This is a genomic window from Enterovibrio gelatinilyticus (genome assembly GCF_028683095.1).
GTDB lineage: Bacteria > Pseudomonadota > Gammaproteobacteria > Enterobacterales > Vibrionaceae > Enterovibrio > Enterovibrio gelatinilyticus.
In genome coordinates, this window is the sequence record NZ_JAJUBC010000004.1 from 1 (window position 1) to 57,671 (window position 57,671).

Genomic DNA, 57,671 nt, shown 5'->3' on the forward strand with positions numbered 1-57,671 from the left:
GGTGCGCGAAAACCTGCCGCTAGTAGCCAAGGTATTCTGCCAATGTGGTCGATATGGGTGTGGGTGACAAGTAACGCATCGATATCTTTAACAGGAAAATCGACGTTGAGCGGTTTGGTTTCATCGCCCTGAAATAAACCGCAATCAATGAGCAGTTTACCGTTATGGGTGTCGAGTTGGTGGCATGAGCCAGTGACGCCAGTTTTTGCGCCATGGTGGGTGATGTGGAAGGTGTTTGGGTTCGTGTTTCGGTCGGTAGTTCGCATGATAGGCTCCTTAAAGCGCGTCTCTATCATGCCAACTTTTTACAAAAAAAATCCCCTTACTGGTATGATTTCAGAAAGGGGATGCATTTTTCTTGAGCTAAGCAGCTCGCTTTCTATGTTTAAGCGAGAGGCTTCACAGTTGAGCCTAATTTTTTATTTCCGACAGTCTATCCGAACTATCCGAACTATCCGAACTATCCGAACTATCCGAACTATCCATGCAGGAAGAAGGTAGCCGCATTATCAGTAACACACCAGACAATAATGTGAAAAGATACACAACATGCGTGTGGTGAAATGGCACATCCGTCAGGCTTGCTAAAGCTATCATCAATACAATACTGCTAATTAATGGATCTAGCCTCATCCCCACTCTACTTTTTGATTTTATAACTAATAAAGGCGAAATCAACCAGATGAGCAAAATAGCCAAACCAAAGACACCATAGCGCGAAAGTGTATCAATATACTGGTTATGCAAGTGCGGCTGAACCGCAGCTCCGGGGTTTTCCATTTTTCTAATACTAGAACGAAGTTCACTGTCACCGACACCAAAGAACAGATGGCGTTTAGTTATCGACAATCCTTCCTGCCACAAGTTGAGCCTGATACCTGTAGATGTGCCGTAGTGGCCGCTTGCTACATCCTGAATCTCTATCGCGGTTTGCTGTATTCGAAGGTCAATCTTGTTTTGAAAAACCAAGTAAGCACTCGTGACCGAAACAAGAATCACAAGTGCAGAAAAGAGACAGTGACGAGATGATATCGCCAAAACACGTAACGTTAGATATAGAGCGACCAGTGGAAAGAAGAGTAAAACACCACGAACATCGGTTAGAATTAGAGCAGCCAATGTTGTAGCTAAGCCCAACGCAGCTAGACATCTTATGACCCATTGTCTCTCAGAAAGAATGAAGTTGAGACAGACTAGCGCTAACATCGCACAATAGAGCGCATAAGGGATTGGATTCGTCGCAATACCGACCCTTGGCACTCCCATCATGTAATACTCATACCCAGCATTCAGACCACAAACGATTGCGGCGATAAGTAGAAGCCATTTCATAATACTTGGTGACATACGAGACCAAGGAACCAGCGACAAATAGGCTAAACACGCCAATAGTGTCCGAGAATACCCAAATTGGTCGCCCCGCAGGATATGTGCCAACGTAAAATACACAAACGCCAACATACTGGTAACTAGCAGCGGTATAATTGGAGACTTTTGCCAATTCGTTTTAATATCATTACGATAAAAAACGAGGCAATAGACACATACCAAAGGAATGAGTCGCGAAAGTAGCCATTTGGTATCGACAAAATTAAATATCGAAACCAACATGACAGCAAGAGGAGTTATAAGAAACAGGGTTTCTAAAAGTCTTTTGACCTGAGCAAGAGACGGTTTACTTGAATTGGGGATCATCATTCTAAACTACGAATATCAATAAATGCCAGAAGGCTCGGAGTAAAACTATCGCTCGTCCAATGAGGTTTTATACTAGTCACTACTTGCTCATATCCTGGAGCTTTTTTCTGTACATGACTGAAAGCATAATTTTCTTATAAGCTGTATACAATTCTCTCGAAAGCTTTCTGTATATAGGCGTTTTGAAACTATCCTTATGCTGTATAGTTGACTCATTACCTACATGTTGTGCCATAAAATTCGGGGTTAGCTGATAGGAATATTGACCGTGAATAAAGTTCGCGCCGACAAAACAGTCCACAGGTAAACACCAACGATGCTTAACCAACTTCGCCGCCGCAGAGGGAGAGATCGCATAAGCGCACAACCCTCCGTAGTTATCCTTCATCAAGTTAATCTGGAAGTCCGCCACCTCAGAAATCTTTGTGAAATCACCGCCTTCATTGATGCTTTGAAGGCGAATAAACCCCAACTCTTGCACCTTGTTGAGCGCAAAATTGGCAATTTCCAGCGCGTTTTCATGAAGTTCAATATCGTCTTCACAGACTATAATTGGTCGATTTAACTCAATACACTTTAGCCACATCAGATAGTGGCTGGCGTAACAACCAAGTTCACCTCTAGACGGCATTTTGCCGCTGGTTAACCACAACCTCTTGGGATAGTCATAATCTTCAGCCAACACTGGTGTGGCGGCATGACCATCAATTCCGTCAAAAAAGGCGAACTCAATACTTTTCTCTGCCATTTCCTTTGCCACTTTTTCGCGGCGGTCAGTACATCTTGGTAGACTAATCACATAGACACTGGGCACTTTTATCACTTTCTAATGGCATTTACGTTTACATTGATTTCTTGATACTACATCAAATCAATAAGGGGTTCGAGTGAGTTTTACTAGATTTGGTCGACGATACGAATGCGCTAAGAAAGGAGTAGATGAAGAAAATATCGTGGTGAAAGTTTGCAAGGGTAACGAGTTGTAACTCTGGCGTTAACAGCATGACTGCGTTTTGTCAATCTAGGCCTCAGTACGCGACAGCAAACTGAAGTCAAGTAACGCATTGATAATACCTGTGTGTCACACTTCAATTAAACATCAATGTATACTTTAGTCACCTCAACTTGTTTGTTCATCGAGAGTTTAGTTTGTTGGATGACGATGATTAAGAGTTGTCTTATTAATACGGAATTGAACACATTGACATGGAATCAACGAACAAGACATCAATTCTCTGTTTAAAGTTAACCTCAATAATAGCTATGCGTTGCTGCTAACGAAAACGCGATCTAAAAGCAAGATTTGAAAGTGCATCAGTACCTGTTTCTTCAGAAATGAGTTCGTTAATTTGCACCAAACCTTTGCCACATACCACAACAGGCCTACATCCTCGCTTAAAAATGACTTTGCCAGGAACTCGATTTTCCACGACTACGTCATCAACCAATTCTGCATCTAAAATCCGATAAAGCTGACCATTTAGAATCGTTGAAGCACCACTATATGGGTAGCTGACAGCATCAATAAATCGGCAAATATAATCTGAGTCTTGGTCCCAGTTAACGGCATAGTCATCTTCATCTCGCCAGAGGCTATATGTCGCTAAACTTTCGTCTTGTTTAATGGATGGAATGTCACGATCGTTGATAATCTTTTCAACCAACGTTAAAGCGAGCGATGCATACAAGTCTGAGAGCGCCGTGATCACAGCTTGGATTTTTATCGGATAAGAAATACACAAAGAGTCTTGTCCAATTATATCGCCTCTATCATATTCTTCGGAAGCGTGAAGGGCAGTTACCCCAATGCTACTGTCACCGTTAAGCAATGCTGAAACGACGGGTGCGAAACCACGGTATTTAGGAAGAAGCGAATCATGAAAAACCACAAGGCTCGAATTTTCATTGTTAATCAGCCAGCGCCAGCCAATTGCAAAGCTGTATTTACTAGTGACTTTAACGTTTTCAGACTTGTCGACAAAATTTATTCCAAAGTCGGAACAAAGCTCTTGTATTTCAACATAAAAATCATTTTTAACATTTAAATCTCGACTGCCGATTACTTGATCAATACAACCCGCATGTGTTGCTGCAAGGTGACGCAGCACAGCGAAACCTTTTTCGGTCATACAAAATAATGTAATACTTGATTTGTTTTCTATCATTTTCTAGTTTTTCTTTTTTGCAACCAGCAAACAACTAGCCCCAAACATCATTTTTATACCATTCTTGATGTTACTCACTTCAGGCGAAAGTACGCTATTAATGATTTGACTAGACAAGCCTTCTTTCACCTCATGATCTGCTTTAGGATTTGGTTTCGAGAGTGAGGATTTCATACCTACTTTATATGGCAGTGAACGGAAAGCAAAAATAGGTAATGGCAAAGGACGAAAGAAATATGTTGAATACTCAATGTAAAAACCCGCTTCAGTTACTTTCTTCTCAATCTGTCGCAACGAATAACGTCTATAATGTCCAGCTATAACGTCCTCATGAGACCATAATAAATCCCACGCAGGTACTGTGATATAAAGGCTTCCTTCTGTTTGTAGAAGTAAATTGATAGATGTGAGAAAACCATGATCATCTTCAACATGTTCAATAACATCGAATAACCCTATAGCAGGCAGACTATTAGGTAAAATCTTTGCTGAATCAGTAGTAGCACAAATAACTGTGTCTATACCTCTTCGTTTAGCGACGACAGCACCCTCTATACCTGGTTCGATAAGAGCAACGTCAAAGCCAGAATTTTTGAGCGCCAAAGACACAAAACCGTTTCCGCCACCCACATCGAAAATGGTACCTTGGTGATTCGGCGGATACTTTTGAATTGCTGAAACGATGCATTCATTCCTATGTTTAAACCAAAATGAAGTTTCTTCTATCTTGGCATAGCTATGATGCCCATCATCTGGAAATGATACTTTTTCCGTCTCTTGGCTGAAGTAAATACCTTCAGCGCCCAATTCAATATCACGACTAATTTCATTAATATCAATCACTTTTATTCTCCTCGATTCAATCGATAACTATCACAACGGTAAGGTAATACCTCGAGTGGTGAGTAGCTCTCTACGGTAATAATCAAGTTTATATCGTTTGAATCGCAGGCCTCTACTATGGAGAAATCCGACTTCGATTTTCGCTTCGCTTCAGTATCATATTGAAAAATCCCATACCCTCTTACTGGCTCGTCTTTAATAGCATTTAACATAGGGACACCAGTCAGTGAATACAGGAACATGCCCGCAGCCCATTTGTCGCCATAATCATGTGGCAGTTGACTGTAAACTTCCTTTGATAAGAAAAGACGGCTTTCAGCTTTCACTGCACCCTGCTCTTCCAGTGCTTCATTGATGCGCTCTCTAAATTGGCTCAAACCACCAGAAGACGATATAAACCAACCTCGATTATCAACGTTCATCAGTGCCGAAGTTAATGATTGGTTGATTTGAAGCAGTGAATTGTTCATGACTCGAAAAGGTTCAGCATTTCTACTCAGCATTCGGTCAAACAATGTGTCTTTATTCATAGATAAGTAAAAAATGGTTACGCATATAAAAAAGACCGGAAGTAAATTAATACCACCTAATTTCACAACGCTTTTAGTAGTGTGTAATGCGGCTTTATAACTAATAAGAACAAACCCAAACGACAACAAAATTGTATACATTGCTAATTGAAAGTATACCTTATCTGCTGGCCCCAAAGACGTAGCGATGCTAATTACCAGGGTGATAACAGATATAATCGCACCCGAAAAAAGGTAATACTTGGACTCTCGTGGTAGTTTTCGGAAGCAAAACAGAGCTGGCAGAATTAAAAATATCACGCCATAAGCGGCCCAATGGCTGTTTGTGAAGTAGTTGATAACAGCAGATAAGGTGAGGTTATCAATGCTTAGGCCATGGTCCATCGAGCTTTGTATTGGCATGTTCACCGAGTAAACAAGAAAAAACACGATCCAAGCAATACCAAGCACATAAACTAACCAGCATTTTGGTTGTTTAACTAACAGCACAAAACCTATAAATGCCGCATACAAAAAGCCGAAAGATACTTTACCAAATGAGATCAGTAAGGCGACAAAAAACAATCCAATGAAATCTAATAGTGAGTTTTCACTTTTATCAAAAGTCACCCCAAAAACATATGGAAGTGTGATTATAAATATCACTGTTGGCAACCATAAACCATGGGAAATAACCGGTAGCCACATATCTATACTAAGAGGAATGAATAAAACAATACCGAATAGATATGCGGGTGACTTCCTGATCGAAATTTTTGCAACCAAAAACGAAAGCGCAGACAAAAGAAGAAATCGTTTAAGCACTGCAAAAAAACCATACGAATCAAAAGGCTCAAATGCAGTGATTTTCAATATCAATGCATCGAAGTAATGACTAATGACATGGTAGACCATCAACGGCATGCCATGCTGCCCTATACTTGGATACCCACTATTTAATATACTTTGAATAATGGCAGTATGAAAAACGGTATCGTCATACCACCCCCGAAGCACAGTACCTACGCCTTGCTCCGCTTCAACAAGTGGAAAAGTTCGAAAGTAGTCAGCATGATGAATCCCTAATGGAATTGTCATCAAAATGACCAAGATAAATACAGTAATTAAAGCACAAACAACATCAACACCCGTCAATCCTGAAAGCTTAACCTTCAAACCTAAGCCTTTGAAACAGATAAAAGCAAAGGAACAGTAAAGTGACACTGTTGCTAGTATTTCAATGAAGCTAAACTGTTGAAAAACCAGATAACTATATAACAGTGTAAAGCCAGAAAACATTATAAATGAGAGCGTTATAATCCTCTCTACATTCATTTGATTTACAAACGCTGCTGGCATAGCATTCTTTGCTCTCAATCGTTCAAAACTAGCTAAGTTCATTCAGTATTGCCTTCTCTAGAGCATCTACGATGAATTTTTGCTGAATGTCTGTCATTCCTATCCACAATGGTAATCTAACAAGACGCTCAGATAACATATCAGTATTACAGAGCTCTCCATTACTTCGGCCATATTTTATGCCAGCTGGTGAAGAGTGAAGAGGAATATAATGGAAGACCACCCCAATGCCTTGGTCTTTCAAACTACTGAGTACATTCTGCCTGCAAACGTTTTGTGGCAACAAGATATAATACATATGCGCATTGTGTTCACAATTCTTTGGTACATGCGGTCTGGAGAGTAAACGCTGCTTCTCCATCGGCTCAATCAAGGCGTGATACCTATCCCATATGTCCATACGTTGACGGGTTATCTCGTATGCATCTTCCAACTGAGCCATAAGGAAGGCGGCGATAATCTCTCCTGGTAGAAATGAAGACCCTTTGTCCTGCCAAGTATATTTATCAACCTCGTTACGGAAAAAACTACTCCTGTCGGTACCCTTTTCACGGATAATTTCTGCCCTAAGCACTAAATCCGGCTTATTAACTATCAAAGCCCCGCCTTCGCCAGAAATGATGTTCTTCGTTTCATGAAAACTAAAAGCTGCGAGATCACCAAAGCTGCCCAAAGGCTTACCCTCATATTTCGAAAGCACTCCCTGCGCTGCATCTTCTACAACGTTTAGATCATGTTTTTTTGCTATATCCATGATTATGTTCATTTCACAGCCTACACCTGCGTAATGGACCACTACAATAGCCTTCGTTTTGGAAGTAATGGCGTTTTCTATAAGTTTTTCATCAATGTTGAGTGTATCTGGTCGAATATCAACAAATACGGGTACCGCTCCACGTAGTACAAACGCATTAGCTGTAGAAACAAATGTGTAAGAGGGCATGATGACTTCATCACCAGCCTCTAGGTTCAGAAGAATGGCAGACATTTCTAGCGCGGCGGTGCAGGAATGTGTAAGGAGGGCTTTTGTACATTGGCTATAAGATTCCAACCAAGAATGACACTTTTTTGTGAAAGTTCCATCCCCTGCTAATTGTCCCAACTCTTTTGATTCGACAATATAATCTAGCTCACGCCCTGTCATAAAAGGGATATTAAATGGAATCTTTTTAATAGAGGATGTCATTTTTCATAATTCCGTTTATTGCTTTCCTAACCACATCAAACTCGCTTGGATGTGAAAACAAAGTATTTATTTAATAGAAACAATATCAATGCAACTAAAACTATTGATACTGCTTGTATATAACGATGATCATAATGTAGTAGATCCACAAATATCGATAGGAGCATGAAGTTAACACCATACCCAATCATATGGGAGACTATATATCTCGGCAATGCACTCTTTTTATTATTTTCATACTCAAAGGTCCATGCTGCATTTGCAAGAAAACTGAACACCACTGATAAAACATAAAGTATGGTCATGGTAATCTTTGGCGTCCCACCAAAATGCACTATGGAAACATACAAAACAAAAATCAATGCATTGCTAGAAATACCAACAACAGCGAATTTTAAAAACTGACGACTTGGCAAACATGAACTTAAGATTGAACTAGCTTTCATTTTTATTTTTATCGCGTCATTTTTCTAATTATATATAGAGGCCTTTTCTTGTTTTCATCAAATGACTTGCCTACATACACGCCTAGTATCCCCAAATTAAATATGACAATACCACCAATGAAATACAATGAAACGATAAGGCTTGTCCAACCTTCAACGGTCACACCATTCACCCACGAGTACAAGAGAATGTAGGAACCATAGAGCAGGGAAAGAAATGACATCAAAAAGCCAAACTTGATCGATAACCTTAGTGGTTTGTCTGAATATGCAATAATTGTTTCAGTTGCCAATTTAAACAAAGCTCGATATGTATAACTTGAATCACCATCATATCTTGTTGAATGCTCAGCTTGGATCGAGGTTGTTTTAAATCCCATCCAGGAAATAAGTGCGCCAAAGAATCGAAGTTTTTCTCTCATCTGCAGAAAACTAACAACTACTTGACGCGACATTATACGAAAGTTACCGCTGTCACCATCAAATTTCATATCAGCCAGATAACTAAACAGCTTGTAAAATAACTTAGAAGTAATACGCTTTAACGGTGGATCTTGACGACGCCCTCTCAATGCAAGCACAATATCGAAACCTTCTTGTGCTTTGCTATAAAGTCTAGGTATCTCTTCTGGTCTGTCTTGTAGGTCACAATCCATAACCACCACCCAGTCACCTTTAGCATGATCCAATCCAGCAGTAATTCCATAATGTTGCCCGAAGTTTCTACTAAATTGCATTCCAAGCACCCTTGGATCTCTACTTGAAAGTGTTTCTATTTTTTCCCAAGACCCATCATTACCACAGTCTTCGACAAGTATGATTTCGAAATTTTTTGTTATAATCTCTAGTGATGACACCAGTCTATTGTAAAGCTCATCTATGCAGTTTTTCGCTTTGTACACTGGTACTACAACGGAAATATGTGGTTCCATGATTTTCACACCTACAATTTAAGTGAATCATCCGTTAAAGTTCGAACTTTAAAAAGTCAAATCTATGAACTTATAGTTTTCTAAGCTCGTACTAACTTATCTGCTTCTTTTTTTGCTTTGTTCCAAACGAGATCTTCAATTCCATTCGTTGGATTGAAATCTATCGGTGCTTCTATAAGAAGTCGTCGGATTTCTTCATGGTTAAATTTGTGGCATGCATCATCAAGTCGAGACAATATATCAGCGTATTCTCCGAGGGTTAAAAACCTTTCATTCGCTGTCATTATGCGCTCATGCTCTGTTCTAGAAACGTCATCTCCAATGAGCAGTTCTTCATACAATTTCTCTCCAGGTCGGAGACCAGAAAAACTAATCTCTATATCTCCATTTGGGTTGCTTTCATTCTTAACTTCCAAACCTGACAAGTTCACTAGGTTTGCTGCAAGATCAACAATCTTCACAGGCTCGCCCATATCCAGTACGAAAACATCACCTCCATTACCCATTGCACCGGCTTGTACAACAAGTTGCGCGGCTTCGGGTATCGTCATGAAATAACGTATGATATCTGGATGAGTTACGGTTATTGGTCCACCCTGGTTGATCTGCTTCTTGAATAGAGGAATCACGGAGCCCGATGAGCCAAGTACATTTCCAAAACGAACCATACAAAAACGCGTTCCGGTGTCTTTTTCTTTTTCAATTTCCGCTAACGCTTGCAAACCAAGTTCTGCCATGCGTTTTGTTGCACCCATAACATTAGTTGGCCTTACAGCTTTGTCTGTCGAAATTAGAACAAATGACTCTACGCCAGCATCTATTGCTGCTTTCGCTGTAACGTAAGTTCCAAATACATTGTTCCTTACACCTTCAACGACATTGAACTCAACCAATGGGACGTGCTTATACGCAGCAGCATGATAAACAGTCTGCACCGAGAACGATTTCATAATATTGAAAAGGCGATTTTGCCTCTGAACCGACCCCAACAAAGGAATAAGAGTTGTTTTACTATCTGATTCAGTAATAAGTTGATTTAGTTCTTTCTCCAAGCTATATAAAGCAAATTCTGACAGCTCAAATAGTACTAGTGACGCTGGCTTGGCTTTTAATATTTGACGACAAAGTTCTGCCCCGATGGAACCACCCGCACCTGTTACCATCACTACTTTGTTCTTGATATTTGCTTCCATCAGGCAATTTTTTGGCGGAACGGGGTCTCGCCCCAAGAGGTCTTCGATTTCGACATCTTTCACTTCATCGATCTGAGCTTTACCCGTCATGATGTCTTCAATTGAAGGTATCGTTAACACTTCTACAGGTAGATCTACCAATGAATCGATAATTTCCTTTCGACGTGACCGGGTTTCGCTAGGGAGTGCTAGCATTACCTGAGAGATACGATACCTTTCTATTAACTTGGCTATTCTTTCAGGACTATTGACTTTTAAACCCAGTATTACTTTATTTATAAGTGCTTTATCTTCATCTATAAATCCAATTACTCTCGAGGACTCAGATGACCTTAATGCTAGAGCAAGTTGTCGTCCACTACTACCCGCTCCATAGATCAACACCCTATGGCCACCCTTACTAGATAACTGCGAGACCAGCACACGAGCTACTAATCTAGTTCCGCCACATAGTATGCAAAGGTACGCGCCATAAATAAGGGGCACTGAACGAGGCACAGCCGCTCCAAAGTAATATGAAAGCAACGCTATTGAGAGCGTTGAGAAAAGCGTACCAGTGGCAACGACTGCAAGCGCATGAAATGTCAGATATCTAAGGATGGCTCTATATAAGCCAAGTTGGAAAAAGCAAAAGATTGTCGTTAATATCGTACCCAACAAAACATACTGATCGAGACGATCATAAGCCATTTCAATGTGGCCAATACGAGTCCAGTAAGCAGCGTAGAACGCAAAAATAACAAAAAACACGTCAAATGCTACACTAAGTACTAATTTTTTAGAGCGTGATATACTCCATATCTGTTCGAAGTGAATCATCGGTTACCTTCTTTGTTCTTTACTGCATCACCGCTACCATTACCTTTTACTGTGAGTAAAATATATTTAAAATAGCTTTTTAAGGTCAGTGTATTTAGCATATCTCGATCCGTTATTGCGAGTAATTCCGGAGTCGACATATCAATATTGCTAACCTGAGCAAGCCCTGTAATTCCGGGAAGAACATCATAAACACCTTGTTTTGTTCTTGCCTCTATGAGTTCTTCTTGATTAAAAAGATTTGGCCTAGGCCCAACCAAGCTCATTTCACCTTTAACAACATTTATAAGTTGTGGCAATTCATCAATCTTTGTTTTTCTGAGCACTTTACCCATTTTTGTAATTGATTGTTCATTTGCAAGATGACTTGCTACTGACTCTGTTTCAACCTTCATAGTTCGAAACTTTATCAAATTAAAAGGCTTCTTACCTTTTCCCACACGCGTTTGGATGAAAATTGGAGAGCCGTTATCAAAATAGCCGATTATAGTTACAACTAGAAGAATAGGTAGCGTGAAAATCAACCCGGTCACTGCAAGTAAAAAGTCGAAAAAACGAATCATATAATTCTTCTTATTTATTTTGTGATAATTGTTTATATCTGGCCGTACTTACAACAAAGTCACCAAATATTTGCTCATACATTTTCTGTTTTCTAGATAACTTAGCGATTAATTTGAATAGAGCTTTAGGAATAGGCAACTGAACTATTGACTTATTCTGCCTTTTTGCCATCCAATTTATCAGTTCCTTAGTAGATAATGAATTGTCATCTGCTACTAAGTAGATGTTCTCTTCTAACTTTTCTATTGTAGCTATGTTAGTAAGCGCTTTCGTCAAACTCTCAACAGATATGTAGTGCCTACTATTATTAGCACATCCAAATGGCAGAAAATGAGCTTTTTGTACTAGTTTCATGAGTATTTTAAGATTACCTTTCACACCTTCTCCGTAAACTAAGGGGGAGCGTACAATCACGATTTCAATGTCTTGAGTGTCATTCAGTTTAAGTAGACTTTGCTCGCAGAGAAATTTAGCGTTTGATGCTGTATCTTTTGGATTCGTAGGTGTTAACTCGGAAACCACGTCTTTTGTAGACGCCATACCATGGACGATTGTAGAGCTAAGGAAAATGAATCGCTTAATCCCATATTTAGCCGCTCGTTTTGCAAATGATATGACAGCCAAATTATTGACGTCGTTGACTCTAACATCATCGACCTCAGACAACGCTTCATGTGCGATTCCCGCTAGATAAATGACTGTATCGCACCCTTCAAAGAGCTCAGGATCATCAGGGCATTGACAAATATCATTCACAACATACTGCTCGGCATGTTCAATATTAGGCTGATGCGTTCTGACCACAATACGCTTCACATGGTGTTGGTCTAATATATGTTTGCCAATAAAGCCTGTCGCTCCTGTTACTAGTATCGACATTGTCTTACACCTCTATTAATGCCTCTAACGATTTTTCTAATCTGGATACAAGGTGCTGTTTGTTGAACTGAGTTGAAGCGTACTCATAGCCATTCTTACCTAGTTGTGCTCTTTCAGCATCGCTAAGAGAAAGAAATTTAACAATATTTTCAAATAAGAGATTGAATTTACCTGAGTCGCAGGTTAACCCGCAATGTGCATCTTTGATCAATTGGGACGCAGCTCCGTCTATCATCCCCAAAACAGGTAACGATGCCAGCATATAGGATTGTACTTTGCCTGGAACGGTACGAGAAAAGATATCATCACTTTTAAGTGTTACAAGTGCAGCATCTGCTTTACTGTAGAAGTTCGGCATCGCTTCCAAAGGGTGCTGTCCAAGTAATACGATTATGTCTTCCAGAGCAAAACGAGCAATTTCCTCTTCCAACTGCAAGCGTCGCCTTCCGTCTCCCACAATGCTAAAGACAACATTTAGTTGCTCTTGCTTAACAAGCTTTGCACATTCGACGATAGCATCAAAGTCTTGTGCATCGCCGATGTTGCCAGCAAAGAGTATATTAACAACTCCCGAATCGGATGGTGAACGCTCGATCGAAAATAGGTCTTCTGCCCAATTTGGGAAAATCAATGTTGGAGTGTCAGATTTATCACGTTGTCGTATTGCCGATAAATAGGCTTCCGACTGCGCGAGAATCAAATCGCAGTTGCCATATATATACGATACTAACTTACCAATGAGGTTTATTGCTTTCTCGGATTTTACGATTCCTACCGCTTGTAACGATTCAGGCCATAAATCTAGTGACCACATAGCTAGTGGGATTTTTTTGTTTTTCTTTATCGCTATGGCTGGTAACACTGATGTCACAGGACTCAATTGACATGCAAGAATTACATCAAATTGCTTATCTTTGAATTTCCTCACCCCATTGAATGTTGCTGAAACAGCGAAAGAAACGTAATTTAGAAGCAAGTTGATACTCCCCGTTTTACGGGGAAGCATCGGTACACGTAAGACCTCAATACCTTGGAAGTTCGAAAAATTATGCGGTGCTTCTACATATTCCGAAAAGAAGACTCCATCAGGATAGTTTGGTTTGCCCGTTAAGACTGTTACTTCGTGGCCTTGCTCATGTAGGGCGCAGACCAGGTCGTTGATCCTAAAATTCTCGGGCCAAAAGTATTGTGATACGACGAGTATTTTCATTTAGTTATATTGTTTCCAAACAACACGCTTTACGTAGTCCGTATACGAATGAATGATTCGTACCACTTTGTCCGACACATTTGGCATTGTGTAATCTGACACTTCTCGTAACAAACGGGTTTCGCCACGTGGCTGAGTTTCCAAAATCGCTAACGCTTGAAGTACACGCTCGACTTCTAAACCAACCATCATGACTGAAGCTTCTTCGAAGCCTTCTGGGCGCTCGTGTGCTTCTCGCAGATTTAGTGCTGGGAAGTTCATGATAGACGATTCTTCAGTGATCGTGCCGCTATCAGACAGCGCTGCTTTAGCATTCTTCTGAAGGTGGTTGTAGTCATGGAAGCCCAGAGGCTTAAGTAGTTGAACATTTTCATGGAAAGTAATTCCTTGCTGTTCAATACGAGCACGCGTTCTAGGGTGCGTTGATACGATAACCGGATAACCGTATTTCTCGGCGACCGTATTAAGAATACAAGCTAGCTTTTCAAGTTGTTTCGGTGAATCAACGTTTTCTTCACGGTGAGCACTTACGACAAAGAACTTGTTTGCTTCAAGACCCAACCTTGATAGAACATCGGAAGCATCGATGTTATCCATATAGTGATTGAGTACTTCGTACATAGGACTGCCCGTTTTTACGACTCGGTCAGGACTAATGCCCTCGGCCAATAGGTAGTCTCTCGCGATTGTGCTGTAGGTCAGGTTGATATCTGAAATATGGTCCACAATTTTGCGATTTGTTTCCTCTGGTACTCGCTGGTCAAAACAACGATTACCAGCTTCCATGTGGAAAATAGGCACTTTGCGTCGTTTTGCTGGCAGTGCAGAAATACAAGAATTTGTATCTCCAAGAACTAACATCGCATCTGGCTGAACTTCAGCAAGCGCTTGATCGACTTTGATGATAACTTGCCCGATAGTTTCAGCCGCGCTACTACCCGCAGCATCCAAGAAGTAATCAGGCTTTCTTACACCAAGATCGTTAAAAAAGACTTGATTCAATTCGTAGTCGTAATTCTGACCAGTATGTACCAATACGTGTTCGCAGTGATCATCCAGCTTAGCAAGAACGCGCGATAGTCTGATAATTTCTGGTCTAGTACCCACTACCGACATGACTTTTAATTTTTTCATTCAATTACCCTTGCAAACGTATCAGGTTTTTCTCTATCAAATACTTCGTTAGCCCAAAGCATAACGATGAGTTCATCTTCACCAATATTTGTGACATCGTGAGTCCAGCCAGGAACAGTTTCTACGACTCTGAAATCATCTCCACTTACGATTTCTTCATAGAACTCACCCGATTCAATCTGTTGAAACTTGAAATTGGCTTGTCCTTTGATTACGAGAAATTTTTCGTTTTTCGTATGGTGGTAATGCCCACCCCGAGTGATTCCAGGATGCGCTGTAAAGAAAGACACTTGACCAGCTTCTTTCGTTTTCAAGAGTTCACAAAATGTACCGCGAGGATCTTGGTAAGATGGGACGGTATAAGTGAATTGTGATGGTTTGAAATAGCTGATGTAGGTTGAATACAACGCTCTTTCTAAGCCAACACCGACATTTTCAACGATGAGGCTATCTCGGCTTTCTTTAAACTTGTAAAGGAGACCCGCAATTTCACCGACTGTCGTAGGATAAACAGTTTCAACTGTTTGAATACCCGACGTCAACGTCCCTGACAAATGTCGACAGAAGCTATCACAAACATCGTCAATGTATACCAAGCTGACTTTCGCTGATTCATCATTGATTGTCAGGGGTAAATCATTTGCCACATTGTGACAAAACGTGGCGACAGCCGAGTTGTAATTAGGCCGGCACCATTTGCCAAACACATTCGGCAAACGATAGACGAATACATCTGCTCCGGTATCGCGACCATAGGCTAGAACAGCTTCTTCTGCGCCCGCTTTGCTCCGTCCATACGCTGTTGAGCCTTCGGCATGTATAGAAGAAGTAATTAGAAGAGGTGTTTTCTTACCTGCAGACTGCAAGACATCGATGATTTTCTGAGTAAGATCAGTGTTACCTTCTTTAAACTCACGATCATCTTTCGGTCTGTTGACGCCAGCTAAATGAAATACAAAGTCAGCTTCTAACAACGCGTCCGCCAAGTCACTGCTCGAACTGTCTCGATCAATACAGATAAGATCGCTAAAACCCTGCTCAGTTAAGAAAAACGTAAGATTTTTCCCAATGAACCCTTTGGCACCTGTCACCAATATTTTCATGGAACGCGTCCTATCAATCGTTGTTTTTCGACACAAGCTTCTGGATAAAGTCCAGCTTCAACAGGAGGGTTTTCATACCTTCCACATCAAGCCTTTCAGTGTTGTGAGAGTTATAGTCTTCCAACTCAGTGATGCGTGGGTCACCATCTTCTACGAATTTGCCGTAGTTCAAGTCACGCAAATCCGGGGGCACTTGGAAATAGTCGCCATGGTCAATAGCAGATACCATTTCTTCTCTGCTCAAAAGCGCTTCGTAGAGCTTTTCACCGTGTCGCGTACCGATGGTGTTAACAGGATGCTCTGGCACTCCTAACAACTCTTTGAGTGCTGTCGCTAATACTTCAATAGTCGCTGCTGGCGCCTTCTGCACAAAAATGTCCCCATTCTTGCCGTTCTCAAACGCATACAGAACCAAATCAACGGCATCACCCAGTGTCATCATGAAGCGTGTCATATTAGGATCTGTAAGAGTCAGAGCCTTACCTTCGTTTATGAAATCAACAAATAGAGGGATCACTGAACCGCGTGAAGCCATCACATTTCCATAGCGCGTCCCGCAAATCATCGTTTTGCTTTCATCAACATTACGAGACTTAGCCACCATCACTTTTTCCATCATCGCTTTGGAGATTCCCATAGCGTTGATCGGATATACGGCTTTGTCAGTGCTCAAGCAAACTACACGAGAGACTTCATTGGCAATCGCAGCCTCAAGCACGTTCTCTGTGCCTATGACATTGGTTTTAACTGCTTCCATTGGATGGAATTCGCAAGAAGGCACCTGCTTAAGCGCTGCTGCGTGGTAGATGAAATCCACACCTCGGGAGGCATTTAAAATACTGCTATAATCTCTTACATCACCGATATAGAACTTCAGTTTGGGGTTATTATATTTTTTTCGCATGTCATCTTGTTTTTTCTCGTCACGAGAAAAAATACGAATCTCTTTGATGTCTGTATCAAGAAACCGATCCAGTACAGCATTACCAAACGAACCCGTCCCGCCGGTGATCAACAATACTTTATCTAAAAAAACGTTCGAGCTCATAATCAGCATTCCTATAAATCTAATTTATCCCAGAACAAACTTGTTACATATGCGAGCCGCATAACGTCCAGAAAATAATAGTAACATCAAGGTCAGTACCCAAAACGACATCATATTCTCTAAGAAACCAAACACCTGATTGTTAGCTGGAAGGTATAAAAACATCAGTGCAAACAACGGAAGGAGCAATTTTGCAACAAAATTCCCCTTAAATAGTGCCGCATTCACCACTTTCGAGAAGTAAAAACCGAGTGCAAGCATCACAAAAGTGACACCGTAGAATGAAACATCGTTGGCAAAGTAGCTGTAAGCTGAGTGCCAATATACATTTTCATCCCATCTATCAGTGATTTTTCGTTGATATGTTCTTTCTCGAACATCAAAACCTAGATAATCTTCGAATACACGTTGTAGAAAAACGGAATGACCTACACCATAAGTCGAATCAAAAGGTTCATCTAGTGATATGGACATCCCTTTGTAACCTTGACTAATGTAAACCGCTATTTTTTCATAGAAGTCATAAGCCACACCTTTGTACTCACCTACTTCTCGCTCAAAAGTTACATTATTTGCAGCTAAATAGTCGAAATTTGCTGGTGTTTCTTCTTTAACGACAACCGCATAAAGGTTAGCCCCTGACTTTACTGCATAAAACTGCCAAAAAGAAAAAGCGAACATGAAAACCAATGACAAAATTACGCCTTTTCTTTTCATCAGTCCCTTTAAACCGCCATCTTCTTTTTCATCAGACATAAATATAACAAAAAGACAAACAGAGATAGTGAAGAAGTAGGAAAAATTAATTGAACTCAAGCTCATTGCTGTCCCAGCGAGTAGAGGGATCAGTGCAACAAGAATGCCTGCAGTTCTCTCCTTAAAGCTCAAACTTGTCCACCTAAATATAATAATTGGCAATAAACAGTACTTAAATATCCCAAAAAAGATCGTTAGTGCAGTTAGATACTTATTTCCCTTGTACTCGCCTGATAGTAACTTCTCTGCATACAGGTTTCTTGACTGAGCAGGATCCCATATTCCCAACCTGATGCTTTCAACAAACCCTGTTGGTATTAATGAATCCGACATTGTTATATTTTTAAAGAAAATCACACTTCCAATTAAAGCAAAGAAAACAATTAACCAGTAATATTTCCCAGCAAGTAAAGAGTAATCAACTCTCGCATGCGAATCAATAGGCCTAACTTTTTCTCTCTTAAGGTTCCATATGTATCCTGCTATAAATGCACAGTGATATAAGAAAATAAAAATTAAGAGTTCGGTTTCATTCCCGAAATTCCAATTAACCGGCCCATCGACGGCTAGATATACGGTAAAAAGCAAATATATTTCCACAAGCAGGAGTGGCACTACATTCTTTAACTTCATGTTGTTATCCCTAACTTTTCCATACTTCATTGAACTTCATAACTCGATCTTTTATCAACGCGTAATGTGTAGCATGTTTTCCCTCATTTAATTTTAGATCATTTAGTTCTCGCATAATGACTGGGGATTTAAATATCACCCTAACAAGATACAGATAGTAGCTAAAATTTAATAGCTTGCCTGCAAGGCCACCTCTTTTATAGCAAGATAGTCTATTCCTTAAAATAAATTTACCTAGATAGCTTTCGTCTAAGCTCTCAAGATATTTAAAGACATTTTCCTTGTCTATATTATATTTTTCGTTATCTACCAAATATATCGAACCAGGCGTACGCCTGTAGTAAATGTACACCTTACCAACTGTCTTAAACTTGATGTCTTTATAATTGGATGAAAGATGGGCCATCATAGGGAAATCTTCAGTAACACGAAACTTTCGGATAAAATCAAACGTATCTGAATCTTTGATAAAACAATTTCTGTAAATCAAGCTTGGCGTATTGATAACATTTATGTTCTTTAATTTTGAGAAAAAACTCTCTTTCTCATAGATATGCTGAGTTGCAAGCATATGAAACATTAGTGAATTTGACTTACTAAGAACACCATCAATTAACAATAGCGGCATTCCAGTAACAAAGTCACAGTCATTCAACCATTCAGCTTCCTGAAAAATATTTTCGTACGAGTAAACATCATCGCCCGCTAATAGCTTAAACGGCTCATTGCCTATATGCTCCCACATACTCGTAAAGCTAAAACCAACACCACGATTTATGCCGTCGCCTAGAATAATGCACTCTATAAACAAGTCTTTGTTCTGATTAATCCAATTGTTAATCTTAATCAAACTATCGTCTTTCGAGCCATCGTCGGAAATTACAAGCTTAACATTCTTGTTTTTCCCGTATTGCTCCACCTGGTATTTTATACTTTCTAAATGTTCTATTATGTACTGTGAATGGTTGTAAACCAACACAGAAAACGTGAAGTCAATAATCATTGAAAAGTTCGTTTTATTTTTTGTAAGACAGCCCTTAATAGGGGCAACATTGCTTTGAAGCCAACCATTTCAAAACCTAACCTGATGAATTTCACCTTCCAACCAAGGCTATATTTCCCCTCAGAAAGCGATTCACTTGCAAAACCTCGAACTGAGGAATCTAGAGATAAGTTATATTTTTTTATCGCAGGAATAATAACTTTCTCCACCCACTTACCTCTTCGAATGGCGCCACCTAATTGATATTGATAAACAAAAACGTCTTCTTTATCAGGAGTGGCACAATAAAATTCGTATTTATCCCCATAAGCTCTCGCACTCCCAAAAAACTCCCAAGCCCAAGGATTATCAATAGTACCTGTCATTTCCTGCAGAATTTTTTTGCGCCAAAGTGCAGGGCACGAATTCACCTTATAATCGGTAGTTCTACCCAATTTATAGAATTCATCGAAAGATTCAATTTGAGTGGTTGGTATATTGTTAAAGTAGAAAACACCAATATTTTCGTTTCTTTTCATCAAGTCCAAGCAACGAAGAATTTTTTCAACGTTAACTCGGTCTTCAAGAATAAAGTCATCAAACAGAGTTATAACAAATTCATGCTCTACATGATTTAAGACGTTGAGAAGTTTCTCGCCCCATTGAGGATTACTTAGATCACCATTAAAGTTCAAATCGTCTATATTTAAGTCACCAAATGACGTTGTCTTTGTTTCAGTATTTAAAATAATTCTCAGACTACATCCAGGCCAATGCTCTGACAATGCTGAGAAAAACATCTCCCACACATCTTCATAGGCATCACAAGATTGAATAACTAAAACACAAGAATCAGATATTACCTTGTTTAGCTCTATGACTTGTTTTTCGCTAAGCATGTTTCGCCATCTCCCTAAATAATTCATTACGAGAAATGAGCTCTTGATACGTTCCTGAATCGGTAACTGTACCCTGCTCTAAAAAATATATCATATCGCAGTTTTCGACGGTTTTAAGTCGATGCGCTATCATTATTATCGTTTTACTTCCACTAAAGTCATTGATAGCTTCCATGATCAATCTCTCTGTTATGCCATCCAATGCACTAGTAGCTTCGTCAAATACAAGAACTGATGAGTCTTGATATAGTGCTCTGGCAATACCCACTCTCTGACGCTGTCCGCCGGATAGCTGCACACCCCGCTCCCCAACTTTTGTGTGAACTCCTTGCGGCAGTTGTGATGCTAGTTCTTCTAATCTGGCAAGCTTCAATGCTTGGCTTACACGCCGATAGTCAATTTCAGTTTCAAGTAGCCCAAAAGCGACATTCTCCGCAATTGTTCCTTCGCTGAGGAAAATGGTTTGTGGCACATAGCCAATCACATTCTGCCAAGCACGTACTTCAGTTGATTCGATCGCCTCTCCATCGACTACTAACTTTCCTGAGTCTGCCTCAATTAAGCCAAGTAAAATGTCAATTGCAGTGGATTTCCCCGATCCTGAAGAACCAACGATGCCAATGGTTTGATTGACAGGAAATACCATATTCAGATTGGAAAGCGCCTTCGTTTCTTTATTTGGGTATGAAAAATCGATATTGCTCAGCGCAATTATTGAACCAGGTTCTATGCGCTTGATTGAACACCCTGCGTCTTGTTGAATGTTTTCTCTTTCGCTTAACTGTGATGCAATCAGTTCTGGTCGAATTTCTTCAAAAGCAGCGATGTTACCTTTGATCAAAGCAATACTTGCGTATATTTGCTGAACCGCAGGAAGGAGCTTAAGGCCAGCCAATGCATAGACCGCAAGTAGGGGAAGTATCGCACTTAGGTTCCCATCATGCGTTTTAATCAGCGCTAGAATAAGACCTATCATTGCTCCAAATGCGATGAATTCCATCAAATAACGGGGAACTAAACTTAGTGCATTATTTTGCCCATTTGCTTCAGCAAACTTTACGCCGCTTTCTTCGAAGTGATCAATGAAATTTTTACTTCTGTTTAGAAGCAAAACATCTCTAATACCCCCAAACCCTTCATTCATCAATCGAAAACGATGTACGGAGGTTGCTGATATATCCTCGCCATTTTTCTTTAGACGCGCTTTGATCGTGCGATACAATGCAACATAGGCGATAACAAATATAAAAAATCCAGACAATGCAACAATCGGGTTATAAGCAAAGATTGCAACAACGATAGTAATTGCCAGCACAATCCTTGCATTCATTTGGATAAGTGGCAATATTACTTGACTTGTTATACGAATTGATTCGGTCGATACTTGTTTAATAAACTGAGCACTGCTACCGCTTGAGTGAAATAACCAGTTTTGACGTAGATAATGGCGGTATAGACGGTCAGATATTTCAGTACCTACTTTGAAAGCAAATATTGATATGAGCCAAGTAGTCACCATCGATACAGCTGACGCTAGTCCTAAAGCAATCAACACGCCAACACCAAGCAGAAAAAGAAAATCATAAGGATTTTCTGAACCCATGTAGCTATACAATGATGAGAGAATACTGTTCTTCTCTATCAACGATATATCACCAACAAGCGCCATGAATGGCCCGATAGATGCGATACCCACCACCTCCATGATGGCCATTGCTACTACCAATATCTGAAGTAAATAGAACTTCTTCCTTTGGCTAGGTGTTAATAAGGAAAAAAGTTCCTTAACTAGCTTTAACATCATTCATATCCATTGATTTTTTCTATGATGTATGAAATATCTTCATCAGTAAGTGTCGGATCAATAGGAAGGCTAAGCACTTCATTATGTATCCTTTCTGTCAGAGGAAGACCTATATCTTTAAGTTCTGAATATGCATTTTGTTTATGAGGAGGCGTCGGATAATGAATAACTGTTTGAATCTCATTCTCAAGCAAATATTCACTAAAGCGATCACGTTCTTCTGTCCTCACTACGAAAAGGTGAAAAACGTGATTTTCTATATCATCCCAAATAGGAAGTGAAATTCGGTTATTCTTAATTTCATTGCTATATCTTGTCGCGATTTTTCGGCGTATTGCGGTTTCGCTTTCCAGATATTTCAACTTGACGCGCAACATTGCTGCTTGAATTTCATCAAGGCGAGAATTAACGCCTTTAAACTCATTTTCATACTTGCGATGTGACCCATAATTTCGAAGCGCCAGTAATGTATTTGCAAGCTCTTCATTATTAGTGGTAATTGCTCCACCATCGCCTAATGCACCTAAGTTTTTACCTGGGTAGAAACTAAATCCGGCTGCATCTCCCCAATTCCCAGCCTTCTTACCAAGAATCTCTGCACCATGCGCTTGTGCACAGTCTTCAAGGATGAGTAGATTGTGTTTTTTGGCGATGTCACAAAGTTCAACCATAGGGCTGATTAAACCATATAGATGCACAGGCAATATTATTTTAGTTTTACTTGTAATCGCCTTTTCTACATTGACAGCATTTAAGTTGTAAGTCTGCTCGTTGGGTTCTAGCAACACAGGAACAAGATTGTTCTCAGTAATCGAAAGTATAGACGCAATGTATGTATTTGCAGGAACGATGACCTCATCACCGTCATTCAAATATCCCAATTCTTTCCAGGCCCTCAATACAAGAGTGAGTGCATCCAATCCGTTTGCCACGCCTATGGCATACTTAGTGCCACAACACTCTGCAAATTCTCTTTCAAACTCAGTAACTTCTTTACCTAGAATGTACCATCCTGAATCAATGACTCGGGTACACACTTCAACTAACTCATCTCTATACTGTGCATTTATGGTTTGAAGGTCTAAAAACTTTAGCATTTTAATTCTCTATATATCTTACGATTTTAGCTGGATTACCCACTACTATTGCGTTATCTGGCACATCTTTTGTGACCACTGAACCTGCACCAACTAACGCATTTTCGCCAACAGTAATACCTGGTAAAATTGTTGTATTGGCTCCTAATGACGCGTTTTTCTTTATCAATATTCGAGAGAATGCTGCTGGATATATTTTAGAACGAGGAAATTTGTCATTAGTGAATGTTACACTAGGCCCAATGAAAACATTATCTTCTAGTGTGGTTCCATCCCATATATACACACCACACTTTATCGTCACTTCATCACCAATCATGACATCATTTTCAATAAAGGTATGGGCGCAAATATTACAGTTAGACCCTATTTTTGCACCTTTTAATACCACAGAAAATTGCCAAATAGTAGTTCCTTCCCCAATATTGTCTGTGCTCACATCACTCAATTCATGTATCATCATTTTTTACAGCTCCGACAAAATCATCATAATCACGAATGTAGTCAAGTTCGTCATAGTTATCACTTGCTAATACCATTAAAATGCAATCGTTTGTAAAGTCATACATTTCATGCCACTGCATTGGTTCAATCATTAGTCCTTTTGTTGGAGAATCTAGTGTTACTTCGACTTTCTCAATGCCATTATCCATCAAAACCACACAACTTCCCTTCAAACAAACCGCAGTTTGCCTTAGTGTGAAATGTGCATGATAACCTCTAGGCACTCCTGGCGAAGTATCATATATATAATATGTTCGCTTAATTTCAAATGGAATATTCCCATTACTTTCAAGCGAAACCAATTGCCCTCGCTCATCACCAAGTGTTTTGAATTTTATTATATTTACAAAACTCATAATCTACCTTTCAATAATGAAAGCAAATATTGCCCATAGCCATTTTTTTTCATGCTTTCTGCAATAAATTTGACTTCACAATCACTCAACCACTTATTTCGCCATGCAATCTCTTCTAAACAAGCAATTTTGAATCCCTGACGTTTTTCGATTGTTTCAACAAACGTAGCCGCTTCCAATAGGCTGTCATGGGTGCCAGTATCCAGCCATGCAAAGCCGCGACCTAACAGTTCAACCGAAAGTTCATCGTTTTTCAGATACTCTTGATTGACTGATGTAATCTCAAGCTCTCCTCGGTCAGACGGCTTGACGTTTTTCGCAATATCTACTACTTGGTTGTCATAGAAATACAAACCCGTTACAGCGTAATCCGAACGGGGAGCGTCTGGCTTTTCTTCAATTGAAACCGCATTGAAATTATCGTCAAATTCCACCACACCAAAGCGCTCGGGATCTTTCACTTGATAACCAAATACTCTGGCACCTTTCTCAATTTTTGCTGCTTCGAGTAGCTTCGGTGAAAAACCTTGCCCCCAGAAAATATTGTCGCCCAACACGAGACAAACTGAATCATCACCTATGAATGTTTCACCAATGATGAATGCTTGCGCTAGGCCATCAGGGGATGGCTGTTCTGCATATTCAATATCAATACCAAATTGAGATCCATCACCTAACAATCTGACGAAGCTATCTATATCTTCAGGTGTAGTAATTATTAGTACTTCTCTTATCCCTGCCAGCATAAGTACTGACAGCGGATAATAAATCATTGGCTTGTCATAAACAGGTAGAAGTTGCTTAGAAATGCCGCGCGTAATCGGATATAGACGCGTGCCAGATCCACCAGCGAGAATGATGCCTTTCATAGAATTAAGACCCTAAATGTTGATAGCTTCAGGCTTACGTGAAAGCCATGATGAAAAAGAAGATGCTAATTTAGTTTGAACCAAGGCGCTCTCGGGTATATGAACCATCTAGTACGCGTGACCACCAATCTTGGTTGTTCAAGTACCATTCCACAGTCTTTCTAATACCTGACTCGAAAGTCTCTTCTGGTTCCCAGCCCAGTTCTCGTCCAATCTTCGTTGCATCAATGGCATAACGTACATCATGACCAGGGCGATCTTTCACATAGGTAATCAGTTTTTTGTAGTGTTCTACATTATCTGGTTTGTTGGGACGAAGCTCTTCAAGTAGTGTACAAATGCTTTGTACTACTTCGATGTTTGCTTTTTCATTATGACCACCAATGTTATAGGTCTCTCCAACAACACCTTCAGTGACAACTTTGTACAAAGCACGAGCATGGTCTTCAACATACAACCAGTCACGAATCTGCATTCCATCACCGTAGACAGGCAATGCTTTTCCTTCTAACGCATTAAGAATCATCAGAGGAATTAGCTTCTCAGGGAAGTGGTATGGACCATAGTTGTTAGAGCAGTTTGTCACAAGCGTCGGCAAGCCATAAGTTCTCAGCCAAGATCGAACTAAGTGATCACTAGATGCTTTAGATGCAGAGTAGGGGCTAGATGGCTCATAAGAAGTCTCTTCGGTGAAGAGCTCATCCGTACCTTCCAAGTCACCATAAACTTCGTCGGTTGAAATATGGTGGAATCGAAACGCTTCTTTTCGCTCAACACAGAGTTGGTTCCAGTAACTTCTTGTAGCCTCAAGTAATACATATGTACCAACGATATTGGTCTCGATAAATGCTGCGGGTCCATCTATTGAGCGGTCTACGTGAGATTCGGCAGCCAAATGCATAACAGCGTCAGGTTGGTGTTCTTCAAAAATTCGAGTGAGTGCTTCTCTGTCACAAATGTCAACTTGCTCGAACACATATCGTTCATTGCCGCTGACTTCGGTCAGTGATTCCAGGTTGCCGGCATAGGTCAATTTGTCCAAATTGACTACGCTATCTTGAGTGTTGTTAATGATGTGACGTACAACTGCCGAACCAATAAATCCTGCACCGCCGGTGACGAGTATTTTCATTCTCTAACTCTTTTTCAAATCAAATTTTTTTAAGTTAAAACGCTACCGCCCTTAGGTGTCGTTCCCAAAGCACGCGATAGCCAGAATTTGTTGTCGAATATTTGTACTACTTCTTCCTCAACACACTGTTTTCAGTAGTTACTTCCACCTGACGATTGAGTAGTTTTATCAACAAGATAGATCGCATTTCTCCATCCGCTTCTTTGTAGATAGCGTCTGAACCCTCAAACTGCCCACCCAACACTTCGATTTGGTCACCCGGCTTCAACATGTCATTTAGCTGCTCGCGCTGTTCATCCGAATCTTCGTGTGCCATTAAGCTCAAAATCAGATCGAACGGAACGGTACAAGGCACAGCTCCATGCCTGACAAAATCCACAACACCTCGGGTTGAACGCACTGTGGTATAAGCAATTTTTTCAGGATCAAAGGAAGCAAACACATAGTTTGGAAAGAGGGGTTCGAGCTGCGGGGTTCTTTTACCGCGACGAATTTTTTCAACCGTCACTTGTGGATAGTAACAGTCGATACCTTGCCGCTTAAGGTGCTGCTCTGCGCGTTGTTGCTCGCTGCGTTTACAATAGAGCAGATACCATGAATTCATTATATTTCTCGCCGATGTCCTAGCTAGCCAATTTGCACCGTCTCTGCGACGCAACTCAAGAGTATATTAGGCTGGTCATCGTGCAGCAAGGGCTGTGCAGCCGACAGCTCAATTTGTCTGCACTAGTTCATAGTTTGAATTGTTGTACGTAGCTTTTTTCAGAAATGCAAAATGCCGCACAATATATGCGGCATTTCGTTTCAAGGGATTTAAGAAGATCTAGATATGGGGATTAGGCACTCAAACGCTGTATGTCTAAGCTAAAACTGGTTAACCCGACTTCACTCAACGACACGCGAACGTTTCCACCCGCTAAATCTATGGTTTGAAAGCGCGTGCTGGCTGCGTCAACGCCTAGCAAGTGATCGTTGTTTACAATGATCGCATTCCCTGTCCCATCAACCACAGCATTCAAGCCTGCTGATAGTACACTGAGTTCATTATCTGACGCATTGAGGATGCCAAACATGGCCCGGATTGGACTTGCGTAGGTCGATTTCTTAATAGCATGCTCAATTTGATGCACGAGATGAACAAAACCGCGCTCATCGGCATCTTGTGAACGTAGGTATTCATTGAAGAAAGCACGGATCATTAACGTTGTAGCCGTTCCGTTTCTCCCTGCTGAAGCGCTATCTACCATGTAGAACGCCATTTGACCGTCCATCATCCATGTATAATCCAGAACAACAGGACTAGAATCCGCAGATTGCAGAGAGTGATATGATAGACGCCAATCCCCTTGTCTTGAGTCTTGATCGGGCATTAAGCCCATGAGTAAGTCTCGAGCATTCCCTGGGTTGTCTAACAAGTCATCGAGGTGCCATTTTAACTCTTCGGTAAGTGGTTGATCGCCACCATTTTGGGCGAGCTTGAACCATTGCTGGCTAAAATCCATATCGCAGCTTGCGCCACCATCAGCATCTTCGAGTACTGACATAATCGCGGATTTCACTACCATGATGTCATCAATAGGCTTGATCAAAAAATCTTTCACGCCAAATCGGAGCGCTTGTGCCACATCAGACATGCCGCCCGTACCAGAGATAACGATGACCGGAAGCATGGGATACTCCAAACTTACTTCTTCAACGAATTCCAATCCAGTCATTACGGGCATAGACAAATCACTGAGCAAGAGATCAGGAATGCCTTCTCTGAGCGCTTTAAGCCCATCAAGTCCATTTTCTGCTTCTCTAACAATGCATCCTTCTTTGCGTAAGAAACCACCGATGATTCGAATGAATACGGGGTCATCTTCTACAATCAGAACCTCTTTACCTTCTAACACTGCCCTGCTCTCCTGATCGGGTACTGGTTTACGTCTAAGGAACGTCGCCTTAGTCCCTTTAGGATAGTTTGAAATCCGTCACGACGTTGCAACATCCACGTAATTCTAGGCACCAGTACACATAACCTTATGTATCCAGAAAGGAAAAAACTCATCTATTTGTTTAGCTTCTGAACAAACATTACGTTACTTACGATGTTGCTTATTGATATGAGACAACGAAAAGAGCATCTTGTTAATTTGAAATAGAGATCTCTATGTCTTTTTATAGAAGGCAATCGCAATTCGTGAATACATATGAAACTAGATGATCTAAATCTCTTTCGTCTTATCGTCGAAAATGGCAGCTATACATTAGCGTCGAAGAAAACAGGGATCCCTGTAGCGACACTGACTCGCCGCATTCAAGCGCTTGAAGAAGACATGAAGATTAAGCTTTTGCATCGTGACGCTAGAAAGTTGTCACTAACGGAAGCTGGGCAAGGCTTTTATGATAAATGCTCACCGCTACTCGAACAACTCATGGCCGCGACGGAGAGCCTATCTGAACATTGTAAGGGCGAATCTGGCACCCTAAAGATAAGTGCGCCATCTAATATTGCGATGAAACTGCTACAGCCAATGTTTAGCGCATTTTTGACTCAGTTTCCTGATATTAAGCTTGATTTGGAACTCTCTAATGATTCCGATAACAAGCTTAGTGACGGGCACCATGCTTTTATACGCATCGGGCCTCAAAGGGATTCATCCCTTATTGCTCGTAAGCTTCATACGGTGAAAGACATTCTTGTTGCTAGCCCTTCATACATTGCAAACAATGGATCACCGAGTGATGCGTCCGATCTGATGAAGCATCATCTACTCAAAGGTTGGCCGCTTATGCGTTGGCGTTTAACTAACACTCGTGGACAACACCTGTGTATTAGTCAACAAGGCCGCTTTGAGGCTTCAGAACTGCGACTTGTCCGAGCCGCCGCAAAAGATGGATTGGGCATCGCTTTAATACCCGATGTGTTAGTGAGCAAAGACATCGACTCAAAGGAGCTGAAACAGGTTCTTCCTGATTGGACAACAAGCCCCCGTGATATCTATTTGATGTATCATGGCAAAACAAATCTGCCAGCCAAGCTTCGTGTATTTATTGATTTCGCACTCAACTATTTTCAAGTAAATAACACACAAACGTGACATGGTTCACTGAATGTCCCAAAAGCGATAAGTGGTTAAAATATCACTACACTTTTGCTATTCAAAACTTGCTAAGGCGCTTCCGTAACGCTAATTGTTATATAGATGTAAAACCAAAAAGCAGCGATATCTGTCACTGCACAAACGTTAACGATGGTTTTTGCAAACGGAAGGAGCAATTATGATTTTGGGACATTTGCTAGGCTTGTACACCCATCCAAAAGAGGAATGGCAAAATATTGATGACCGCCATGAGGGCGCATCAAACAGCCTCGGGCACGCGGCGATTATGGCGTTGATTCCACCCATTTGTGCTTACTATTCGAGCGCACACATAGGCTGGAGTATTGGCGTTGGCGAACCTATTTTTCTGACTGAACAAAGTGCGTTGATCATTGCAGGTGCAATGTATTTCGCATTGATCACTGGCGTGATGGCGCTAGCTTACTTAACGCTCTGGATGAGCCGTACGTTTGGCTCGAACCCGACCTACACACAAGCGCTTGAACTAGCTGCTTACACCGCTACACCCATATTTATGGTGGGCTTAGCGGCACTCTACCCTGTTGTATGGTTCGTGATGCTCGTGGGCTTGGCTGGCATCGCCTATTCCATATATCTTTTGTATACCGGTGTGCCGATCATCATGCACATACCTGAAGAACGTGGTTTTATCTATGCTAGTTCAGTCGTGACATGTGGTTTGGTACTGCTTGTCGCTATCTTGGCGAGCAGCGTCATTATGTGGAATGTTGGCTTTGGCCCGATGTTTGTGAATTAGACCACTTTGATGCTTTGATGCTTTGATGCTTTGACGAGATATATCCACGAATCACTTCTAACAAAAAACGCGGTCACTATAACAGTGACCGCGTTTTTTTGAGGTCGATTTTCACGACACTCAGTTTTCGTTGTAGATCTCGAGGTTGGCTAGTTCTTGCTGTTGTTCACGTAGCTCTTTCGTTTCGTCATTTCGCAGGCTATCAATGTACTCAAGGTATGCTTGATTGATATCTTGCGTAATGTAATGACCGCTAAACACTGAGCTTTCAAACAATTTCACATCAGGGTTACCTTCACGGACAGCATCTTCCAAATCCGTCAAGTCTTGAAAAATCAAACCATCCGCGCCGATAATACTGCCGATTTCATCAACTTCACGTCCGTGTGCAATCAACTCATTTGCACTTGGCATATCGATACCATACACGTTAGGGAAGCGAATTTCTGGAGCGGCAGACGCCATATACACTCGTTTAGCGCCCGCTTCACGTGCCATCTCAATGATCTGTTCTGACGTGGTGCCGCGTACGATGGAGTCATCAACCAGCAAGACAGATTTATCTTTAAACTCAGAGCGGATTGCATTGAGCTTGCGACGAACAGATTTACGACGCTGCTGTTGACCCGGCATGATAAACGTACGCCCAACATAGCGGTTCTTCACAAAACCTTGACGATAGGGTTTGTTAAGCTCTTGAGCAATTTCTAACGCGATATCACACGAGGTCTCTGGGATTGGGATAACAACATCAATGTCTAAATCATCCCACTCGCGACGAATCTTAGCACCGAGCTTCTTGCCCATATTGATACGTGCTGCGTAGACAGAGATCTTATCGATAAACGAGTCGGGGCGTGCAAAATACACGAACTCAAAGATACATGGTGACAGTGAAGGTGTATCTGAACATTGGCGAGTGAACAGTTGCCCGTCAATGGTAATGTAAACCGCTTCACCCGGCGCAACGTCTCGCACAAAATCAAAACCAACAGCGTCTAGCGCAACGGACTCTGAAGCGACCATGTACTCTTCGCGGTTGTTAACAGTACGCTTGCCCAAACACAATGGACGAATACCATGCGGGTCGCGAAAGGCAATCAAGCCATGACCAATGATCATAGCGACTACGGCATATGCACCACGAATTTGTTGGTGAACAGCACGAACAGCTTTAAACACATCGTCTTCTGATAATGGAAACGAAGTGGCTTCATCAATTTGGTGAGCTAATACATTAAGAAGGACTTCAGAATCAGACGTGGTGTTAAGGTGGCGGCGGTCTTGAGCAAACAGTGACTCACGAAGTTCATTCGCGTTTGTCAGGTTGCCGTTGTGTGCCAACGTAATACCATAAGGAGAGTTAACGTAAAACGGCTGCGCTTCTGACACGCTTGAGCTTCCTGCGGTAGGATAGCGCGCATGCCCTATCCCAACCGTTCCTTGCAAGCGTTGCATATGCTTGAGTTGGAATACATCTTTTACCAAACCGTTTGCTTTTCTCAAGCGAAAGCGGTTGTTGTCAATGGTAACAATGCCGGCGGCATCCTGACCACGGTGCTGAAGTACTGTCAACGCATCGTAAATTGACTGATTAACCGGGGTTTCACCCACGATTCCAACAATCCCACACATGTATGCTGTTCCTTGTAACGCAAGAGTGAGCCCAGGGAACTGTTTTTACGTTTTCCTGCCTTTACTGCTAAAAGCAGGTCGACGCTAGATCACCTTGGGCAAAAAGCTGGAGCTCTGCTCCAAATACGAGAAAAACCATTCAATCACTACCCCAAATCTAGGGATTAATTGTGATTGTTTCCACTCGATAGCGCTGGAAAAATTGGTGAATGCGTCGAGAAAGAACAATACTGCAGCAACAATCAACACGCCGCGAATACCGCCAAAAACCACACCTAGCACTCTATCTGTCCCAGATAAGCCTGTTTTTTGGACTAACTGTCCAATCACGTAGTTCACCACAGCGCCAACGATTAAGGTGGCAACAAACAGCGCCGCTATTGCCGCGCCATTTCGAATCATTTCGTCATGAATATTAGTGAAGTAAGCCGCTAATTGCGGGTAAAAGTTACTGGCGACAAAGAAGGCACCAAACCATATCACTAGCGATAGGGCTTCTTTCACAAATCCACGGACCAAGCTAATCAATGCTGAAAAGCTGATCACTCCAATTATGATGTAATCTATCCAATTCATCTTTTAATCATCTGAGCGATTCGCGCGCATTTTAACAGAAAAAATGACGACGCAAACGTTTTCTTATGGGTTGAGTGGGTTAAATCTGAGCAGTTGACCTTTCAATCCGGTCAAAGACTCCAAATCTGCAGTCATTGAAGCCAATTTGTCTTTGGAGACGTTAGGCCCAATTTCAACACGTGCCAACTCGCCTTCTTTTACATCACGAGGCATCAACTGCGCTGAGTAGCCCTTTTTACGCAACTTTGACACTAGGCTTTTGGCGTTATCAATATTGCGGAACGTACCAAGACGGATGATCCAAGCTGAATCTTCATAGCCCGCTTTAGGCTGAGTATTCGCAGCGGCAACCTGAGAGTTATCAGCTTCCGAAACGATGCTCTCATCACCAGCTGACGCTTTTGTACCTTCGTCGCCAATAGTGACCAGTACAGGTTCTTCAGGGGGAAGAAATGACTCCACTTCTTCGGGCGGCAAGACCGACGCTTCAAGCAGCGTTTCATCAACGTCCTCTTGGAGAGGAATTGCTTGAAAACTCTCTTGGTAATGCGCTTTTTCACCATCAAATACATCAGGTAAGAAAATGACGCCTAACGAAACCAAAATGAGTGTGCCGACTAAGCGATTTTGAAACTGAGTTGCCACATTTACTCCGTTTGAGCGAGATGATCAGCGATTTCGCCGACTGTGTGGAATGAACCAAATACGATTAGAACATCACCTTTCCACGTCAAAGCCGTTTTCGCGGCTTCAAATGCTTCAACAGGTGACGCGTAACCTTCGACATATTCAGGCAGGAAATGAACAAGCTGCTGCCAATCGGCGGCTCTTGGCCCTGTTAAAGAAGCAGGATACCAAATATCAACCACTGACTTCATGACATCGAGCGTTGCCGATATGTCTTTGTCATGCAACATTGCAACAACGGCATGAACCTTAGCATCGGCGTCTTGCTTAAGAGATGAGATTTGATTCGCCAAGTATTCAGCAGAATGTGGGTTGTGGGCCACATCTAGGATGATCAGAGGTGATTGAGACACCATTTGCATGCGACCCGCCAACGTGACCGTTCGCAGCCCTTCCACGATCTGTTCGTCTGTCACATCAAGTTCTGACAACCCTAGCGCCATCAACGCCGTTGCCGCATTGGGGAGCGGGAGATTTGGAACTGGCAAATCGCGCAAATCAAACGCACCACATTGCCAATGCCAGGTGTTCGCTTGCTGCTCATAGGTAAACTGATAGCCAACCTGATGTAGCTCTGCACCAATATCATCGGCATGAGCGGCGACACTGGCTGGTGGCTCTGGTTGGCCACATACCGCCGGTTTTCCTGAACGGAAAATGCCTGCTTTCTCGAAGCCAATCACTTCGATGTCATCACCGAGCCAATCAACATGGTCAATGGCTAGACTGGTGATCACCGACACATCATGGTCAACAATGTTGGTCGCATCTAATCGACCACCAAGACCCACCTCGATGATTGCCACATCAATCTGGTTATCCATAAATAACCAAAGCGCCGACAGCGTGCCAAATTCAAAGAGACTTAGGCTGGTGTCACCACGGAGTGATTCAACCGCAGCAAAGGCTTCTGAGTGACGTTCATCATCAAGTTCTTTGCCATTGATACGGACACGTTCGTTGTAACGAATAAGATGAGGGGAGCTGTATACGCCTGTCTTATAGCCCGCTTTTTGCAAAATGGCTTCGATAATGGCGCATGTTGAACCTTTACCATTGGTACCCGCTACCGTGATCACTTTAGGTGCAGGCTTTGTCAGCTTACCTTTTTGGCCGACACGTGCGACACGATCCAGTCCAAGATCGATAGCACTGGTGTGGAGTGATTCAAGATAAGATAACCACTCAGACAATGGCGCAGTCGCGCTGGGAGAAATATGTTCTGACATCAGTATTCTATTTGAGCTTTCAATACTTCAATCATATCAGCTAAAAGACAAAGAGCGCCATAAGGCGCTCTTTAGATGTTCATTTGTGGGACGTTTATTCTGTATCCTTGGTCGGTTCGGCTTCAATAACCTCACCTTCCAAAGGCTGTTCCACTGATACAACGAGCGGAGATTCATGGTTGGTCATTTTTGCCAACAATCCTCCGATACGCTGACGCATTTCACGACGATCCACAATCATGTCGATGGCGCCGTGCTCTAACAAGAACTCACTACGCTGAAAGCCTTCTGGCAGCTTTTCACGCACGGTTTGCTCAATAACACGCTGACCTGCAAAACCAATCAGAGCTTTAGGCTCACCAATATTAATGTCACCTAACATCGCAAAGCTTGCGGTCACACCACCAAAGGTTGGGTCTGTGAGTACAGAAACAAACGGAAGTCCTTTCGCAGAAAGGCGCTCCAGTGCAGCACTGGTTTTCGCCATTTGCATCAGTGACGTCAATGCTTCTTGCATGCGCGCACCACCACTGGCAGAGAAACACACGAATCCACACTTATCCTCAATGGCTTGTTCTACGGCACGCACGAATCGCGCACCGACGACAGCACCCATTGAACCGCCCATGAAGGCAAACTCAAAGGAAGCGACCACAACGGGCATACCAAGGATCTCACCTTTCATGACAACCAAGGCATCTTTCTCGCCGCTTGACTTTTGCGCCGCAGACAGACGATCTTTGTATTTCTTAGAGTCACGGAATTTGAGCAGATCTTTTGGCTCAAGTTCTTGACCTAATTCAGTGCCTTTTCCTTCATCTAAGAAAGTCTCTAGGCGTTTACGTGCTGTCATGCGCATGTGATGGTCACATTTCGGACACACGTGCAGGTTACGCTCAAGCTCTGCGTGATAAAGCACCTGCTCACAAGATCCACATTTGGTCCATACGCCTTCAGGAATTGAGACTTTACGTGAAGAACCAATATTGCTTTTTGTCAGTATTTTTTCAAGCCAGCTCATGAACGACCTTTTCTAATGGAGCACCTGTCATTGCGCATTCTGAGGCTCAACAGTAACGAGCTGTCTCAATGTGAACCATGACAAGTGGCCTGGATATTTACAAATTCAACAAGGAATTAAAACACAACTTGTTAAGACTTTGGACAAAAAACTGGTACTACCTATTTTTGCCTAGCCTTGCACACTTGTATTTGCACGTTATTTGCACGCACTATGATCAATATGTCGTTTTTTTAACCTTGTGTCAGTGATTAGCACTGTGTATCTGGCAAAAAAAGTGGCCCAACGGGTGACTCAGGGAGCTCAAACTGCTCGGGATATTCAACATCCACCAAATATAAGCCACCAGCTTTTCCGGTCGCCGCGGCCAAATTGCGGTCTTTCACGCCCAACAGCCATTCAACCCACTCGGGTTTTTGCGCTTTTCTTCCCACTTCAATCAAGCTTCCGGCTATATTGCGCACCATGTGGTGAACAAATGCGTTGGCCTTGATATCTATGATCACGAAGCGCCCTTGTCGAGTCACATTTAAATGATGAATGTTACGCCACGGTGTTTTTGACTGGCAATGAATTGCACGGAATGACGTAAAGTCGTTTTCCCCTAGCAGGTATTGTCCAGCCTGGTGCATCAGCGCTTCGTCGAGCTCATCATGACAGTGAGTCACACCGTGCCGAAGTATGCCCGGTCTCAGCGCGTGGTTATAAATAATATAACGATAGCGGCGAGCCGTCGCAGAAAAGCGCGCATGAAACTCTTCGGGGACTTCTTTGGCCCAACGCACTGCAATGGCGTCAGGTAAATGGGTGTTCACACCCATGGTCCATGCACGGAGTGGTCGTGTGACATCCACATCAAAGTGAACAACCTGACCGGTACCATGTACTCCCGCATCGGTACGACCTGCGCATTGTACTTCAATCGATTGATTGGCTATTTTAGACAGGGCTTTCTCTAGATGCTCCTGCACACTGGGCACGTCACGCTGTCTCTGCCAGCCAAAATACTGTGCACCATCATATTCAACGCCCAGGGCAATTCTCATGTTTTTGTCTCTGTCTTAACAATTTATAACGTTATCTTCGAACGACATAGTCATGCTTAAAGGCGTCGCTCTTGAGTGAGTCAACGCTGAACCCAGCGCTATCTATACCTTACTAGACCTAGGTCCTGCTGCACCGTGCTCTACAAAAAGTGGTCATTCGACGATATGAAGCCGCGCATTATACCTGTCTCATCGTAAAATGCAGCGATGAGTATATACCCAAGCAATCTCAATATGCAGGATTCGGCGAGCATCTTCAGGTGACATAGGTATTCTTCAGATGGCTTATGGGGTATATGGATATAAAAAACGGCAAGGTATCCCCTGCCGTTCTATTTAATTTTATGTGTTCGACCATTTAATGATTAGTGGAGCTTTTCGATCATCACTCGCGCTTCTTCTTTTAGCGTTGAATCATCACCTTGCATGACTTGCTCAAGCAATTGAATTGCACCATCGATATCATTCATTTCCAGATACGCTTTCGCCAAATCCATGTTGGTTGCGGCCTCACCATTGCTGTCGACATCCACAGGCTGAATATCACTCAACACATCAGGGAAGTCTTCTAAACCAACATCGAGATCCATCGTCACTGAATCAGGGTCTGCTTGCGGTACGCCATCATCTTTCATCAATTCGTCAATGCTGATGAAACCATCCCCCGTAGAGGTAGCTTCAACCAATTCACTCTCAGCATCTTCTAGCAACCCTTCGAGATCGGCTTCCAAATCCATAGATTTGATTTCATCACCGAGAATTTCAGGTTGTTGAGACCAATCTTCACTTTCAAGTTCTGGTTCTGGCGTTTGCTCTGCATGCCAAATACCACTCTCGTCATCGGGAATATCAAGATCGTCAGACTCCTCCAACTCATCATCAAGATGGAAGGATTCGTCTTGGTCTTCAACATCATCCGCTGCGTCCAATGAAGTCAACACATCGTTAGCTTCGTCCGCTTCAGCAGTTTCTGCCGTCATGGTTTGGAAGTCACCCAAGCCCATTTGATCATCATCAAGAGGCTCGGAAAGTAAGGCTTCCATATTGAGCCCAGCCACTTGATGCGCATCGTCTTCCAATTCTGCAATATCGTTCAGTTCCGTCGCGCGATATGGCGCTTGAGATACTGCTGCAGACGCCTGCGAGAAATGGCTGCGCTCACTTTCTGGTACCGCTTCGTCTAACTCGCGTTGTTCGTCAAGTGCTGCACCTAATGCATCATCTTCATCAAACTCACCCAAATCATCAAGACTGATAGGGTCTACGGGAGGAAACGCTAACGTGTTGTTTTCTGTTGCTGTGAAAGTCGACTCTTCAGCTTCTTCGTCAAGCTCAGATGTATCAACTTGCTGTCCCGCCGTTTCTTTTGGCTCAGGTTCTTCTTTCTCAGCTGCTTCTATCGCTGACTCTTCTAACTCGGTGTCTGCAACGCTTTCAGGCTCAATAGCAGAAGGTGTGTCAAAATCGACCGCGGCATCTTCCTCGGTATACTCAGGCAGATCGCTCAGATCAAACGATGAATCTTCTTTACCAGCTTCAACTGGCTCACCAGGTTCTATCTCTTCAAAATCACTGTCTGCTAGCGCTGCTTCCTCGTCGTATTCTGGAAGAGATGACAGATCTAACGGTGCATCTTCTTCAAACGCTGCTTCTTCAGACGTTTCTTCAGAAGCGTCATCCTGAACATGCTCTGCTGTTAACTGCTCTTCGAGATGTTCCGCTTTGATTTCTTGAGCATTGATTTCTTGAGCTTCGACTTCTTGAGCTTCAACCTCTTTGCCTTCAGCTTCTTGTTCTGCTTCAGCTTCTTCTGTTTCAGCTTCTTGTTGTTCGAGTCCCTCAACGCCAGTATCGCCACCAGCGAACGGTTCTGTGACGATATCTTCTGTTTCAAGTTCTTCAAATGACGTTTCAGCATCGTCCTGAGTCGGTGCTTCATTCAACTCATCTGGCATGGACTCAATAGCAGCGAATGCATCGTCAAGATCGGCCTCGTCTTCAGAAGACACGACGGGCTCTTCTTCCACTGACTCATCAGCATCACCAGCGAGATTGTCGTCCCCGGTCAGAGGCTGTTCGTCAGACGAAGATATTTCTGTCGGTTCTGCCGCATCCAGTTCAGAGCTTGCTGACGCTTCATCGTCTTGGCCTAATAGGCTATCTAGCAGGTCAATGTCGCTCTGTGTTGCCTCTGGTATCTCTTTTTCTTCAGCATCTAGCGCTTCTAAGCTATCGAGTGATGCATCAAACGCTGGCACGGCTTCAATGTCCGTCGCTGATTCACCGTCATCCAGTAGGCTATCAAGCAGGTCCATGTCTGACTCAGAAGCTTCTGCGTCAGATTCGCTCTCTTGGGCTTGCTCAATGTCTTCAGCATCGGCGTTTACGCCATCAACTGCGTCTTCAACATCGTTTTCCGCTAATTCTTCGAGGGCCTCTTCTTCGATCGAAGGTTGCAGTACATTTTCATCGATAACTGCTGAGTCAGCATCGTCTGTTGCTTGAATCTCCTCATCATCAAGAGCGAGATCATCATCGAGAGAAATAAGCTCATCGCCGAGTAAGTCATCATCAGAAGCTTCTTCCAATAACGCACTTTCGTCTTCAATGTCATCATCGTCAGCAACAAGTTCGTCCAGTAATACGTCTGTATCACCCAGATCGACATTCTCATCGTCGCTTGGCTCACCAACGAGATCCTCAAGCAGATCGTCATCATCAATGGCTTCGTCTAGTAATGCAGTTTCATCTAGCAGGTCTTCGTCATCACCAACAAATTCATCCAGCAATGCGTCGGTGTCTGAAATGTCATCGGTGTCTATGTCTGCATCAATTGATAACAAATCAGTATCATCGGCTTCTTGCGGCTCGATCGGATTTCCATCCTCATCCAACGCGTCATCGTCAAGAAGCTCATCAAGAAGTGCATCTGTGCCATCAAGTTGAACATCATTGTCGCTGCCAGTCTCACTGAGAATGTTATCGATATCGTCAACATTGACGGCTTCATCCAAGAACTCGTCGAGCAAGGCGGTACTGTCTTCTTCTAGAGAGTCTTCTTCTAGAGAGTCTTCCTCTAGAGAGTCATCTTCAGGGTTTTCGTTGGGTTTCTCTTCCGCTTGAGCCTGATTCAGGATGTCATCGAGATCATCGTCGGATAAGTTGATATCTTGCGACAAATCTACTTCTGGCTCGTCATCCAACACTTTGTCAAACAAGGCTTCGTTGGTGATGTCAGCGTCATCATCTTCCGCTGCCGCCGCTGCGAATGCCGCTTCTGCCTCTGCTATGGCATCATCCGCCGCCGACTGCTCATTTGCAGCAGGCTCATTTGCAGCTGGCTCATCATCAGCGCTTTGCGTGGCATTCAGTAATGCATCAATATCATCAACGTCGGCATCATCACCACCACTAAGGGACTGCTCCCACATAGCGGCAAGTGCTTCATCAGGGCTCAGTTCCGACTCTTCAGGTTGAGACGCCATTTCATCCAATGCGCGTTCCATGTCTTCCAAGCCGATAGCGCCGTCAGTGCTAGCTTCAACATTCAGCTCTGTGCTTGCGCTGAAGTCATCATCTAACATGGCATCCAGATCGGTATCAGTGCCAAAGTCAGAATCGCCGTCAATATCTAATCCAGACTCAGTCGGTTCATCTGATAACTCCAAGCTGTCTGACAAGTTAATGTCGTCCAATTCAGAATCAAAAATACCCTCATCGCCAAACAGATCATCGGCATCGGTGTCGTCTGTGACTTCAAGCTCATCATCTTCCAATACCAATTCATCATCATCCCCTTCAACATCGGGCACCATGATGACGGGTAGATCAGGCTCTTCGCCGTCGAGCCCTTCTGGCTCTTCGATATCGTCATCTTTCTTACGGCGGCGCATAATGATGAACGCAGCAGTACCTATCACTAACAAGGCTGGAATAATTGCGACAGTGGCAAGCATCAATGGGCTCGCCATCAGCGATTCAATGAAAGATGGCTCTTTCATTTCCATTTGAGCCTGACGCATTTTCTGCGCTTCTAGGAAGGATTTAATTTCTTCCGTGAGCGCTTCATCGCCCGTCATTTGCTCTTTTAAAACAGACAACTCGTTCTGCACTTCCGCCAAACGAATCTTCAAGATGTGGTTACTTTCAACGAGCTTACCCATTTGCAAATCAGATTCATCAATCTGATCTTGCACCGAGCCCATATTCGGCTTAGGCGGCGTCATATCGGCGCCCATGCCATCCCCATCTTCCATTGCCATGTCTGACTTCGATGATGCATCCATGTCCGCCATTTCTGGCTTTTTAGGCACATCCGGCTTGGTCATCTTCTCAGGCGCTTTGACGGGTTTGGCTTTTTCTGAAGAGGCCGTCATTTCAGGTTGAGCAGGTTGCTGTGCTGTCGCAGCGGCCTGCTGGCTCAATGGCTGACGATTGATGCCACGCTGCGCATCTTTACGTCTTTGGTCAATTTGCAGGCGCTGGGCGACATCATCCGTGCTTTCACGACGAATTTCCGTCAACGTTGGCATAAGCAACGTACTTCCGGGAATCAATCCGTGAATGTTTTGATCTTCAAAGGCATTGGGATTTAAGCGAAAAATCGCGCCAACTGTTTGATAGACAGAAACAGCGGTATTCGGTTGATTACGTTTGGCGATAGACCACAGGGTATCGTTGTCGCGCGTTGGCCCAACAGATTGTCGACGGTTAGCCGTCGAAGCCGTCTGATTGGCTTGAGATAAAGGCGTGACAGTGCTGGGCGCTGGCGATTCATCGACAGGACCAAGAATTCGAATGGCCGAATGCACAGAAAACGTGGCGGCAAGGCTCAGCAGCAACGTTGAGACAGCAAGTAGTTTGCCAAATCGACGGCTTGCTTGTGATGAAAAAAGCGTTTGCTTCATGGTGTTATAAAAATCTGCGTCAGACACTGCCCGCATTCCCCTATGGCAGAATAATAGCCTAAATGGTTATTTCCCTAACTATATCGGAAGGCTGGCTGAAAACTGTAGTGTGAGAAGATAAAACTGTGTTTTGTGATCAAACAACCGGCACCAGATCACTGGTACCGGTCGTTTAAGTAGCATTTTACTGCTAAACAATTCGTGATTGTTTGAGGATTACAGGTAGTCGCGGATCAGGACTTCTGCAATTTGCACAGAATTGGTGGCTGCGCCTTTACGAACGTTGTCTGCAACAATCCACATGTTCAGGCCATTTGGATGAGAAATGTCGTTGCGGACACGGCCTACCATCACATGGTCTTTACCTGTCGCGTCTTTCACTTGCGTTGGGTAATCTTCATTGGCAAACACTTCAATACCTTCGCTACGTGAAAGTAGATCCATCGCTTCGGTCGCATCAAGTGGCTGTTGGCATTCAATGTGAACGGCTTCTGCGTGACCATAAAACACAGGGACGCGCACACAGGTTGGGTTCACTGCAACGGTATCATCACCCAAAATTTTCTGGGTTTCCCACACCATTTTCATTTCTTCTTTGGTGTAGCCGTTGTCCATAAACTCGTCGATGTGAGGCAGGCAGTTAAAAGCGATCTGCTTTTTGTAGAGACTCGGCTCTGCTTCTTGGCTGTTCAGCAGTTTCACCGTTTGGCCCGCCAACTCATCCACACCTTTTTTGCCAGAACCTGATACCGATTGGTATGTCGCTACGTTGATGCGTTCGATGCCTGCAGCATCATAAATCGGCTTCAACGCCACCAGCATTTGAATCGTCGAACAATTAGGATTCGCGATAATGTTGCGATTACGGAAGTCAGCGATAGCTTCTGGGTTAACTTCTGGTACAACCAATGGCACATCGTACTCGTAACGGAAGCGCGACGTGTTATCGATAACGACAACACCTTCATCCGCGGCCATTGGCGCATAACGGTCTGACAGTTCCGCGCCCGCTGAGAACATCGCGATTTGTACCTGGCTCCAGTCGAAATCTTCTACGTTACGTACCAGATGGCTTTTACCATTGAAGCGAATGGTTTCACCGGCGCTGCGCTCGCTTGCTAGCAAGTAAAGTTTGCGCACAGGGAATTTACGCTCTTCCAACACCTCAATAATGGTACGACCTACAGCGCCTGTTGCACCTAATACAGCGACGTCGTATGCAACATCAAATTCTTGTGTCATGTTTATTCCTCTACGGTAAAACCTAATTTAGCGAGCGACTCTAACCCAAACTCGGCCTTGCCCGCTACTGTAATCGCACTGTACTCGCGTCTGTCCCAGTAATTCTTTCGCAAGCGGTCAAAGCTTGAACGTTGCTCACTGGCATCTGCCATTGCACGGCGAAACTCGCTGTCATCACGGCGAATATCATAGATAAGCTGACACAACGCCATCAAATCTGATGCATCCCAAGACTGACTCAGTGACACATGAGGAATTGGCGCGATAGGCAATAAAGACGACGCATCGACACTTTCCTCTGCATTGCCAAGAAACTCGCAGTAGGCGTTATAGATCATGGTTGTGCCACGCGCTTTACCCTCTAAGCCGTACCCTGCCACATGAGGGGTTGCAAAGGCTAATAGTGGAAGAAGCTCAAGATCCACTTCAGGTTCGAACTCGAACACATCTAGCGCAGCCGTCAGTTTGTCTGCTTTCAATGCCGCTTTTAAGGCAGCATTGTCCACCACTGGACCACGCGCTGCGTTGATCAATATGCTATTCGGTTTGAGTGCAGCCAACGCTTTTTCACCGATCAGGTGGTGCGTCGGGTATTCACCCGAACGGGTGATAGGTGTGTGCATGGTGAGCACATCACATTCTGCGATCAGAGTGTCCAGCGAGTGGAACTCACGCTCATCACCTTCCGCTTCTTTTAACGGATCGCATAAAAGATAAGGAACATTGAGCGCAGCCAGACAATTCGACAAGTAACTGCCCACTTGCCCCGCTCCAACGATGCCAACTTTACGATCGGTTAGCGTGAAATCTTGCTGCTGACTAAGGACCAAAAGCGCACTGATCACATATTCAGCCACCCCCACTTTGTTACAGCCAGGAGCAGCAGTGAAATAGATCCCTCGCTCAGCAAGAAGGTTCGCATCTACGTGGTCAGTACCCGCAGTTGCGGTACCAACAAAGCGCAGGCAATTGGCTTTTTCCAATAGTGCCTCGTCAACTTTGGTTACTGAACGTATCATCAACGCATCAATATCAACCAAGTCTTCCGCTGTGAGTGTTCTACCCGCTTTTGCAGTTACTGTTCCAAGTTTGCTAAACAGTTCTGCCGCATAGGGCATATTTTCGTCAATCAGAATATTCACGTGTTCTTCTCTTGCTCCAAGCAACATGTCCGTATTGTGACGTTTTTTGAGACGGCTGAAAACGAAAAAACCCGACCAATGGCCGGGCAAAATCCAGGATCTGAAAGATAGAGACCGGCTCTCAACGGTCAATACCTGCGTCTGTTGTAGGCGAGAAGCCAACTTCCCGGAAAATTTTCAAATAATTTGAAAATTTAAAGTGGCAGTAACGCCTCTTAAGCTTCGTATTTCTTAATAACCAAAGTGGCGTTTGTGCCGCCGAAGCCGAAGCTGTTCGACATGACTGTCTTCAGTTCCTGCTCACGCATTTCAGTGACAATATCTAGACCTTCTGCCGCAGCATCTAAGTTATTAATGTTAATGCTCGGTGCGACAAAGTTGTTATCCAACATCAGTGTTGAATAGATGGCTTCGTGTACACCTGCCGCACCCAATGCGTGACCCGTCATCGCTTTGGTTGCAGAAATCGCTGGGCTGTTATGACCGAACACTTCTTGAATCGCGCCCAGTTCTTTCACATCACCCACTGGCGTTGAAGTACCATGCGTATTGATGTAGTCAATGCTGTCCACATCTTGCATTGCCATTTTCATACAACGGATAGCGCCTTCACCAGAAGGAGCAACCATGTCGTAGCCATCAGAGGTTGCGCCGTAGCCAACCACTTCACCGTAGATTTTCGCGCCACGCGCTAACGCATGCTCAAGCTCTTCAATAACGACCATGCCGCCGCCGCCAGAGATAACAAATCCATCACGGTCTGCATCATAGGTACGAGACGCTTTTGAAGGATCATCATTGTACTTGGTCGACAATGCGCCCATGGCGTCAAACATCATGGTTAGAGACCAATCTAGCTCTTCACCGCCACCTGCAAACACAACGTCTTGCTTACCCAGTTGAATCAATTCAACTGCGTGGCCAATACAGTGTGCAGACGTCGCACACGCTGAGCTCATGGTGTAGTTAACACCACGAATTTTAAACGGCGTTGCCAAGCACGCTGACACGGTCGAAGACATAGTACGAGGCACCATGTAAGGACCAACACGCTTTACGCCTTTTTCGCGTAGTGTGTCTGTTGCCAGAACTTGGTTAATTGATGATGCGCCACCAGAACCAGCAACCAGACCCGTACGGTCATTGGAAACCATGTCTTCTGTTAAGCCAGCATCTTCAATGGCTTGTTCCATTGACAGATAAGCGAAGCCTGCGGCATCACCCATAAAACGAAATTTCTTGCGATCAATATGATCGACAGGTTTGAGTTTTAGGTCACCCCAAACGTTACTGCGTAGTTTCATGTCTGCGAACTGTTGGGAAAAACTAATCCCTGATTTACCCGCTTTCAATGACTCCAGCACTTCTTTAACGTTGTTACCGATGCTGGAAACAATTCCCATACCTGTAATTACGGCTCGTTTCATTTTTTGTTCCTACAATTCGAGTTCGCACCGATGATAGCGGTTTTGCTCATCTAAAGTGGTCAGCTTTCCTAGAGTACGCGTGTAAGCTGAAATTTCATTCTCGCATAGCCAGCTCCGCGAATCTGTATATTCGGAAGGATTGGCGATAGAATCCGCGACCTGAGTGCAAACAGAGTTTTAATTAAGGTAAGGCCTGTGACCCAACCCCGTATTGAACATGCCCAAATTCACTGGAATGACGCTGGCACGCCTGTGTCTGATAATTTCGATGACGTGTACTTTTCTAATGCAAATGGCTTAGAAGAAACACGTTATGTCTTCTTACATCAAAATCATCTTCCAGCACGCTGGCAACAATTCGAGCGAGATCGCTTTGTTATTGCAGAGACGGGCTTTGGTACAGGTTTAAATTTTCTTGCGGTTTGGCAAGAGTTTGACGCTTTTCGCGATCAAAACCCTGATGCTACAACCCAACAGCTGCACTTTATCAGCTTTGAGAAATTTCCTGTAACCCAAAGTGATCTTGAAAAAGCGCATGCGGCTTGGCCCGAACTTGCCAATTACGCAAAAACATTGCGAAAACACTATCCCGCCGCCGTATCAGGTTGCCACCGTCTCGTCCTTGCTGATGGCATGGTGACACTCGATCTCTGGTTTGGTGACATCAAAGATTGTATGCCGCAAGTGTGGACATCTGATGACGGGATCGTCGACTGTTGGTTCCTCGATGGCTTTGCTCCAAGTAAAAACCCTGAAATGTGGAGCCAAACCTTGTTTGATGGCATGGCCCGCCTTGCCCGTGAATCCTGCACAGTTGCGACATTTACCGCTGCTGGTTTTGTGCGTCGCGGCCTGATTGATGCTGGCTTCGAGATGAAGAAAACCAAAGGGTTTGGTACAAAGCGCGACATGATTGTCGGGCACATCAATCAACGAGAGCAGTCAAAGCAACAAGCACCTTGGTACAAACGCAATGCGCCAATGACGAGTGACAAGAACACGCTGGATATTGCGATTATTGGTGGTGGCGTTGCCAGTGCGACATTGGCAGTTTCACTGGTTCGCCGTGGAAAATCCGTCACTCTATATTGTGAGCATGATGAGCCAGGGCACGGCGCATCAGGAAATCGTCAAGGCGCAGTTTATCCTCTGCTCAATGGCAGCGATGATGTGCTATCTCGCTTCTTTGCTCCCGCGTTTTTGTACTCTCGTCAATTTGTCGAGCAAGCAGCTGAAACTATTCACTTCGATCACGATTGGTGTGGCGTCACACAACTCGGCTGGGATGAAAAGAGTGCAGACAAACTCGCAAAAATGCTCAAAGGCGGCTTCCCTGACGATGTGATATGCGCTTTAACCGCAGAAGAAACTGCCGCCATCGCAAACATTGAAACCGGCCACGGCGGCGTTAGCTATCCACTTGGAGGATGGCTGTGCCCGCAACAACTCACTCAAGGCCTGATTAAACAAGCGCAGGCATCAGGCTTGCTGACGTGCCATTACAACACGAACATCAGCAGCTTGAAGCGTGAAAACGAGCAATGGGTAATGCTTGCTGAAAATGGTCACGAGTTTTGCCACAACACTGTGGTGATTACCAACGGACATCGCTTTTCACAGTTCGAACAAACTGTTGCGATCCCTGCTTACTCGGTGCGTGGTCAAGTTAGCCATATCAATACCACTCCTGAACTCAAAAAGCTCAAGACAGTGCTTTGTTATGACGGCTACCTCACTCCTGTTAACGAAAAGAACGATACGCATTGTATTGGCGCCAGTTACAGCCGAAATGACGAGTCTTTAGATTTTCGCATGGACGACCAAGTTGATAACAAGCAGCGTTTGATCAACTGCGTGCCATCCTCATGGCCTGAAGACATCAATACCGATCATGGCGCTGGGCGCGTCGGTGTTCGTTGTGCCAGTCGAGACCACCTGCCTTACGTCGGCGATGTTTGCGATTACGCACAATTGGCCGAGTGTTACAGCAATCTTCGGGACACCAAAGAGAGCGCAGCAGATGTACCCGTTTATCCGAATCTATTTAGCATACTGGCATTAGGTTCTAGAGGATTAACGTCTGCACCGCTTCTCGGTGAATTGATGGCCTCACAGCTTTGTGGTCATCCATTGCCTTTGCCAACAGATGTCCTTGATGCACTACATCCGGGCCGTATGTGGGTAAGAAAATTGCTCAAAGGCAAAGCGCTATAAAAACGCGCACACGTGAAAACGCAAAAAGGCGCTGATTTCAGCGCCTTTTTATTAAATTTTAGAAGCACACAATCTGGGAGTATAGATTAAGCCACCGAACTCGCTTGAGTTTGCAGGTTAGACCAAAGGTTAGCCACCAGCACTTGATCCGCAGGGGTGAGTTCATTGGCGTTATCTTTTAAACTGCCATCCACACGCTGCTTTAACATATCGATACAATCGATCCCATCTTGTTCGCAATCTGCTGCTGCCAATGAAATATGTCCACGCAAATAGCCGCTGGCAAACAACTCGTCATCTGATGCTGTTTCTACCATGGCATCAATCAAATCAAGGATCTTTTCTTCGTAGTCTTGGATCATGTTCTCTCTCATACCAAACGTATTAATGATGTGTGAAATCAGCAACTGTCAGTGGTGGACGATCATAAAAAGCAACGAGTGCATCTGAGTAGCTTTTTGCACGCTCAGGCATACCTTGCTCAAGATACGCCAGCACTTGGTCACGCACTTTTGCCGTAAACGCTTCGCGATCAGGCTCTACACCGCTGAGGTTGTCACAGCTTACTTGAAAACGAAAACCGCAGCTGGCAGAAAGAATCCATTCAACCGCTTGTGGTTTCACTTCTACTTGTTCAAAAGCGGCCTGTGTCTGCTCGTCACGTCCATCTGGATGATACCAGTAGCCATAGTCTTCGAGCAATCGACGCTCAGGGCCTGCAATACACCAGTGAGCCACTTCATGTAACGCCGAGGCAAAAAAGCCACGAGCAAAAATAATCCGATGCGTTGAATGGCTCTCATCCGCTGGGAAATAAATAGGTTCATCTCCACCAAGCAAAAGCTCAGTGTTAAATGATTCAATAAAACTCTGATTGAACACAGAAATTAGGTCGTTGTAATCGTGATGCATGCGTAATATGTAAATGTCTAGTTACAGCTAAAATCAAACAGGCGGCATTTTACCTAGCCCAACTCCCGTTGTCGCCGTGATAATTGTCAAATCACCCTATATTCCCCTATTTCAACGGGTTTTACCCCCATTAAGCATGAATCTGATTCATGCCTAGCCTCATCGCTTTTCATTGGAAGGTGACTTATATCACATATAAAATCCCGCCCATCTTCCTTCTTGAATGCAACCGACTGAATAATAATGTTGTTGTCTACTTTGTACATTATTGGCATTACTGCCGAAGCCATGACTGGCGCACTTGCTGCTGGTAAACGAAATATGGATTGGTTTGGCGTGATGCTCGTAGCGAGTTGCACCGCCATTGGCGGTGGCACGGTCCGTGATATTTTACTTGGGCATTACCCGTTAGGTTGGGTGGCCAATCCACATTACCTAATCATTGTTTGCGTTGCGGGTATCGTCACGACATGGATGGCTTCTTGGGTTGCGCGCAATCACAAGTTGTTTGTCTGGCTAGATTCGCTGGGCTTGATTGCGTTTAGCATCATTGGCTGTCGCGTGGGTATCGATATGGGCTTGTCGCCTCTCATCGCGGTGGTTTCTGCGGTAGTCACAGGTGTATTTGGCGGCTTACTGCGTGATTTGCTGTGCCGTCGTCAGCCTATGGTGTTACACAAAGAGTTATACGCCTCCATCGCCTTTTTCTCAGGTTGGATGTATTGGGCGCTGTTGACCTATGGTGAGCAATTTGGTGTTAACGAAAATTACGCGACACTGTCCACGCTTATTCTAGGGTTCACCTTCCGCATGTGCGCGGTGAAATTTGGTTGGCGTTTGCCGGTGTTTAGTTTTGAATCGGAAGAACAAAACCTCCTGGGAAAAGAAGGACCTAGGTCCTAGGAAGGGCAAAGAACAAAAAAGAAGGGCTGGTGGTGCTAAACCGTCAGCCCTTTTCTCTGGTCTTGGCTTTTGCTGTTTCTAGGGCCTTCTTTTCCTAGGCCCTAGGATCTTTCACTTAAATCTTCGGCGTTGTTGTCGTCACACCTGAATTTTGAGCACGGTGTCTTAGCAAGTGGTCCATCAACACGATAGCGACCATGGCTTCAGCGATAGGTACCGCACGAATACCAACGCATGGGTCATGACGACCACGAGTCACCACATCCACAGTTTCACCGTCAACGTTAATGGTTTCACCCGGAACAGTAATGCTTGATGTCGGCTTCAGGGCCATATGGGCCACAATGTCCTGCCCTGATGAAATACCACCAAGAACACCACCCGCATGGTTGGTTTTAAAACCCTCTGGCGTCAGTTCATCACGGTGCTGGCTACCACGTTGGTTGATAACATCAAAGCCATCGCCCACTTCTACGCCTTTCACCGCATTAATACCCATCAGCGCGTAAGCAATGTCAGCATCAAGGCGATCAAAAACAGGTTCACCCAAACCAACTGGAACATTGCTTGCCACAACAGTGAGCTTAGCGCCAATAGAGTCGCCTTCTTTTTTCAGTTGGCGGATCAATTCATCCAGCGCTTCCAGCTTGTTAATGTCTGGGCAGAAGAAAGGATTTTGCTCGACTTGATCCCAATCAACTTGGTCAATTTTCACATCGCCCATTTGAGACAAGTAACAACGCACTTCAATGCCGTATTCTTGCTTAAGGTATTTCTTAGCAATTGCGCCTGCGGCAACCCGCATGGCAGTTTCACGTGCAGAAGAACGACCACCGCCACGATAATCTCTGTGACCGTATTTTTGATGATAAGTATAATCAGCATGACCTGGGCGGAAACGGTCTGAAATTTTAGAATAATCTTGCGAGCGCTGATCGGTGTTTTCAATCAGTAATCCGATAGATGTGCCTGTCGTTTTGCCTTCGAATACGCCTGACAAAAACTTTACTTCATCCGCTTCACGACGCTGTGTGGTGTACTTTGATGTGCCTGGACGACGACGGTCCAAATCAACTTGGAGATCTGTTTCAGAAATTTCGAGACCCGGAGGGCAACCATCAACGATACACCCTAGTGCCAATCCATGACTTTCACCGAAGGTGGTGACTCGAAAAACCTGACCAATAGAATTGCCTGCCATTACTTCCTCTGTCTTTTTTCTGGCTGCCTTTAATATACCAATCGAAAAGTTTATGACCGCTTACTTAATCCGACTGGTACGAAGGCATAACTGCATGCTTGTTAATGAAACATAACCAAGCGTGAGAAGCAAAAGCTTTTTATCCACGAGACGGTCAACATGCGCTATACCCGCCTTCACTTCAATAAACACAAAAAACATACAATGTGAGAACAAAAAAAGGCTGAAACAGATGTTTTCAGCCTTTTAAAATGCTCATTAGTGTCACTTTGAGTGATTAATCTTTGTAGATAGAAAACTCGTCAGCAACACTCATCAGATCTTGGTAAGTCATCATGAACACGCCGTGACCGCCGTTTTCAAATTCAAGCCAAGTCAGTGGAAGCTCTGGGTACTGCTCGTCCACGTGCACCATGGAATTACCCACTTCACAGATCAACACGCCCTGCTCAGTCAAGTAATTAGGTGCATTGGCAATGATGCGGCGCATCAGTTTCAAGCCATCAGAACCTGCCGCTAACCCGAGTTCAGGCTCATGACGGAACTCCTCTGGCAGGCTGTCCATATCCTCTTCATCCACATACGGTGGGTTAGAGACAATCAGGTCATATTTGTCCTGAGGAAGATCACGGAACAAATCCGAGCGGATTGGGAACACTTGCTGCTCCATACCATGATCTTGAACATTCATTTCAGCCACGGCGAGTGCATCCGTCGAAATGTCGACCAAATCAACTTCTGCATCAGGGAAGGCGTAAGCACAAGCAATACCTATGCAACCGCTACCCGTGCACAAATCCATGATTCGTGTTGGCTCAACATCCAGCATTGGGCTAAAGCGATTTTGGATCAGCTCACCAATCGGTGAACGTGGCACCAGCACGCGTTCATCAACAAAGAATTCTAAACCACAAAAATACGCTTTGTTCGTCAAGTAAGACACTGGCGTACGATCGTTAATACGGCGAATAACACGCTCAACAATACGATGACGCTCACTGGTCGTCAGGCGGGAGTGACGTGTATCTGCCGGCACATCTAAAGGCAAATACAAGGTTGGCAACACCAACTGTACTGCTTCATCCCATGCGTTATCCGTTCCGTGACCGTAAAACAAGCCGGCTGCATTAAAGCGGCTTACCGTCCAACGTAGCATGTCCTGTAGCGTACGTAGTTCGTTGACAACTTCATCAACAATAATTTTATCCAAAATGGCCTCCACTAGCCTGATTCACTCCAACGCATCGCAATCATCGCTAATAGTTGGGCAATTCCAAATTCGACAACGAGACATTGCATCTATTTTGGGTACAATGCGCCTATCGGCATTTGGAATTGACTTATGAGTAAGAAAACCCCGATCTCAGACGATGATTTTTCATTGTTCCGCGATGCGGTGAAAGGCGTTAAAAAACTGCAGCAGGATACCATAAACCCGCCAAGACGCCAGACAGTGGAACAAACGAGAAAAAAGCGGACTGAATCGACCGCACGAGACCACGCTTTCTATTTTTCAGATGAGTTTGAACCCTTGCTGAAAGAAGACGGCCCAACGCAATATGCGCGTACGGGTGTGTCCAAGTATGAAGTGAAGCGCTTGCGTCGGGGCGTTTATGTGCCAGATATGTTTCTGGACCTTCACGGTATGACGCAAATGGAAGCCAAGCGTGAATTGGGCGCCTTAATCGCAGAATGCATCAAAGAGAATGTAAGCTGTGCTTGCGTCATGCATGGTATTGGCAAGCATATATTGAAGCAGAAAACCCCACTGTGGCTTGCGCAGCACCCAGACGTACTCGCTTTTCACCAAGCTCCGCTGGAATTTGGCGGCGCGGGCTCTCTGTTAGTGCTTATCGAAATACCAGAAAAGTAGCTACTCCCATGCAACCCGAAGATGCTGGGTATAATAGTGCGTAGCCTACCGCATACAAAAAACGCCCTACGGGGCGTTTTTATTGGAATCAACTGACTGGTCATTGAATTAACCAGCAACTCGAGACAACAGCGTACTTAAGCGTAACCCATCAATTGTGCGGGGCTTTTTAGCCAAAGCACTTCACTCTTCTCGCTGATAGGATCAAACTCGATGCAAGACACAGAAGATGTTGGGAACATTGGCGCTTGATTATCCGCATCAAACTCAGCAGTGAGATAGCCAACAAGTGGTAAGTGAGAAACCAACAAAACACTGGAAGGCTTCTCAACAGCAATCAACGCACGCAGGTATGACGCGACGTGCTCACTGTCACCATAAGGGGTAATCCCCTCATCAGTCAGTACTTTCTTCGCCGTTGGCATCACGGTTTGACACGCAGCCCATGTTTGTTGAGCGCGTAAATACGGGCTTACGAGCACCAAATCCAGATTTCCATCCGGCAATTGCTGCGATAGCCAACGCGCCATTTCAACTGACTGTTGTTCGCCACGATCATTCAGCGGTCTTTCTTCATCGCTAGCGGCAAATGTCAGTGCCTCACCGTGACGCATAATATAAATTTGCATATCATTACTGCTGATTTCTTAAATTCCAGATAATGCTACCAGTCTATTGTTGATTCTGGAACGATAAAGCGCACAGATGTTTGCCTCAATTTACTTACGTAGTCATAATTAAGACCTTGCCACTACCAGTGAAGGTGCTTTGTGCAAATAAGTCCGAACGATCACCGCGCCTATCGACAGATTACGCTCGATAACGGTCTACGAGTTTTACTGATCGAAGATGCGCATGCACCTCGCAGTGCCGCCGCACTCACTGTGAACGTGGGTCACTTCTGTGACCCTGTCGAGCGAGAAGGGTTAGCTCACTTTCTCGAACACATGTTGTTTTTGGGTACAGAGCAATACCCTAAAGTGGGCGAATTCCAATCCTTCACTAGCCGTCATGGCGGCAGCAACAATGCGTGGACAGGCACAGAGAACACCACTTATTTCTTTGATATTCAACACGATTACTTTGAAGAAGCCCTAGACAGATTTGGGCAGTTTTTTTCTGCACCGTTATTTAACGCCGAAGCCGTGGATAAAGAGCGCAATGCAGTCGACTCAGAATATCGATTGAAACTTCAAGATGATGTTCGCCGTATCTATCAAGTTCAAAAAGAAACTATTAACCCCAAACATCCGTTCTCTAAGTTTTCTGTCGGCAGTACTGAAACACTTGCAGACCGCAAAGGCAGTTCGATTCGAGATGAGCTTATTGCCTTTTATCGCAGCCATTACAGTGCCAACCTCATGGCCGCATCAATCACAGGGCCGTTCACGCTAGACTCTCTTGAGATGCTGGCACACGATGCATTCGAGCAGATCCCGGATCATAAGTTACCTCCGATGATTCCGGATGTTCCCTTTGTTGATACCGCACAAGAGCAGCAATTTATTACCATCGAACCACTCAAAGATGTTCGTAAACTGACGCTCGCCTTTTCAATGCCAGCCACCGACCAGCACTATCGCGTTAAGCCTCTGTCTTACATTGCCAATTTACTTGGTTACGAAGGTACAGGCAGTGTGATGTCGTTACTCAAAAAGAAAGGTCTTATTAATAACCTATCGGCGGGTGGTGGGATTAGCGGTTCTAATTTTCGTGAATTCACCATCAGTGTCAGTCTGACTGAAGCTGGCCTTGATCAGATTGATGACATCGTTGCCTACCTTTTCCAAGCCATCCGCCTTGTGCGTGAACACGGTCTTGATGAATGGCGATATAAAGAAAAACGTGCCGTACAAGAAAAAGCGTTTCGCTACCAAGAGCCTTCTCGCCCACTCGATACCGTGAGCCATATGGTGCTCAATATTCAGCACTATGAAGCCGAAGATGTGCTTTATGGCGACTATGTGATGTCTGGGTATGACGAAACATTGATTCGTGAGATGTTGAGTTATTTAACGCCAGCGCACATGCGGTTGACCTTGATTGCCAAAGGCGGCGACTACGACAAACAAGCTAAGTGGTACGACACACCTTATCGGGTCGTGCCCTTTACCACGTCGCAACGAGAGAAATGGAACGTCACAGAAATCTCTCAGGAATTGGCACTACCCGGCCCAAATCCATTTATTAGTTACGAACTCGACCCAGCACAATTGGCATCACCGACCACGACCTTACCGGAGAAAATCCAAGAGTTACCCGGCTTTTGTCTGTGGCATCTGCAAGACACCGATTTTCGTGTACCCAAAGGCGTGGTGTATATCGCCATTGATAGCCCTCATGCTGTCGAGTCTGTCGATAACATCGTCAAAACACGCGTCAGTGTAGAGATGCTTCTCGAGGCCATCAATGAAGCCGCCTACCCTGCTGAAGTTGCTGGTCTCAGCTATAACCTTTATGCCCACCAAGGTGGTGTGACATTAAAGCTGAGTGGCTTCAATGAAAAGCTCCCGATTTTACTCGATTTGGTATTGGAGAAATTTGCCAATCGTGATTTCGACCCCGAACGTTTTGACATCATAAAAACGCAACTCTTACGCAGTTGGAAAAACGCCACACAGAACAAGCCTATCAGCCGTTTGTATAACGCAATGACCGGTATCCTTCAGCCTAACAATCCGCCGTATGAAGCATTGATTGAGGCACTAGAGCCGTTGACAGTAAATTGTCTTCCTGACTTTGTTCATGCCGTGATGTCAGAATTGCATGTCGAAATGTTTGTTTATGGCAATTGGCAAAAACATCAAACATTCGAATTGGCAGAGAAGGTTAAAGACGCATTAAGAGTTCATAATCAGCGCTATCAAGAGTCGATACGCCCACTGGTTTTGCTAAAGGATGCAGGAAACGCTTCCTACCATTTAGATTGTAACAATCAAGATTCTGCCGTATTGGTTTACTACCAAAGCGAAGGGACAACAGCACAAGACGCAGCACTGTTTACCTTCGCTCATCACTTGATGTCTGCGATTTTTTTCAATGAACTGCGCACAAAACAGCAATTGGGTTACATGGTAGGCTCCGGCAATATGCCGCTCAATCGTCACCCTGGGTTAGTCTTCTACGTCCAGTCCCCCCTTGCTGGCCCAACTAAACTCATTGAAGCAATTGACGATTTTCTCAATGCATTCTTTTTGGTGCTTCTAGAACTCAACGAAGCGCAATGGAACGCAAGCAAAGAAGGACTCATTGCTCAGATAGAAGAACCCGATGCCAATTTACGCGCCCGAGGACAACGACTTTGGGTCAGCATTGGTAACAAAGACCACAGATTTGAACAGCGCCAGAATGTGGCTGAAGCCATCAAAGGCATGGCACGAGCAGATATGGTGAAGTTTGTCGTCGAAAAACTAAAGCCTCGCACAGCCGATCGGCTCATCATGCACAGTTGCGGTGGTGCTCACCCAGACCAATGCAACCCCGAGAACACACGAGAGATCGATTCGATAGACCTGTTCCGCCAAGGGCGACTAGAGAAAGGGTAAAAAAAATCCCCGACCTTGTACCAAGGCGGGGATTCTTATTGGATGGCATGGCTCACTTATCCAATGTCATCTCCAATGTCATCAGATTCAATGAATTTAAAAGAAACGTTTATCTTCCAAAGCCATTGCTTTTAACAACTCACACGGCGCAAACCGCTCACCATATTTGGCTTCATGCTCATCCAGTAATTCAACAAGACGTTTGATGCCAATGTGGTCCATGTAATGAAAAGGGCCCCCAAGGAATGGCGGAAAACCAATGCCAAATATCGCGCCAATATCGCCGTCACGTGCCGATTTAACCACGCCTTCATCTAAGCAACGAGCCGCTTCGTTCAGCATCATCAACACACAACGCATTGACAACTCATGGGCCGAAAGCTGACTTTTAAGCTCGACACCCAACAAGCCATAAACTCGCTTGTCGACTTGCTTTTTCTTGCCATCATAAACGAAGAAACCTTTGCCACTTTTACGTCCTTTGCGACCATCATTCAGCATCACATCAAACACGTCCGGCGCACGGAATCTCTCACCCAACTCATTCAGTAAGATAGGGCTGATCTTAGCGCCAATATCGATACCGACCTCATCGAGCAAGGTCACGGGGCCAACAGGAAAACCGAAATCAAGCAGCGCAGTATCAATATGTTCTACAGATTCGCCCGCTAATAACGTCATCGCAGCTTCATTCATGTACGGTGCAAGAATACGATTTACATAGAAGCCCGCTTTGTCAGCGACCACAATCGGCGTTTTTCCCTGCTTTTTCGCCAACTTCACCACGGTTGCGACGGCTTTTTCTGATGTACCCGCATGTGGAATTACTTCCACCAACGGCATCTTGTCAACAGGGCTAAAGTAATGCAGACCAACAACATTTTCAGGACGCTTTGAACCTGCTGCGATTTGGTGAATCGGCAACGATGATGTATTGGTAGCAAACAGCGTCGTGTCACTGAGTGCCCCTTCTACTTCAGCGATCATTTTGTGCTTAAGATCTAAATCTTCAAACACGGCTTCAACCACAACATTACAGCGATCCATGCCGCTGTAATCGGTGGTTCCGCTGATCCGAGCCATCTGAGATTGAAGATCTGCTTTGGAAATAATGCGACGTTTACGCTTTTTATCAAGCAGCTTGTAGCTGTAATTCATCGCGTTGAGCAAACCATCATTGCTCACGTCTTTGATGCGAACAGGCAAGTTAGCTTTCGTGGCTGACACGTTTGCGATACCCGCTCCCATTAGCCCTCCGCCTAAAACAGCTACGCCTGTCACCGGATCAGGTTCTGCATCTGCTCCGGTTTCTTTTTTCATGGCGGTGGTCGCGAAAAAAATACTACGCAGTGATGCCGATTCATTGGTCATCACTAGCTCGCCAAAGCGTTTGGCTTCAAGCGCCAACCCCTTCTCGACACCTTTGTCTAAACCATGCTTGATCACTTCAAGAATGGCCTCCGTGGCGGGGTAGTTACCGCGGGTTTTTTCTCGTGTTTTTTTGGCAGCCTGATCAAACACAACCGAGCGCCCTAATGCATTGCCGCCCATCGCCCAGTTTTGCCAGCTGTTCTTGCGCTTCAGTTTACTTTTCAACGCCAACTCTTCAGCCACTCGAAGCAATACCGATTGCGGCACGACATCATCAACCACGCCCAATTTCTTGGCTTTTTTCGCACGAAGTTGTTTGCCCGTAAGGATCAAATCGAGCGCACCCGCCACGCCAACCAGACGAGGTAGACGTTGCGTACCGCCCGATCCCGGAAGTAGACCCAATTGTACTTCTGGCAAACCTAGGCGAGTTTTATCATCGTCAGTGGCTATTCGGCTGTGACATGCCAGCGCCAATTCAAGGCCGCCACCCAAGCAAGGCCCATGAATTGCGGCAACCACATGAAACGGCAGTTTCTCGATACGTGAGAAAAGTTTTTGTCCTTGCTCTGCAATCGCTTGTGCGTCTTCTGCTGTTTCACAAGCATCCAGCATGCGAACGTCAGCACCAGCCACAAAGTTATCGGGCTTGGCGGAATACATCACCAAGCCTTTGATACTGCTATTGCCCTCAAGCTCAGTCAAAATCGCACTAATTTCGTCAACAAATGTGGCTTGTAGTGTGTTCATGGTTTC

At 44.0% G+C, this 57,671-nt stretch carries 49 protein-coding genes (1 of these 49 running past the window's edge); 6 read left to right on the forward strand and 43 right to left on the reverse strand.

Translation table 11 applies throughout. From position 1 onward, the window contains the following. From LRP50_RS04405 to LRP50_RS04530, 27 genes are all read right to left on the reverse strand, one after another. Positions 1 to 266 (reverse strand): MBL fold metallo-hydrolase (locus LRP50_RS04405; RefSeq protein WP_274163284.1); only part of this gene is annotated, 266 nt, incomplete at its 3' end. 145 nt (positions 267 to 411) lie between these two features. Further along, positions 412 to 1,698 carry an O-antigen ligase family protein gene (locus LRP50_RS04410; RefSeq protein WP_274163285.1) on the reverse strand — a complete coding sequence of 429 codons (1,287 nt, stop codon included), beginning with the start codon at positions 1,696 to 1,698 and terminating at the stop codon, positions 412 to 414. A 79-nt stretch (positions 1,699 to 1,777) separates the two neighbouring features. After that, complete coding sequence (locus LRP50_RS04415) at positions 1,778 to 2,521, reverse strand: glycosyltransferase family 25 protein (protein ID WP_274163286.1); 744 nt, start codon at positions 2,519 to 2,521, stop codon at positions 1,778 to 1,780. Between the two features lie 451 nt (positions 2,522 to 2,972). After that, positions 2,973 to 3,863 carry a methionyl-tRNA formyltransferase gene (locus LRP50_RS04420; protein WP_274163287.1) on the reverse strand — a complete coding sequence of 297 codons (891 nt, stop codon included), beginning with the start codon at positions 3,861 to 3,863 and terminating at the stop codon, positions 2,973 to 2,975. A gap of 3 nt (positions 3,864 to 3,866) precedes the next feature. Beyond that, positions 3,867 to 4,706 (reverse strand): class I SAM-dependent methyltransferase, encoded by an 840-nt coding sequence (locus LRP50_RS04425; RefSeq protein WP_274163288.1) that lies wholly within the window; start codon positions 4,704 to 4,706, stop codon positions 3,867 to 3,869. A gap of 2 nt (positions 4,707 to 4,708) precedes the next feature. Further along, complete coding sequence (locus tag LRP50_RS04430) at positions 4,709 to 6,616, reverse strand: hypothetical protein (protein WP_274163289.1); 1,908 nt, start codon at positions 6,614 to 6,616, stop codon at positions 4,709 to 4,711. After that, positions 6,603 to 7,760, reverse strand: coding sequence for a dTDP-4-amino-4,6-dideoxygalactose transaminase (gene rffA, locus LRP50_RS04435; RefSeq protein ID WP_274163290.1), 1,158 nt, complete (start codon positions 7,758 to 7,760; stop codon positions 6,603 to 6,605). The genes LRP50_RS04430 and rffA overlap by 14 nt, the downstream gene beginning before the upstream one ends. 35 nt (positions 7,761 to 7,795) lie before the next feature. Beyond that, positions 7,796 to 8,206: a GtrA family protein gene (locus tag LRP50_RS25720; protein WP_420791187.1), complete on the reverse strand. Its 411-nt coding sequence runs from the start codon at positions 8,204 to 8,206 to the stop codon at positions 7,796 to 7,798. Positions 8,207 to 8,214: 8 nt separating this feature from the next. Beyond that, the gene (locus LRP50_RS04440) at positions 8,215 to 9,138 is read right to left on the reverse strand and encodes a glycosyltransferase family 2 protein (protein WP_274163291.1); all 924 of its coding nucleotides are present in this window, start codon (positions 9,136 to 9,138) and stop codon (positions 8,215 to 8,217) included. 80 nt (positions 9,139 to 9,218) lie between these two features. After that, positions 9,219 to 11,150 (reverse strand): polysaccharide biosynthesis protein, encoded by a 1,932-nt coding sequence (locus LRP50_RS04445; RefSeq protein WP_274163292.1) that lies wholly within the window; start codon positions 11,148 to 11,150, stop codon positions 9,219 to 9,221. Beyond that, complete coding sequence (locus LRP50_RS04450; RefSeq protein WP_274163293.1) at positions 11,147 to 11,713, reverse strand: sugar transferase; 567 nt, start codon at positions 11,711 to 11,713, stop codon at positions 11,147 to 11,149. Before LRP50_RS04450 ends, LRP50_RS04445 begins: the two co-directional genes overlap by 4 nt. Positions 11,714 to 11,723: 10 nt before the next feature. After that, a complete protein-coding gene (locus tag LRP50_RS04455) occupies positions 11,724 to 12,593 on the reverse strand; it encodes an NAD-dependent epimerase/dehydratase family protein (RefSeq protein WP_274163294.1) in 870 nt (289 codons plus the stop codon). 4 nt (positions 12,594 to 12,597) lie between these two features. Then, positions 12,598 to 13,803: a glycosyltransferase family 4 protein gene (locus tag LRP50_RS04460; RefSeq protein ID WP_274163295.1), complete on the reverse strand. Its 1,206-nt coding sequence runs from the start codon at positions 13,801 to 13,803 to the stop codon at positions 12,598 to 12,600. Beyond that, entirely contained in the window at positions 13,804 to 14,937 is a 1,134-nt protein-coding gene (gene wecB / locus LRP50_RS04465) for a non-hydrolyzing UDP-N-acetylglucosamine 2-epimerase (RefSeq protein ID WP_274163296.1), read from the reverse strand. Beyond that, positions 14,934 to 16,040 (reverse strand): UDP-2-acetamido-2,6-beta-L-arabino-hexul-4-ose reductase, encoded by a 1,107-nt coding sequence (gene wbjC, locus LRP50_RS04470; protein ID WP_274163297.1) that lies wholly within the window; start codon positions 16,038 to 16,040, stop codon positions 14,934 to 14,936. The genes wecB and wbjC overlap by 4 nt, the downstream gene beginning before the upstream one ends. A 13-nt stretch (positions 16,041 to 16,053) precedes the next feature. After that, positions 16,054 to 17,088, reverse strand: a complete 1,035-nt coding sequence (locus tag LRP50_RS04475; protein WP_274163298.1) for a polysaccharide biosynthesis protein — start codon at positions 17,086 to 17,088, stop codon at positions 16,054 to 16,056. 24 nt (positions 17,089 to 17,112) lie between these two features. Then, positions 17,113 to 18,477, reverse strand: a complete 1,365-nt coding sequence (locus LRP50_RS04480; RefSeq protein ID WP_274163299.1) for a hypothetical protein — start codon at positions 18,475 to 18,477, stop codon at positions 17,113 to 17,115. Positions 18,478 to 18,487: 10 nt separating this feature from the next. Then, the gene (locus LRP50_RS04485) at positions 18,488 to 19,480 is read right to left on the reverse strand and encodes a glycosyltransferase family 2 protein (RefSeq protein ID WP_274163300.1); all 993 of its coding nucleotides are present in this window, start codon (positions 19,478 to 19,480) and stop codon (positions 18,488 to 18,490) included. Further along, a complete protein-coding gene (locus LRP50_RS04490) occupies positions 19,477 to 20,358 on the reverse strand; it encodes a hypothetical protein (protein WP_274163301.1) in 882 nt (293 codons plus the stop codon). Before LRP50_RS04490 ends, LRP50_RS04485 begins: the two co-directional genes overlap by 4 nt. Beyond that, positions 20,351 to 22,162, reverse strand: a complete 1,812-nt coding sequence (locus LRP50_RS04495) for an ABC transporter ATP-binding protein (RefSeq protein WP_274163302.1) — start codon at positions 22,160 to 22,162, stop codon at positions 20,351 to 20,353. Before LRP50_RS04495 ends, LRP50_RS04490 begins: the two co-directional genes overlap by 8 nt. Next, positions 22,159 to 23,259 carry a DegT/DnrJ/EryC1/StrS family aminotransferase gene (locus LRP50_RS04500; RefSeq protein WP_274163303.1) on the reverse strand — a complete coding sequence of 367 codons (1,101 nt, stop codon included), beginning with the start codon at positions 23,257 to 23,259 and terminating at the stop codon, positions 22,159 to 22,161. Before LRP50_RS04500 ends, LRP50_RS04495 begins: the two co-directional genes overlap by 4 nt. A 1-nt stretch (position 23,260) precedes the next feature. Next, positions 23,261 to 23,722, reverse strand: coding sequence for an acyltransferase (locus tag LRP50_RS04505; RefSeq protein WP_274163304.1), 462 nt, complete (start codon positions 23,720 to 23,722; stop codon positions 23,261 to 23,263). After that, complete coding sequence (locus tag LRP50_RS04510; protein ID WP_274163305.1) at positions 23,709 to 24,119, reverse strand: sugar 3,4-ketoisomerase; 411 nt, start codon at positions 24,117 to 24,119, stop codon at positions 23,709 to 23,711. Before LRP50_RS04510 ends, LRP50_RS04505 begins: the two co-directional genes overlap by 14 nt. Further along, entirely contained in the window at positions 24,116 to 24,988 is an 873-nt protein-coding gene (gene rfbA / locus LRP50_RS04515) for a glucose-1-phosphate thymidylyltransferase RfbA (RefSeq protein ID WP_274163306.1), read from the reverse strand. The genes LRP50_RS04510 and rfbA overlap by 4 nt, the downstream gene beginning before the upstream one ends. A 70-nt stretch (positions 24,989 to 25,058) precedes the next feature. Then, positions 25,059 to 26,120, reverse strand: a complete 1,062-nt coding sequence (rfbB, locus tag LRP50_RS04520; RefSeq protein ID WP_274163307.1) for a dTDP-glucose 4,6-dehydratase — start codon at positions 26,118 to 26,120, stop codon at positions 25,059 to 25,061. Between the two features lie 106 nt (positions 26,121 to 26,226). After that, the gene (gene rfaH / locus LRP50_RS04525) at positions 26,227 to 26,724 is read right to left on the reverse strand and encodes a transcription/translation regulatory transformer protein RfaH (protein WP_274163308.1); all 498 of its coding nucleotides are present in this window, start codon (positions 26,722 to 26,724) and stop codon (positions 26,227 to 26,229) included. A 232-nt stretch (positions 26,725 to 26,956) separates the two neighbouring features. Continuing rightward, on the reverse strand, positions 26,957 to 28,015 hold the full coding sequence (locus LRP50_RS04530; protein ID WP_274163309.1) for a response regulator: 1,059 nt from the start codon (positions 28,013 to 28,015) through the stop codon (positions 26,957 to 26,959). A 297-nt stretch (positions 28,016 to 28,312) separates the two neighbouring features. On the opposite strand from LRP50_RS04530, the gene LRP50_RS04535 reads away from it, so the two are divergent. Further along, complete coding sequence (locus tag LRP50_RS04535) at positions 28,313 to 29,203, forward strand: LysR family transcriptional regulator (protein WP_274163310.1); 891 nt, start codon at positions 28,313 to 28,315, stop codon at positions 29,201 to 29,203. Between the two features lie 181 nt (positions 29,204 to 29,384). Continuing rightward, positions 29,385 to 29,984, forward strand: a complete 600-nt coding sequence (locus LRP50_RS04540) for a Yip1 family protein (RefSeq protein WP_274163311.1) — start codon at positions 29,385 to 29,387, stop codon at positions 29,982 to 29,984. Between the two features lie 120 nt (positions 29,985 to 30,104). Here LRP50_RS04540 and purF read toward each other — a convergent pair whose 3' ends face one another. The 10 genes from purF to fabB all read right to left on the reverse strand — a co-directional run bounded on the left by purF (position 30,105) and on the right by fabB (position 44,896). After that, on the reverse strand, positions 30,105 to 31,619 hold the full coding sequence (gene purF, locus LRP50_RS04545; protein ID WP_274163312.1) for an amidophosphoribosyltransferase: 1,515 nt from the start codon (positions 31,617 to 31,619) through the stop codon (positions 30,105 to 30,107). An 84-nt stretch (positions 31,620 to 31,703) separates the two neighbouring features. Beyond that, complete coding sequence (locus LRP50_RS04550; RefSeq protein WP_028024837.1) at positions 31,704 to 32,195, reverse strand: CvpA family protein; 492 nt, start codon at positions 32,193 to 32,195, stop codon at positions 31,704 to 31,706. A 63-nt stretch (positions 32,196 to 32,258) separates the two neighbouring features. Then, positions 32,259 to 32,840, reverse strand: coding sequence for an SPOR domain-containing protein (locus tag LRP50_RS04555; protein ID WP_274163313.1), 582 nt, complete (start codon positions 32,838 to 32,840; stop codon positions 32,259 to 32,261). A gap of 2 nt (positions 32,841 to 32,842) precedes the next feature. Further along, positions 32,843 to 34,111: a bifunctional tetrahydrofolate synthase/dihydrofolate synthase gene (folC, locus tag LRP50_RS04560; protein WP_274163314.1), complete on the reverse strand. Its 1,269-nt coding sequence runs from the start codon at positions 34,109 to 34,111 to the stop codon at positions 32,843 to 32,845. Between the two features lie 94 nt (positions 34,112 to 34,205). After that, positions 34,206 to 35,132, reverse strand: a complete 927-nt coding sequence (gene accD / locus LRP50_RS04565; RefSeq protein ID WP_274163315.1) for an acetyl-CoA carboxylase, carboxyltransferase subunit beta — start codon at positions 35,130 to 35,132, stop codon at positions 34,206 to 34,208. A gap of 251 nt (positions 35,133 to 35,383) precedes the next feature. Beyond that, positions 35,384 to 36,178, reverse strand: coding sequence for a tRNA pseudouridine(38-40) synthase TruA (truA, locus tag LRP50_RS04570; RefSeq protein ID WP_274163316.1), 795 nt, complete (start codon positions 36,176 to 36,178; stop codon positions 35,384 to 35,386). Positions 36,179 to 36,543: 365 nt separating this feature from the next. Next, positions 36,544 to 41,121: a FimV/HubP family polar landmark protein gene (locus LRP50_RS04575; protein ID WP_274163317.1), complete on the reverse strand. Its 4,578-nt coding sequence runs from the start codon at positions 41,119 to 41,121 to the stop codon at positions 36,544 to 36,546. Positions 41,122 to 41,301: 180 nt separating this feature from the next. After that, entirely contained in the window at positions 41,302 to 42,327 is a 1,026-nt protein-coding gene (locus LRP50_RS04580) for an aspartate-semialdehyde dehydrogenase (protein ID WP_274163318.1), read from the reverse strand. A gap of 2 nt (positions 42,328 to 42,329) precedes the next feature. Then, a complete protein-coding gene (locus LRP50_RS04585) occupies positions 42,330 to 43,469 on the reverse strand; it encodes a 4-phosphoerythronate dehydrogenase (RefSeq protein ID WP_274163319.1) in 1,140 nt (379 codons plus the stop codon). 215 nt (positions 43,470 to 43,684) lie between these two features. Continuing rightward, complete coding sequence (fabB, locus tag LRP50_RS04590; RefSeq protein WP_274163320.1) at positions 43,685 to 44,896, reverse strand: beta-ketoacyl-ACP synthase I; 1,212 nt, start codon at positions 44,894 to 44,896, stop codon at positions 43,685 to 43,687. Between the two features lie 195 nt (positions 44,897 to 45,091). Here fabB and mnmC point away from each other — a divergent pair, with 195 nt between their 5' ends. After that, a complete protein-coding gene (gene mnmC, locus LRP50_RS04595; protein ID WP_274163321.1) occupies positions 45,092 to 47,110 on the forward strand; it encodes a bifunctional tRNA (5-methylaminomethyl-2-thiouridine)(34)-methyltransferase MnmC2/FAD-dependent 5-carboxymethylaminomethyl-2-thiouridine(34) oxidoreductase MnmC1 in 2,019 nt (672 codons plus the stop codon). 86 nt (positions 47,111 to 47,196) lie between these two features. Here the strand turns inward: mnmC and LRP50_RS04600 are convergent, their stop codons facing one another. Continuing rightward, complete coding sequence (locus LRP50_RS04600; protein WP_274163322.1) at positions 47,197 to 47,472, reverse strand: YfcL family protein; 276 nt, start codon at positions 47,470 to 47,472, stop codon at positions 47,197 to 47,199. Between the two features lie 22 nt (positions 47,473 to 47,494). Continuing rightward, positions 47,495 to 48,022, reverse strand: coding sequence for an elongation factor P hydroxylase (locus LRP50_RS04605; protein WP_274163323.1), 528 nt, complete (start codon positions 48,020 to 48,022; stop codon positions 47,495 to 47,497). A gap of 243 nt (positions 48,023 to 48,265) precedes the next feature. Here LRP50_RS04605 and LRP50_RS04610 point away from each other — a divergent pair, with 243 nt between their 5' ends. Further along, positions 48,266 to 48,925, forward strand: coding sequence for a trimeric intracellular cation channel family protein (locus LRP50_RS04610; RefSeq protein ID WP_274163324.1), 660 nt, complete (start codon positions 48,266 to 48,268; stop codon positions 48,923 to 48,925). 115 nt (positions 48,926 to 49,040) lie between these two features. Here LRP50_RS04610 and aroC read toward each other — a convergent pair whose 3' ends face one another. After that, positions 49,041 to 50,126, reverse strand: coding sequence for a chorismate synthase (aroC, locus tag LRP50_RS04615; protein ID WP_274163325.1), 1,086 nt, complete (start codon positions 50,124 to 50,126; stop codon positions 49,041 to 49,043). A gap of 277 nt (positions 50,127 to 50,403) precedes the next feature. Continuing rightward, a complete protein-coding gene (gene prmB, locus LRP50_RS04620) occupies positions 50,404 to 51,336 on the reverse strand; it encodes a 50S ribosomal protein L3 N(5)-glutamine methyltransferase (RefSeq protein WP_274163326.1) in 933 nt (310 codons plus the stop codon). Positions 51,337 to 51,468: 132 nt separating this feature from the next. Here prmB and smrB point away from each other — a divergent pair, with 132 nt between their 5' ends. After that, positions 51,469 to 51,999: an endonuclease SmrB gene (gene smrB, locus LRP50_RS04625; protein WP_274163327.1), complete on the forward strand. Its 531-nt coding sequence runs from the start codon at positions 51,469 to 51,471 to the stop codon at positions 51,997 to 51,999. A gap of 137 nt (positions 52,000 to 52,136) precedes the next feature. On the opposite strand, the gene sixA is transcribed toward smrB, so the two are convergent. After that, complete coding sequence (sixA, locus tag LRP50_RS04630; protein ID WP_274163328.1) at positions 52,137 to 52,628, reverse strand: phosphohistidine phosphatase SixA; 492 nt, start codon at positions 52,626 to 52,628, stop codon at positions 52,137 to 52,139. Positions 52,629 to 52,769: 141 nt separating this feature from the next. Here sixA and LRP50_RS04635 point away from each other — a divergent pair, with 141 nt between their 5' ends. Then, on the forward strand, positions 52,770 to 55,544 hold the full coding sequence (locus tag LRP50_RS04635) for an insulinase family protein (protein ID WP_274163329.1): 2,775 nt from the start codon (positions 52,770 to 52,772) through the stop codon (positions 55,542 to 55,544). A gap of 96 nt (positions 55,545 to 55,640) precedes the next feature. On the opposite strand, the gene fadJ is transcribed toward LRP50_RS04635, so the two are convergent. Beyond that, positions 55,641 to 57,671: the 3' portion of a fatty acid oxidation complex subunit alpha FadJ gene (gene fadJ, locus LRP50_RS04640; RefSeq protein WP_274163330.1), read on the reverse strand. Its footprint extends 84 nt past the window's final position; only the last 2,031 of its 2,115 coding nucleotides appear in the window; its start codon lies off the right edge, out of view; it ends in the stop codon at positions 55,641 to 55,643.

Excerpts from the sequence above, each read along its gene's own strand:
- LRP50_RS04600 (WP_274163322.1), bottom strand. The coding sequence starts at position 47,472 with ATGATCCAAGACTACGAAGAAAAGATCCTTGATTTGATTGATGCCATG.
- LRP50_RS04510 (WP_274163305.1), bottom strand. The coding sequence starts at position 24,119 with ATGAGTTTTGTAAATATAATAAAATTCAAAACACTTGGTGATGAGCGA.
- LRP50_RS04445 (WP_274163292.1), bottom strand. The coding sequence starts at position 11,150 with ATGATTCACTTCGAACAGATATGGAGTATATCACGCTCTAAAAAATTA.
- LRP50_RS04410 (WP_274163285.1), bottom strand. The coding sequence starts at position 1,698 with ATGATGATCCCCAATTCAAGTAAACCGTCTCTTGCTCAGGTCAAAAGA.
- fabB (WP_274163320.1), bottom strand. The coding sequence starts at position 44,896 with ATGAAACGAGCCGTAATTACAGGTATGGGAATTGTTTCCAGCATCGGT.
- LRP50_RS04455 (WP_274163294.1), bottom strand. The coding sequence starts at position 12,593 with ATGTCGATACTAGTAACAGGAGCGACAGGCTTTATTGGCAAACATATA.
- LRP50_RS04450 (WP_274163293.1), bottom strand. The coding sequence starts at position 11,713 with ATGATTCGTTTTTTCGACTTTTTACTTGCAGTGACCGGGTTGATTTTC.
- folC (WP_274163314.1), bottom strand. The coding sequence starts at position 34,111 with ATGTCAGAACATATTTCTCCCAGCGCGACTGCGCCATTGTCTGAGTGG.
- accD (WP_274163315.1), bottom strand. The coding sequence starts at position 35,132 with ATGAGCTGGCTTGAAAAAATACTGACAAAAAGCAATATTGGTTCTTCA.
- LRP50_RS04490 (WP_274163301.1), bottom strand. The coding sequence starts at position 20,358 with ATGCTTAGCGAAAAACAAGTCATAGAGCTAAACAAGGTAATATCTGAT.
- LRP50_RS25720 (WP_420791187.1), bottom strand. The coding sequence starts at position 8,206 with ATGAAAGCTAGTTCAATCTTAAGTTCATGTTTGCCAAGTCGTCAGTTT.
- aroC (WP_274163325.1), bottom strand. The coding sequence starts at position 50,126 with ATGGCAGGCAATTCTATTGGTCAGGTTTTTCGAGTCACCACCTTCGGT.
- LRP50_RS04505 (WP_274163304.1), bottom strand. The coding sequence starts at position 23,722 with ATGATGATACATGAATTGAGTGATGTGAGCACAGACAATATTGGGGAA.
- LRP50_RS04610 (WP_274163324.1), top strand. The coding sequence starts at position 48,266 with ATGTTGTTGTCTACTTTGTACATTATTGGCATTACTGCCGAAGCCATG.
- LRP50_RS04420 (WP_274163287.1), bottom strand. The coding sequence starts at position 3,863 with ATGATAGAAAACAAATCAAGTATTACATTATTTTGTATGACCGAAAAA.
- LRP50_RS04440 (WP_274163291.1), bottom strand. The coding sequence starts at position 9,138 with ATGGAACCACATATTTCCGTTGTAGTACCAGTGTACAAAGCGAAAAAC.
- LRP50_RS04605 (WP_274163323.1), bottom strand. The coding sequence starts at position 48,022 with ATGCATCACGATTACAACGACCTAATTTCTGTGTTCAATCAGAGTTTT.
- LRP50_RS04460 (WP_274163295.1), bottom strand. The coding sequence starts at position 13,803 with ATGAAAATACTCGTCGTATCACAATACTTTTGGCCCGAGAATTTTAGG.
- LRP50_RS04550 (WP_028024837.1), bottom strand. The coding sequence starts at position 32,195 with ATGAATTGGATAGATTACATCATAATTGGAGTGATCAGCTTTTCAGCA.
- purF (WP_274163312.1), bottom strand. The coding sequence starts at position 31,619 with ATGTGTGGGATTGTTGGAATCGTGGGTGAAACCCCGGTTAATCAGTCA.
- LRP50_RS04485 (WP_274163300.1), bottom strand. The coding sequence starts at position 19,480 with ATGATTATTGACTTCACGTTTTCTGTGTTGGTTTACAACCATTCACAG.
- rffA (WP_274163290.1), bottom strand. The coding sequence starts at position 7,760 with ATGACATCCTCTATTAAAAAGATTCCATTTAATATCCCTTTTATGACA.
- LRP50_RS04575 (WP_274163317.1), bottom strand. The coding sequence starts at position 41,121 with ATGCGGGCAGTGTCTGACGCAGATTTTTATAACACCATGAAGCAAACG.
- wbjC (WP_274163297.1), bottom strand. The coding sequence starts at position 16,040 with ATGAAAATATTGGTGACAGGTGCCAAAGGGTTCATTGGGAAAAATCTT.
- LRP50_RS04480 (WP_274163299.1), bottom strand. The coding sequence starts at position 18,477 with ATGAAGTTAAAGAATGTAGTGCCACTCCTGCTTGTGGAAATATATTTG.
- LRP50_RS04475 (WP_274163298.1), bottom strand. The coding sequence starts at position 17,088 with ATGAGCTCGAACGTTTTTTTAGATAAAGTATTGTTGATCACCGGCGGG.
- rfbA (WP_274163306.1), bottom strand. The coding sequence starts at position 24,988 with ATGAAAGGCATCATTCTCGCTGGTGGATCTGGCACGCGTCTATATCCG.
- rfbB (WP_274163307.1), bottom strand. The coding sequence starts at position 26,120 with ATGAAAATACTCGTCACCGGCGGTGCAGGATTTATTGGTTCGGCAGTT.
- truA (WP_274163316.1), bottom strand. The coding sequence starts at position 36,178 with ATGAGAATTGCCCTGGGCGTTGAATATGATGGTGCACAGTATTTTGGC.
- LRP50_RS04500 (WP_274163303.1), bottom strand. The coding sequence starts at position 23,259 with ATGCTAAAGTTTTTAGACCTTCAAACCATAAATGCACAGTATAGAGAT.
- wecB (WP_274163296.1), bottom strand. The coding sequence starts at position 14,937 with ATGAAAAAATTAAAAGTCATGTCGGTAGTGGGTACTAGACCAGAAATT.
- smrB (WP_274163327.1), top strand. The coding sequence starts at position 51,469 with ATGAGTAAGAAAACCCCGATCTCAGACGATGATTTTTCATTGTTCCGC.
- LRP50_RS04535 (WP_274163310.1), top strand. The coding sequence starts at position 28,313 with ATGAAACTAGATGATCTAAATCTCTTTCGTCTTATCGTCGAAAATGGC.
- LRP50_RS04495 (WP_274163302.1), bottom strand. The coding sequence starts at position 22,162 with ATGATGTTAAAGCTAGTTAAGGAACTTTTTTCCTTATTAACACCTAGC.
- LRP50_RS04580 (WP_274163318.1), bottom strand. The coding sequence starts at position 42,327 with ATGACACAAGAATTTGATGTTGCATACGACGTCGCTGTATTAGGTGCA.
- LRP50_RS04540 (WP_274163311.1), top strand. The coding sequence starts at position 29,385 with ATGATTTTGGGACATTTGCTAGGCTTGTACACCCATCCAAAAGAGGAA.
- rfaH (WP_274163308.1), bottom strand. The coding sequence starts at position 26,724 with ATGAATTCATGGTATCTGCTCTATTGTAAACGCAGCGAGCAACAACGC.
- sixA (WP_274163328.1), bottom strand. The coding sequence starts at position 52,628 with ATGCAAATTTATATTATGCGTCACGGTGAGGCACTGACATTTGCCGCT.
- LRP50_RS04430 (WP_274163289.1), bottom strand. The coding sequence starts at position 6,616 with ATGAACTTAGCTAGTTTTGAACGATTGAGAGCAAAGAATGCTATGCCA.